This is a genomic window from Pseudomonas auratipiscis, from assembly GCF_036324085.1.
Lineage (GTDB): Bacteria > Pseudomonadota > Gammaproteobacteria > Pseudomonadales > Pseudomonadaceae > Aquipseudomonas > Aquipseudomonas auratipiscis.
The window spans coordinates 1-57,286 of the sequence record NZ_JAZDCU010000012.1 but is presented as its reverse complement, the minus strand read 5'-3'; the positions used below and the strand labels follow the sequence as shown (position 1 = coordinate 57,286).

51 protein-coding genes and 2 pseudogenes are annotated in these 57,286 nt (G+C 58.6%); 27 read left to right on the top strand and 26 right to left on the bottom strand.

Annotation, left to right across the window (positions count from 1 at the left end; translation table 11 throughout):
• Window positions 1–194: 194 nt before the first annotated feature.
• Window positions 195–584, top strand: coding sequence for a fe2+ zn2+ uptake regulation protein (locus tag V0R60_RS17275; protein ID WP_136477192.1), 390 nt, complete (start codon window positions 195–197; stop codon window positions 582–584).
• A 36-nt stretch (window positions 585–620) separates the two neighbouring features.
• Here the strand turns inward: V0R60_RS17275 and V0R60_RS17270 are convergent, their stop codons facing one another.
• The gene (locus V0R60_RS17270) at window positions 621–809 is read right to left on the bottom strand and encodes a hypothetical protein (RefSeq protein ID WP_330080304.1); all 189 of its coding nucleotides are present in this window, start codon (window positions 807–809) and stop codon (window positions 621–623) included.
• A 375-nt stretch (window positions 810–1,184) separates the two neighbouring features.
• On the opposite strand from V0R60_RS17270, the gene V0R60_RS17265 reads away from it, so the two are divergent.
• Window positions 1,185–1,577 carry a Mor transcription activator family protein gene (locus V0R60_RS17265; RefSeq protein WP_136477194.1) on the top strand — a complete coding sequence of 131 codons (393 nt, stop codon included), beginning with the start codon at window positions 1,185–1,187 and terminating at the stop codon, window positions 1,575–1,577.
• A gap of 77 nt (window positions 1,578–1,654) precedes the next feature.
• Here the strand turns inward: V0R60_RS17265 and V0R60_RS17260 are convergent, their stop codons facing one another.
• The 3 genes from V0R60_RS17260 to V0R60_RS17250 are packed head-to-tail and all read right to left on the bottom strand — an operon-like array spanning window position 1,655 to window position 7,785.
• Complete coding sequence (locus tag V0R60_RS17260) at window positions 1,655–5,329, bottom strand: translocation/assembly module TamB domain-containing protein (RefSeq protein ID WP_330080303.1); 3,675 nt, start codon at window positions 5,327–5,329, stop codon at window positions 1,655–1,657.
• The gene (locus V0R60_RS17255) at window positions 5,326–7,068 is read right to left on the bottom strand and encodes an autotransporter assembly complex protein TamA (RefSeq protein ID WP_330080302.1); all 1,743 of its coding nucleotides are present in this window, start codon (window positions 7,066–7,068) and stop codon (window positions 5,326–5,328) included. Before V0R60_RS17255 ends, V0R60_RS17260 begins: the two co-directional genes overlap by 4 nt.
• Before the next feature lie 57 nt (window positions 7,069–7,125).
• Window positions 7,126–7,785, bottom strand: coding sequence for a GNAT family N-acetyltransferase (locus V0R60_RS17250; protein ID WP_136477197.1), 660 nt, complete (start codon window positions 7,783–7,785; stop codon window positions 7,126–7,128).
• Window positions 7,786–7,947: 162 nt separating this feature from the next.
• On the opposite strand from V0R60_RS17250, the gene xthA reads away from it, so the two are divergent.
• The 3 genes from xthA to V0R60_RS17235 all read left to right on the top strand — a co-directional run bounded on the left by xthA (window position 7,948) and on the right by V0R60_RS17235 (window position 11,364).
• Window positions 7,948–8,760, top strand: a complete 813-nt coding sequence (gene xthA / locus V0R60_RS17245; RefSeq protein ID WP_136477198.1) for an exodeoxyribonuclease III — start codon at window positions 7,948–7,950, stop codon at window positions 8,758–8,760.
• Window positions 8,761–8,868: 108 nt separating this feature from the next.
• On the top strand, window positions 8,869–10,191 hold the full coding sequence (locus V0R60_RS17240; protein WP_330080301.1) for a phosphate ABC transporter substrate-binding/OmpA family protein: 1,323 nt from the start codon (window positions 8,869–8,871) through the stop codon (window positions 10,189–10,191).
• Between the two features lie 165 nt (window positions 10,192–10,356).
• Window positions 10,357–11,364 (top strand): TerC family protein, encoded by a 1,008-nt coding sequence (locus V0R60_RS17235; protein ID WP_136477200.1) that lies wholly within the window; start codon window positions 10,357–10,359, stop codon window positions 11,362–11,364.
• Between the two features lie 42 nt (window positions 11,365–11,406).
• On the opposite strand, the gene V0R60_RS17230 is transcribed toward V0R60_RS17235, so the two are convergent.
• Window positions 11,407–12,636, bottom strand: coding sequence for an acyl-CoA dehydrogenase (locus V0R60_RS17230; RefSeq protein WP_136477201.1), 1,230 nt, complete (start codon window positions 12,634–12,636; stop codon window positions 11,407–11,409).
• Between the two features lie 140 nt (window positions 12,637–12,776).
• Here V0R60_RS17230 and V0R60_RS17225 point away from each other — a divergent pair, with 140 nt between their 5' ends.
• The 3 genes from V0R60_RS17225 (at window position 12,777) to V0R60_RS17215 (ending at window position 15,142) form a co-directional block, all read left to right on the top strand.
• Complete coding sequence (locus V0R60_RS17225; protein WP_136477202.1) at window positions 12,777–13,712, top strand: LysR family transcriptional regulator; 936 nt, start codon at window positions 12,777–12,779, stop codon at window positions 13,710–13,712.
• Between the two features lie 109 nt (window positions 13,713–13,821).
• Entirely contained in the window at window positions 13,822–14,223 is a 402-nt protein-coding gene (locus tag V0R60_RS17220) for a MerR family transcriptional regulator (protein ID WP_136478987.1), read from the top strand.
• A 19-nt stretch (window positions 14,224–14,242) separates the two neighbouring features.
• Window positions 14,243–15,142, top strand: coding sequence for a hydroxymethylglutaryl-CoA lyase (locus V0R60_RS17215; RefSeq protein ID WP_136477203.1), 900 nt, complete (start codon window positions 14,243–14,245; stop codon window positions 15,140–15,142).
• A gap of 523 nt (window positions 15,143–15,665) precedes the next feature.
• On the opposite strand, the gene V0R60_RS17210 is transcribed toward V0R60_RS17215, so the two are convergent.
• A complete protein-coding gene (locus V0R60_RS17210; RefSeq protein ID WP_136477204.1) occupies window positions 15,666–16,202 on the bottom strand; it encodes an MgtC/SapB family protein in 537 nt (178 codons plus the stop codon).
• A gap of 146 nt (window positions 16,203–16,348) precedes the next feature.
• On the opposite strand from V0R60_RS17210, the gene V0R60_RS17205 reads away from it, so the two are divergent.
• The 3 genes from V0R60_RS17205 (at window position 16,349) to mapR (ending at window position 19,572) form a co-directional block, all read left to right on the top strand.
• Complete coding sequence (locus V0R60_RS17205; RefSeq protein WP_330080300.1) at window positions 16,349–16,588, top strand: DUF3203 family protein; 240 nt, start codon at window positions 16,349–16,351, stop codon at window positions 16,586–16,588.
• Between the two features lie 121 nt (window positions 16,589–16,709).
• The gene (ccoG, locus tag V0R60_RS17200; protein ID WP_330080299.1) at window positions 16,710–18,122 is read left to right on the top strand and encodes a cytochrome c oxidase accessory protein CcoG; all 1,413 of its coding nucleotides are present in this window, start codon (window positions 16,710–16,712) and stop codon (window positions 18,120–18,122) included.
• 40 nt (window positions 18,123–18,162) lie between these two features.
• Entirely contained in the window at window positions 18,163–19,572 is a 1,410-nt protein-coding gene (gene mapR / locus V0R60_RS17195) for a GntR family transcriptional regulator MpaR (protein WP_136478988.1), read from the top strand.
• A gap of 9 nt (window positions 19,573–19,581) precedes the next feature.
• Here the strand turns inward: mapR and V0R60_RS17190 are convergent, their stop codons facing one another.
• Window positions 19,582–20,328, bottom strand: a complete 747-nt coding sequence (locus V0R60_RS17190; RefSeq protein WP_330080298.1) for an SDR family oxidoreductase — start codon at window positions 20,326–20,328, stop codon at window positions 19,582–19,584.
• 192 nt (window positions 20,329–20,520) lie between these two features.
• On the opposite strand from V0R60_RS17190, the gene V0R60_RS17185 reads away from it, so the two are divergent.
• From V0R60_RS17185 to V0R60_RS17170, 4 genes are read left to right on the top strand one after another with little or no spacing between them, the layout of a single operon-like run.
• A complete protein-coding gene (locus tag V0R60_RS17185) occupies window positions 20,521–22,230 on the top strand; it encodes a copper resistance system multicopper oxidase (protein ID WP_330080297.1) in 1,710 nt (569 codons plus the stop codon).
• Window positions 22,223–23,179 (top strand): copper resistance protein B, encoded by a 957-nt coding sequence (locus V0R60_RS17180; protein ID WP_330080296.1) that lies wholly within the window; start codon window positions 22,223–22,225, stop codon window positions 23,177–23,179. The genes V0R60_RS17185 and V0R60_RS17180 overlap by 8 nt, the downstream gene beginning before the upstream one ends.
• A 15-nt stretch (window positions 23,180–23,194) precedes the next feature.
• A complete protein-coding gene (locus V0R60_RS17175; protein ID WP_136477210.1) occupies window positions 23,195–23,623 on the top strand; it encodes a DUF411 domain-containing protein in 429 nt (142 codons plus the stop codon).
• 10 nt (window positions 23,624–23,633) lie between these two features.
• Entirely contained in the window at window positions 23,634–24,068 is a 435-nt protein-coding gene (locus tag V0R60_RS17170) for a YqaA family protein (protein ID WP_136477211.1), read from the top strand.
• Here V0R60_RS17170 and V0R60_RS17165 read toward each other — a convergent pair.
• The 6 genes from V0R60_RS17165 to V0R60_RS17140 form a co-directional block, all read right to left on the bottom strand.
• Entirely contained in the window at window positions 24,065–24,646 is a 582-nt protein-coding gene (locus tag V0R60_RS17165) for a DinB family protein (protein WP_330080295.1), read from the bottom strand. The genes V0R60_RS17170 and V0R60_RS17165 overlap by 4 nt on opposite strands.
• A gap of 11 nt (window positions 24,647–24,657) precedes the next feature.
• Entirely contained in the window at window positions 24,658–25,776 is a 1,119-nt protein-coding gene (zapE, locus tag V0R60_RS17160; RefSeq protein ID WP_330080294.1) for a cell division protein ZapE, read from the bottom strand.
• Window positions 25,777–25,898: 122 nt separating this feature from the next.
• On the bottom strand, window positions 25,899–27,047 hold the full coding sequence (locus V0R60_RS17155; protein WP_136477214.1) for a PQQ-dependent sugar dehydrogenase: 1,149 nt from the start codon (window positions 27,045–27,047) through the stop codon (window positions 25,899–25,901).
• A 30-nt stretch (window positions 27,048–27,077) separates the two neighbouring features.
• Window positions 27,078–27,395, bottom strand: a complete 318-nt coding sequence (locus V0R60_RS17150; protein WP_136478989.1) for a hypothetical protein — start codon at window positions 27,393–27,395, stop codon at window positions 27,078–27,080.
• Window positions 27,396–27,519: 124 nt separating this feature from the next.
• The gene (speB, locus tag V0R60_RS17145) at window positions 27,520–28,482 is read right to left on the bottom strand and encodes an agmatinase (RefSeq protein WP_330080293.1); all 963 of its coding nucleotides are present in this window, start codon (window positions 28,480–28,482) and stop codon (window positions 27,520–27,522) included.
• A 22-nt stretch (window positions 28,483–28,504) separates the two neighbouring features.
• Entirely contained in the window at window positions 28,505–29,584 is a 1,080-nt protein-coding gene (locus V0R60_RS17140) for an extracellular solute-binding protein (protein WP_330080292.1), read from the bottom strand.
• A gap of 100 nt (window positions 29,585–29,684) precedes the next feature.
• Between V0R60_RS17140 and V0R60_RS17135 the strand changes: the two genes are divergently transcribed.
• Window positions 29,685–30,575 carry a LysR family transcriptional regulator gene (locus tag V0R60_RS17135; RefSeq protein ID WP_330080291.1) on the top strand — a complete coding sequence of 297 codons (891 nt, stop codon included), beginning with the start codon at window positions 29,685–29,687 and terminating at the stop codon, window positions 30,573–30,575.
• Window position 30,576: 1 nt separating this feature from the next.
• Here V0R60_RS17135 and V0R60_RS17130 read toward each other — a convergent pair whose 3' ends face one another.
• The 4 genes and pseudogenes from V0R60_RS17130 to V0R60_RS17115 all read right to left on the bottom strand — a co-directional run bounded on the left by V0R60_RS17130 (window position 30,577) and on the right by V0R60_RS17115 (window position 35,007).
• The gene (locus V0R60_RS17130; RefSeq protein WP_371922325.1) at window positions 30,577–33,000 is read right to left on the bottom strand and encodes a TonB-dependent siderophore receptor; all 2,424 of its coding nucleotides are present in this window, start codon (window positions 32,998–33,000) and stop codon (window positions 30,577–30,579) included.
• A gap of 170 nt (window positions 33,001–33,170) precedes the next feature.
• Window positions 33,171–34,049, bottom strand: a complete 879-nt coding sequence (locus V0R60_RS17125; RefSeq protein WP_256658247.1) for a FecR family protein — start codon at window positions 34,047–34,049, stop codon at window positions 33,171–33,173.
• A gap of 4 nt (window positions 34,050–34,053) precedes the next feature.
• Window positions 34,054–34,560, bottom strand: a pseudogene (locus V0R60_RS17120) (RNA polymerase sigma factor); the annotation flags it as partial.
• Between the two features lie 192 nt (window positions 34,561–34,752).
• Window positions 34,753–35,007: a hypothetical protein gene (locus V0R60_RS17115; protein WP_136477221.1), complete on the bottom strand. Its 255-nt coding sequence runs from the start codon at window positions 35,005–35,007 to the stop codon at window positions 34,753–34,755.
• A 131-nt stretch (window positions 35,008–35,138) separates the two neighbouring features.
• On the opposite strand from V0R60_RS17115, the gene V0R60_RS17110 reads away from it, so the two are divergent.
• A complete protein-coding gene (locus V0R60_RS17110) occupies window positions 35,139–35,459 on the top strand; it encodes a DUF883 family protein (protein WP_136477222.1) in 321 nt (106 codons plus the stop codon).
• Window positions 35,460–35,519: 60 nt separating this feature from the next.
• On the opposite strand, the gene V0R60_RS17105 is transcribed toward V0R60_RS17110, so the two are convergent.
• Both V0R60_RS17105 and V0R60_RS17100 read right to left on the bottom strand, forming a co-directional pair.
• Entirely contained in the window at window positions 35,520–36,146 is a 627-nt protein-coding gene (locus V0R60_RS17105) for a response regulator transcription factor (protein ID WP_136477223.1), read from the bottom strand.
• On the bottom strand, window positions 36,146–37,948 hold the full coding sequence (locus tag V0R60_RS17100; protein WP_330080290.1) for a PAS domain-containing sensor histidine kinase: 1,803 nt from the start codon (window positions 37,946–37,948) through the stop codon (window positions 36,146–36,148). Before V0R60_RS17100 ends, V0R60_RS17105 begins: the two co-directional genes overlap by 1 nt.
• Before the next feature lie 200 nt (window positions 37,949–38,148).
• On the opposite strand from V0R60_RS17100, the gene V0R60_RS17095 reads away from it, so the two are divergent.
• From V0R60_RS17095 to V0R60_RS17085, 3 genes are all read left to right on the top strand, one after another.
• Window positions 38,149–39,771, top strand: coding sequence for an acyl-CoA synthetase (locus tag V0R60_RS17095; protein ID WP_330080289.1), 1,623 nt, complete (start codon window positions 38,149–38,151; stop codon window positions 39,769–39,771).
• Between the two features lie 23 nt (window positions 39,772–39,794).
• Window positions 39,795–41,564 (top strand): acyl-CoA dehydrogenase C-terminal domain-containing protein, encoded by a 1,770-nt coding sequence (locus V0R60_RS17090; protein ID WP_136477226.1) that lies wholly within the window; start codon window positions 39,795–39,797, stop codon window positions 41,562–41,564.
• Window positions 41,565–41,754: 190 nt separating this feature from the next.
• Window positions 41,755–42,765, top strand: a complete 1,011-nt coding sequence (locus V0R60_RS17085) for a FecR family protein (RefSeq protein WP_330080288.1) — start codon at window positions 41,755–41,757, stop codon at window positions 42,763–42,765.
• Between the two features lie 29 nt (window positions 42,766–42,794).
• On the opposite strand, the gene V0R60_RS17080 is transcribed toward V0R60_RS17085, so the two are convergent.
• A complete protein-coding gene (locus V0R60_RS17080; protein WP_136477228.1) occupies window positions 42,795–44,114 on the bottom strand; it encodes a Na+/H+ antiporter family protein in 1,320 nt (439 codons plus the stop codon).
• 260 nt (window positions 44,115–44,374) lie between these two features.
• Here V0R60_RS17080 and V0R60_RS27045 point away from each other — a divergent pair.
• Both V0R60_RS27045 and V0R60_RS27040 read left to right on the top strand, forming a co-directional pair.
• A pseudogene (locus V0R60_RS27045) lies at window positions 44,375–45,664 on the top strand (HAMP domain-containing protein); the annotation flags it as partial.
• A 102-nt stretch (window positions 45,665–45,766) separates the two neighbouring features.
• A complete protein-coding gene (locus tag V0R60_RS27040) occupies window positions 45,767–46,522 on the top strand; it encodes a methyl-accepting chemotaxis protein (RefSeq protein ID WP_371922326.1) in 756 nt (251 codons plus the stop codon).
• A gap of 6 nt (window positions 46,523–46,528) precedes the next feature.
• Here the strand turns inward: V0R60_RS27040 and V0R60_RS17070 are convergent, their stop codons facing one another.
• Window positions 46,529–48,478 (bottom strand): S8 family serine peptidase, encoded by a 1,950-nt coding sequence (locus V0R60_RS17070; RefSeq protein ID WP_330080287.1) that lies wholly within the window; start codon window positions 48,476–48,478, stop codon window positions 46,529–46,531.
• A gap of 181 nt (window positions 48,479–48,659) precedes the next feature.
• On the opposite strand from V0R60_RS17070, the gene V0R60_RS17065 reads away from it, so the two are divergent.
• From V0R60_RS17065 to V0R60_RS17055, 3 genes are all read left to right on the top strand, one after another.
• Complete coding sequence (locus tag V0R60_RS17065) at window positions 48,660–49,676, top strand: ABC transporter substrate-binding protein (protein WP_136477231.1); 1,017 nt, start codon at window positions 48,660–48,662, stop codon at window positions 49,674–49,676.
• Entirely contained in the window at window positions 49,673–50,539 is an 867-nt protein-coding gene (locus tag V0R60_RS17060; protein ID WP_136477232.1) for an ABC transporter permease, read from the top strand. The genes V0R60_RS17065 and V0R60_RS17060 overlap by 4 nt, the downstream gene beginning before the upstream one ends.
• A 177-nt stretch (window positions 50,540–50,716) precedes the next feature.
• A complete protein-coding gene (locus tag V0R60_RS17055) occupies window positions 50,717–51,634 on the top strand; it encodes an AEC family transporter (protein ID WP_136477233.1) in 918 nt (305 codons plus the stop codon).
• 49 nt (window positions 51,635–51,683) lie between these two features.
• Here V0R60_RS17055 and V0R60_RS17050 read toward each other — a convergent pair whose 3' ends face one another.
• The 5 genes from V0R60_RS17050 to V0R60_RS17030 form a co-directional block, all read right to left on the bottom strand.
• A complete protein-coding gene (locus V0R60_RS17050) occupies window positions 51,684–52,784 on the bottom strand; it encodes a polyamine ABC transporter substrate-binding protein (protein WP_330080286.1) in 1,101 nt (366 codons plus the stop codon).
• Window positions 52,785–52,898: 114 nt separating this feature from the next.
• On the bottom strand, window positions 52,899–54,221 hold the full coding sequence (locus V0R60_RS17045) for a sensor histidine kinase (protein ID WP_330080285.1): 1,323 nt from the start codon (window positions 54,219–54,221) through the stop codon (window positions 52,899–52,901).
• Window positions 54,218–54,886, bottom strand: a complete 669-nt coding sequence (locus V0R60_RS17040) for a response regulator transcription factor (protein ID WP_203481656.1) — start codon at window positions 54,884–54,886, stop codon at window positions 54,218–54,220. The genes V0R60_RS17045 and V0R60_RS17040 overlap by 4 nt, the downstream gene beginning before the upstream one ends.
• Window positions 54,886–55,200: a PepSY domain-containing protein gene (locus V0R60_RS17035; protein ID WP_136477237.1), complete on the bottom strand. Its 315-nt coding sequence runs from the start codon at window positions 55,198–55,200 to the stop codon at window positions 54,886–54,888. The genes V0R60_RS17040 and V0R60_RS17035 overlap by 1 nt, the downstream gene beginning before the upstream one ends.
• Window positions 55,200–55,508, bottom strand: coding sequence for a PepSY domain-containing protein (locus V0R60_RS17030; RefSeq protein ID WP_136477238.1), 309 nt, complete (start codon window positions 55,506–55,508; stop codon window positions 55,200–55,202). Before V0R60_RS17030 ends, V0R60_RS17035 begins: the two co-directional genes overlap by 1 nt.
• Before the next feature lie 159 nt (window positions 55,509–55,667).
• On the opposite strand from V0R60_RS17030, the gene V0R60_RS17025 reads away from it, so the two are divergent.
• Both V0R60_RS17025 and queD read left to right on the top strand, forming a co-directional pair.
• Window positions 55,668–56,747 carry a patatin-like phospholipase family protein gene (locus V0R60_RS17025; protein WP_330080284.1) on the top strand — a complete coding sequence of 360 codons (1,080 nt, stop codon included), beginning with the start codon at window positions 55,668–55,670 and terminating at the stop codon, window positions 56,745–56,747.
• A gap of 52 nt (window positions 56,748–56,799) precedes the next feature.
• Entirely contained in the window at window positions 56,800–57,156 is a 357-nt protein-coding gene (gene queD, locus V0R60_RS17020) for a 6-carboxytetrahydropterin synthase QueD (protein ID WP_010226613.1), read from the top strand.
• Window positions 57,157–57,286: the final 130 nt, after the last annotated feature.

The following is a 57,286-nucleotide window of genomic DNA, read 5'->3' as shown; positions in this document are numbered from 1 at the left end:
ATCACAACGCGAATGATCCTGATTGAACGAAGCACAGCGAAAAAAATTACGGAAATTACGCTCGAGAAACGTCTTTACCAAAGCGACTCAAGTTTTTTTTCGACAGGTACTGCAGTTTTGCGCCGCTCATTCGTCTTATAGGTGTAAGCATCACAAAAACGGTATCTGAACTGGCCATGAAAAGGAGCGTTCACATGTATAACCAGCAACAGGCAGGGATCGCCACCAGACCAGTGCGCAAGGCTCGCCAAGTGCTGCCGGTAGTAAAAATCGACGGCGGCGAAAGCGAGCGCCCGGGCAACGAACATATCCGCGAACTACTGAGGTCGTTCGGGCTTCGCACCAGCCTGATCCGCCTGAAGGTGATCGACGCCTTGCACTCGGCCCACCGCAATGGGCGCAGCATCGGCGTACGCGGTGTGCACAGTCAGCTTGAACAGCTGGACATTCCGCTGTCATTTCTAAGCGTTCGTGAAGTGCTCAAGCGCTTGTGCACTGAAGGCGTAATCAGCATGGACAACGAAAAGTGCTACACCCTCAACCCCGAGGCGCGCAGCATTCTCGAACAATTCGGCCCCCGTTGAGCGAAAGGCCGGCAACGAGCCGGCCGCGCAGATCATTCAGATTTTGACCTTGCGTCGCATGATGCCGTTGATCACCACCACCGCGACCGCGACACCGATAGCGATGTACTGGAACACTTGCTCGCTGATCGTGCCTTGCTTTTGCAGGTAGGACAGGCCGAGCATGATCCCCAGCACCAGCAGGGAGATCAGGATGGAGTATTTCAGGCGTTGACCTTGACTCATTGGTATTTCCTTGCGACTTCGGGATATGTGGCCCAGAACGGCCTGCGCGTATCATACAACGCGCCCATGATCCGGGCGGACAATTTCCTTTTCCCGTCAATCGACCTGGCACCGGTCTTGGACCGATAAGCCTGTTGCTCATGCGTCTGACCGCTGAGCATGGGTTGGCCAACCATGCGCCATGCATTTATGCCATTAGACTGAGCAATCAAGGCTTAGCGACGTGTCCGGCATAACCTTCCTAAGCAACACACCCTTGTTGCCTACAAATCACATACCCGATGCCCACCGCCCTTGCTGCGCTTGCAGCCTGTTATGAGCGGCGCGGATGTTCAACCATGAGGGCGTCAAGTTAACTCCAACAAGGAAGTCATCATGGAACTGCGCGACCTCGAACGTATCGACATTCACCAACTTCCCCATTCACTGCAGATGCTCATTGAATGCCTGGGCATCGAAAATGCCTACAACCTCACCAATGCCTTTGGTGGCCGCCCCAAATACATTCCCAAGCATCGTGAACGGACTGCTCTGGCCCAGGTGCTCCCCGCCCATGCACTCGATGCCTTGATCAAACGCTATGCTGGCATGGCCCTGGAAATTCCCAAGGTCGACCATTTCCTGCGCCAGTTGCGCAATCAGCAAATTCAGCAGGAAAGCGCCAAAGGTTTGTCACGTAGCATGCTGGCCAACAAATACGGTTTGAGCTTGCGCCAGATCGGCAACATCCGCCGGCAGGAGCCCTGCGCGCACCCCTTGAGCCAGTGAATACTTGCTTCACTCACCGGCGCAATGGTGACAGCAACGAGGTCATCGAGGCTGTCACCGCGCCACAATAGCGACCGTCAGAAGTCGCGTTTGTAGAAAATGTCCAGAGAGCTTGCCAGGCCACTGGCGGCCTCCAGATAAACCTTCTTGCTCAACTTGTAGCGCAACGCGACGGTGTTGACAGGCTCGAACACACCCACCCCGTACCTTAGGCTCAAACGTTCGGTAAGGTTGCCGCTGGCGACCACACTGGTGCTGTTACCGCTGCCTTCAGTATCCAACTGGAAATCATCGATGCCCAGGCTCGACGCCAGGCTCCCGGTAACCCCGGCGCTGGTCGCCAGCCCGAGGCCAAGGGCCGCTTCGGCAAGCATGTTGTTGTCCTCACCGCTAGTGCCCAGCGGCCGGCCCATGACCAGATACGAGAGTGCTTGCTCCTGGCTCATGGCCGGTTCGGAAAACACTTGCGTGGTGGGCTGTTCGGCACTGCCGCTCAAGCGGATACCAGCAATGACATCATCAGTCTGGCGGATCGCCTCGATGTCCAGGTAAGGCTGATCGATAGGCCCGGCAAACAGCAGTCGTGCACGACGAATCGTCAGCCGCTGACCATAAGCACGGTAGCGGCCATCAGCCAGGCTGAGCTCGCCACGGGTATCCAGGTTGTCGCCGATATGCACATGCCCGAGAAGATTGGCGGTCAGTCCAAAGCCACTGAATGATAGCTTGTCGCTGCCCACTTCAACATCGATGTCCATGGCCACGGCCATCGGCGCCTTGCCCTCTTCGGTCTGATGGCCAACGATGACCGTGTCATCGGAAACCTTGACCGTCGATGGCGGCAGCTCACGTACGGTGATCTTGCCCTTGGGCACCCGCACCTTCCCAGATACCGCCAACTTGTCCTCAAGCAGCGTTATTTTCAGGTCCGGTTCTACCTCAAGGTTTGCATAGGGCTCGACAGTGACTGGCAGGCGCTGACCTTGCAATTGCAGGTCGACCGCCAACGCTCGTCCCCAGCCGATCTGGCCACGCAAACTGCCTTGGCCGGCTTCACCACTTTTCCAGGCGCCGTCGAGCAGGACCCGCTCACCCGCGATCAATGCTTGCAGTCGCAGGTCTTTAAGGCTGATTGGCAATTCTGCGCCAGCCACTTCACCGCCAGTAAGGTTCAAGCTGCCATTGACCTGGGGCTGGAGCAAAGTACCTGAGAGCTGACCGCTGCCATTGAGTTGTCCGGCCAGCCGCTCGACCATGGGGGCAAATGGACGCGCGATGGCCAAATCCAGCCCGGTCAGGCGGAAATCGCCAGTCAAAGGTTTGTTGCGGGCTACCGGGTCGAGACGGGTGACCACTGACAGCTCGCCCAAGCGTTCACCTTTGAAGTTCAGGCGAGTATCAACCCGGCGAGGCGACAGGTCGCTTTGCAGGCGCAGGGTTTGATACGGAAAATCGAGCCATTGGCCCTTTTCACGCAGGCGCAGAGTGCCACCGCTGGCGTCGACGATGATGGTGCCTTTCGGGCCGCTGGCCGGAACATCCAGGTTGATGTCGGCATTGAGCAGGCCCTGCCAGGCAAAATCCTTTGGCAACCACTGGGCCAAGCTCTGCAACGGGAACTGCTTCAAGTGGTAGCGCAGGCGTGGATCCGGCGCCAGACGTTGGTCTTCACCACACAGACTCGCTTGCCCGGAACGCCAGCAATGGGCACCAAAATCTATTTGCCCGCTGGCCAGGCGCTGCAGCTTCGCAGGCGCTTGTAGCTGCCAGTCCTGACCACCGGCCTGGATCCGGCCACTGGCAAGCCGCCCACGCCAGTTGCTCTTGTCCAGTTGGCCATCGGCGGCCAGATCAAACTTGAGCTGAGGCCCATCCAACGCCACGTCCAATTGCTGCTGGCGGATATCACCGCGCCCTTTGGCAATGAGCGTGCCCAGGCTGGTCTCGCCCAAGCGAATGCCACCAGCTTGCAAATCGATCAGTGCACGTTGAGCCGCATCCAGGCGCGCATCCAGCACCAAGCGCTGCAAATGGTTGTCAGCATGGGCCAACTTCTGCCCCTGCAACGTCAATGTACCCTGCGGTGCCTTCAAGGTGCCGGAGACTTCCAGCTTACCTTTCGCCTGACCTTGCAGCTGCGGCCAAAGTTGGCCGAGACGTGGCAGATCGAGATCCAATTGACCGGCCAGGCGTTGCTGCACACTGCCGCTCCCCTTGATATGGTTGTCGCCCAAGCGAATATCCAGCGTGCCCAGTGTCCAGCTCTGGCCCGCCCCCTGGGCAATCGCTTTGAGTACCGCAGGTTGTCCGCGCAAGCGCCCTTTCAAATCAAGCTCTGCATCGAGGCTGAGTTGCCCCTCCTTTATCTGCCCTTTACTACGCAGTGGGCCAGCCAGGGTGCCAGGCAGTTCGGCGAGCCAGTAGGCCGGGTTCAGCGCGGAAAGTTCGAGGGCAGCGTCCCAGGCAACAGCATCGGCAAATTGCACACCGACATTGCCCTCGAGCTTGCCTTGCCCGGCATTGAGCGCCAGTTGCGCAAAGCTGATCTGTTTCAAATCACCCTTGAATGGGCTGTTAACGCTGAACGCACCTGCAGGCCCGTCCAGATCACCCTTGAACTCACCTTGGTAATTGCCATCACGGTACTGCACTTGACCAATGAAACGGTGCAGCGTCACTTGCGGCGCCGCTTCCAGTGGGTAGAGGCGCAGCCAAGGGAAGTCCAACCAGTCAATGGTTGCCTCGGCGTTCAAACCTTGCTGCCAATCGACGTTGGCCGTGAGTTTGAGGCGCTTGTCTGCACTGGCGGTGAGATCCAGCGCACTCAATTGCGCGCCCTTGGCGTCGACCTTACCCTGCAAGTTCAAGGCTACCGGCTCTTGCTCGGCCGGCAGACTGGCAGTGCCAAGCAACTGATAGCCACTTTGCAGGTTGCCCTGGGCACTGAGCTCAAGGTTGTTCAATTGCACGGTGTCAGGCAGGTCGGCAGCGGGCTTGAACGCCTGCGCGCTAATCTGCAACTTCGCTGGCAGTTGCTCGGTCAACGCTTGCAGCTCGCCCTTGAGCCGCGCGTTCAGATAGCCGCTGCTGTTACCGGTGATCTTCAGCGTTTTCTGCAGTTCGCCGTTGATCTGCAAAGCCAGTTGCCATTGCTGGTTATCAACCTTGGGTAACTGCAACTGCCCCTCAAGCTGCAACGGCCAGTCGCCCTCGGGCTGGAGCAGACCTTGCAGACTCAAATGCAAGTCGTCGCGCTGTAACTGCAGGCTATCGATCTGCAAACCGCCAACGGTCCAATGCGCTGCCAGTTGCAACTGGCTCAACTGTTCATTGCCATCGAGGCGCAGATGGCCAATGCGTACCTCGCCCAACTCGATCGCTACGGGGAGCTTCAGGGCCGGCAGTTGTACAGGCCCGCTATCAGACTCGGATTCACTCGGGGCGAAGGCAAGATTTACCTGATCGGCTTGCAAACGCTCGATGCACACTGTCATGCGCAGAAGGCAGGAAGGTGACCAGGAAAAGACCGGCGCCACCAGCTCGACCCGATTCCCGCCCTGCTCCCACACCACGCGATCGGCCTGCCAACCACCCGCCAGGCGTCCTTGGAACGTCTCCAACTGCAGGCCTGGAACCATTCCCAGGGCCCAGCGGCTACCTGCTTGGCTTCCCAGTATCAGGCCCACCGCAAGCAGCACCACCAGCACCAACGCCAACAGACCGAGGAGGAAGTTTCTAATGATGCGACTCACAGTTCCGGCCCCATGGAGAAGTGCAGACGGATACCGCCGTCGTCATCCAGCGCATGGGCCAGATCCAGACGCAACGGCCCGACTGGAGATACCCACCTGACACCGATGCCGACACCGGTCTTGAGGCTTGGCAACTCCAAATTGTTGAATGAATTACCCTGATCGACAAAGGTTGCCACGCGCCACTTATCGACGACTTCGTATTGATATTCAGCACTGCCGGCAACCAGGTAACGGCCACCGATACGATCGCCATCGGAGTTCTCCGGCGACAGGCTCTGGTAGTCATAACCCCGCACGCTCTGGTCACCACCGGCAAAAAAGCGCAGCGATGGCGGCATCGAACTCTGGTAGTCGTTGGTGGCGCTTCCGCCGAACTGAATACGGCCCAGAAAGCGGTGCTTCTGGCCCAGGGTGGCAAGCCCTTTGAGCACTACGTTGGCATGCAACAGGTTGGTATCCGATACCAGGCCTTCTTTGGCGGCCTGTACATCGAACTGCAGACGGTATCCATTGTGCGGATCGATGCGGTTGTCGCTGCGCAAGTAGGAATAGCTGACACCCGGCATCAGCAAGTTACTCAAGCCCGAGTCGTCACCCAGACGATATTCTTCGCGCTGGTATTTGAGCGACAGCACGCGCTGCCAGCCACTGGGCAACTTGCTGTGCCATTCGGGGCCGACGGTGAGCAACTTGCTCAAGGTGTCAGTGCCGGCAATTTCTTCGTTCTGGTAGCCACCGGCAAAACGAAATTTATCGGTCAATGGTGGGTCCAGCGGAATGTCGTACCACAGCCCAACGTTCTGGCGCGGTGCCGACAATTCTGTTTCCCAACCATAGCTATGGCCTTGCGGATTGACCCAGTGACGGGTCCAGTTGGCCTTGCCGCGAGGCCCGACGTCAGTCGAAAAACCCAGGCCCAGGCCCATGGTCCTCGGCTTGCGGGTGGTAAGTTGCACCGCCACGGGAATGGTCTGCTGAACTGCAGCGGTGGGCGCAGCATCGACCCGCACCCCTTCGAAATAGCCACTGGATTGCAGGGCATTATTGAGTTCGGCGATCAGCTCGGAATCGTACGGCGTGTCGGCCTTGAACGGCACCATGCGTTGAAGCAGCGAGTCGTCGAAAGGTGTGTCACCGGCGAAATTGACTGCGCCCAGTCGATAACGCGGTCCACTGTCATAGACCAACTCGATATCGGCGACACCTGCCTGAGGATCAACCGCCAGGCGTTGACGAACAAAATGCCCACTGAAAAAACCGTAGCGTGCAGCCTGGTTTTGAATCAGCCGCTTGGCATCGTCGTAGTGCCCATGGTTGAGTACGGCGCCTGAACGCAAGGCCTTGCTGTTGGGGATGCGGAAGGCTTTGAGTTCACTTGCCGGGCCTTCTATGCGCACGGTGACGTCGCGCAGGTGCACGGGCTCTCCCGGCTCGATGGTAAGGACCAGTTGCGGATCCTTGTCGGCCTTTGCTGGCGGTTTGACCTCGCTGTCGATTTGCGCCTGGTAAAAACCCAGCGCCTGGGCAGCCTTGCGGGCCTGCTCGACAGCCCCGCGACTAAAGCGCAGCAGCGCCTCTTCATCGCGTTTACCAAGGCTGCCGATGTAGCCTTCGACATTGGCCTTGAGTTCGTTATTGGCAGGTTTGACCTTTACCACCAGTTCGCTCTGCGCATAGGCGGCGGCGCTGGTGAACAATAAAATCAAACCGCAGGTGAATCGTCCTGAATACGTCATAGGCGCGGATGCTACCAGAGCTTGGCGCCAGCATGGAGTCCGAGGCTCTGCGACCGATTACGCAGACGCGAAGGAGGCACGTTGAGATGGCTGCGGATTTGGGTGAAAAAATACGTGTTCCCGAACAGGTCCTACGGCAATTTCGCCAATTTCCTGATAGCCCTGGCGCTGATAAAACGCCAGATAGTGTTCATTTCCGGTGTCGAGTACGACACCTTGCGAGTTTTCGTCTTCAGCACACCAATCGTGAACCGCTTGCAACAATTGCTCTCCGTACTGCTTGCCTTGAAACTGTGGATGAATACCCAGCAGCGGCAGTACATGTACAGCGTCGCCCGGTAAACAAGCCATCAGCGCCGCTTGATAATCCAGAAACCGGCGAGTGCAGCGAAAACCGGTACTCAGGACCATCCGCATGCGCCAGACCCAACTCTCGGTCACTCCCAGACGGCGCTGCGGCGGTGCAATCAGGGCAATACCCACCAGACGATCATCGACCAGCAACCCCAAGGCGGGAAAGTCTTGCAGGAAGTGCTGCTTGACCAGTTCGCGCACCGTCGCGCGGATGCGCTGGTCATACCCGGGGCGCTGCGATTCGAACAGGAACGCATACGTAGGTTCATGGCGATAGGCGTGATACAGCAACGAACGTGCCTCGCGGCTGTAACCACCATCAAGCAAGCGGATCTGAGCCGGGGCAGCAGTCGATTCGGTCATTCGGACAAACCTCCACAAATGGGCATTCATTGCCTTCGAGGCGTACATTGCGCCGACGTTCACCCCGAGCACCACGTTAGCAGCCTATCGGATGGCGCGCCATGCTGGTCGCAGCAGTCGATGTCGGCTAGGATTCCAGCTTTTATCAGGATTGTTTTGGCCATGAAGATCGTCTCGTTCAACATCAACGGCCTGCGCGCACGGCCTCATCAGTTGGCGGCGCTGATCGAAAAGCATCAACCGGATGTTATCGGCCTGCAGGAAACCAAGGTCAGCGACGAGCAGTTTCCGTTGGCCGATATCCAGGCGCTGGGTTATCACGTGCACTTTCATGGCCAGAAAGGTCATTACGGCGTTGCCTTGCTCTCGCGCCAGGCACCGCTGAGCCTGCATAAAGGCTTCGCCAGCGATGATGAAGACGCTCAACGGCGTTTTATCTGGGGTACCTTCGCCGATGCTGACGGCACACCTATCACCATCATGAACGGCTATTTCCCCCAAGGCGAAAGCCGAGACCATCCGACCAAGTTTCCGGCCAAGGCGCGTTTTTACAGCGACCTGCAAGCGCTGCTGGAAAGTCAGTTCAAAAACGATCAGCCGGTCGTGGTAATGGGTGATGTGAACATCTCCCCCGAAGACTGTGACATCGGCATTGGCGCCGACAACGCCAAGCGTTGGCTCAAGACCGGCAAATGCAGCTTCTTGCCCGAGGAGCGTGAATGGATGGCCCGCCTGAAGAACTGGGGCCTGGTCGATAGTTTCCGTCATCTACATCCGGAAGTCGCAGACCGATTCAGTTGGTTCGACTACCGCAGTCGCGGCTTTGAAGACGAACCCAAGCGCGGCCTGCGCATCGACTTGATCATGACCTCCCAGGGTTTGCTGCCACGCATCAAGGCAGCCGGCGTCGACTACGATCTGCGCGCCATGGAAAAACCATCGGACCATGCGCCGATCTGGCTGGAACTGGCATAAGCCGGGGCTTCAGGGCAAATGTGCAGGGCAGTTGGCTGATCGTCATCTAACAGTCATCCAACTGTCTTAATCTGCGGTATCCCCTTTGCCTGAAGAGTGCCCACCGGCATGCTCCGCCATCTCAGCCTGTTTCTTGCCTGTTTGCTTCCGATCTTCGCTTGTGCCACCACCGATGAGTCGGTGCTGCTGCGCATCCAGGGTTCCAATACCATTGGCGCTACGCTGGCCCCGGCGCTGGTCAAAGGTTTGCTGGAGGCCCAGGGGGCTCGTCAGATCATGGTCGATTCGACCGAGACGGCCAATGAGCTTCGCGTCCGGGCTGTTGATTCCCAGGGCAAAGCAGTTCGTATCGACATCGCCGCTCACGGCTCCAGCACCGGCTTCACTGCGCTCAAAACGGGCCAGGCAGATCTGGCCGCCGCTTCGCGCCCGATCAAGCCCAACGAGCTGAGCGAACTTCGCGCACTGGGCGACTTGAACAATACAAGCGCTGAACAGATTATCGGCCTGGATGGCGTGGCGGTCATCGTGCATCCCGACAACCCCCTGCCTCAATTGAGTATCGCTCAACTGGCAGGAATTTTTGCCGGCAAGATCACCACCTGGGATGAATTGGGCCTGGGTAAAGGAGCAATCCATCTGTACGCCCGGGACGACCGCTCCGGTACCTTCGAAACCTTCAAGGCGCTGGTACTCGATCCTGCCGCACAGACCCTGGCTTTGGCTGCGCAACGCTTCGAATCGGCGGATCAGTTGACCCGTGGGGTGCTGGCTGACCGCCAGGCCATTGGTTTCAGCAGTTTGGCCTCTGTCCATGGCGCCAAGGTGCTGGCTATTGCGGATGGCGCCTCGCGCCCCATGTTGCCCAGCCCCACGTTGGTGGCCAGTGAGGACTATCCATTGTCCCGCCGCCTGTATTTCTACCTCCCTCCCCTCCAGCCTGCGCCGTGGGCCCTGGCACTGGTGGAGTTCGCGCAAAGTCCGAAGGGGCAAGCCATCGTCACCGGCAACGGTTTTGTCGGCCAGCAAATCCATGCATCGCAAGTCCCGGCTACTGATGAAATGCCAGCGTCTTATCGCACCTTGGCACGCAATGCCCAGCGCCTGTCGGTGAATTTCCGTTTTCAGGAAGGTAACGCCAACCTCGACAACAAGGCGATACGCGACGTGCAGCGGCTGGTCGAGTTTTTGCGTCATAACAATAAGCTCGACCGCGATGTGGTGTTGGTTGGCTTTGGCGACGCCAAGCCTGACCCCGAGCGTGCCAGCCTGCTTTCCCGCCTACGCGCCATGGCGGTGCGCCGCGAGCTCGCCAGGCAAGGCGTCACACTGCGCGAGGTGGTCGGCATGGGCGACGACCTGCCGGTAGCAACCAACTCGGATGAAGAAGGCCGAATTCGCAATCGACGGGTCGAAGTCTGGGTCTACTGAGCACCCTGTTCCATTGCGCAAATATTTGTTACAGCCCCGATTGGGCGCAACGCAGTTATCGCAACTAGGCTTGGGTAAGTGACGCCGGGCCCCTCTGACGGCTGCCAAGCCGCCATGTCGGAGTCACTGTTGCGAACCGCAACGACGACAATCAAGGAGGGGCGCATGGCGGCTCTACAGGCATTTCTCGACCACCAGTTTCTTGGCACCAGCATGTGGTTCTGGCTGGCATTCATCTCTATTGTTTTGACCCTGTTGATACTGGACCTGGGCGTCCTGCACCGCAAAGCTCACGAAATCGAAATGCGCGAAAGCCTGCTGTTGTACGGCGGTTATTTCAGTGTGGGCGTATTGTTCGGTGGATGGATCTGGCTGGAGCTGGGCGCACAATCTGCCCTGGAGTTCTACACCGGTTTTCTGGTGGAGCAGTCATTGTCCATGGACAACGTGTTTGTCATGGCCATGATCTTCAGCTACTTCTCCATTCCTCGCCTTTACCAGCACCGGGTGTTGTTCTGGGGCATCCTCGGGGTGGTGGTATTGCGGGCAATCATGATCGGTGTCGGTAGCGCACTGGTGCAGGAGTTCGCCTGGATTCTCTACGTGTTCGGCGCCTTCTTGCTGATTACCGGGGTCAAGATGTTGTTCTCTCGCGAGGAAGGTCACCCGGACCTGGCCAACAACGCAGTACTCAAGTTTGTACGCCGCCACCTGCGGGTCACCGATGACCTGCATGGCCCGCGCTTTTTTGTACGCCTCAAGGCTGCCGGACAGAACAAGGCCGTGCTGTTTGCCACCCCCTTGTTCCTGGCGTTGGTATTGATCGAGCTGGCAGACCTGGTATTTGCCGTAGACAGCGTGCCGGCAATCTTTGCAATTACCCAGGACCCGTTCATTGTCTATACCTCGAATATCTTCGCCATTCTCGGGCTGCGCGCGCTGTACTTCGCCCTGGCAGCGCTGATGCACCGTTTCGTGTACCTGAAATACGCCCTGGCCCTGGTGCTGATTTTCATCGGCAGCAAGATCTTCTATCACGGCCTGATTGGAGCGGTGCCGGCATGGCTATCGCTGAGTGTGACCCTGGGGCTTTTGACCGGTGGCGTGGTGCTGTCGCTGCTCAAGACCCGCGATCAACCATCACACCCGGCAAACTCTGGCAACCACAAATGAACCAGGCCCGCAGTCGCGGGCCTGGTATGCAAGGCGGGCAGATCAATGCCCGCTGCGCAGCATTTCCTTTGGTACGTACTTGCCGATCTCGTACTTGCCGATCGCGGCACGGTGCACTTCGTCCGGACCGTCCGCCAGGCGCAGTGTGCGCTGCATCGCGTACATGTAGGCCAAGGGGAAATCACCACTCACCCCGGCACCGCCATGAATCTGGATTGCCCGGTCGATGACTTTCAAGGCCACATTCGGCGCCACCACTTTGATTTGCGCGATCTCACTGCGCGCCACTTTGTTACCTACGGTGTCCATCATGTAGGCCGCTTTGAGCGTCAGTAACCGAGCCATGTCTATTTCCATGCGCGAATCGGCGATCTTGTCGACGTTACCCCCCAGGCGCGCCAACGGACGACCGAATGCAGTGCGCTCCACCGAGCGCTTGCACATCAGTTCAAGGGCGCGCTCAGCCATGCCGATCGAGCGCATGCAATGGTGAATTCGTCCAGGGCCGAGACGCCCCTGGGCAATCTCGAAACCGCGCCCTTCGCCTAGCAGCACGTTTTCGTAAGGTACTCGCACATTTTCGAACAGCACCTCGGCATGGCCATGGGGTGCGTCGTCATAACCGAACACCGGCAGCGGGCGAACAATTTTCACCCCCGGGGTATCGGTGGGCACCAGAATCATCGAGTGTTGTTGATGGCGCGGCCCCTCCGGGTTGCTCAAACCCATGAAGATCATGATCTTGCAACGTGGATCGCAGGCACCTGAAGTCCACCATTTGCGTCCATTGATCACCCACTCATCACCGTCGCGTACCGCTCGGGCGGCCATGTTAGTGGCATCGGAGGACGCTACATCGGGTTCTGTCATGGCGAAGGCGGAACGGATATCGCCGCGCAGCAGCGGTTCCAGCCACCGGCGCTTCTGCTCCTCGTTGGCGTAACGCACCAGCACTTCCATGTTGCCCGTGTCGGGCGCCGAGCAATTGAACGGTTCAGGCCCCAACAGCGAACGGCCCATGATCTCGGCCAGTGGCGCATATTCCAGATTGGTCAGCCCCGCTCCCAGTTCCGATTCGGGCAGAAACAGGTTCCACAGACCTTCCGCCTTGGCCTTGTTCTTCAACGTTTCCATGATTGCAGTGGGCTGCCAGCGATCGCCCGCGGCGACTTCACGCTCGAACACCGCCTCGGCGGGATAGACATAAGCATCCATGAACGCAGTGACGCGTTCACGCAGCGCCTGAACCTTGGGTGAATAGGCAAAATCCATTGGCAGTACCTTTTGTGGAAAGGGGATCTGAACAAGAGCCTAGATCAGCAAGTAAAATCCACCTAGTCTATTCTCGGCGTGTATAAACATTCATAACCAATATATGATTCGCCCATAACATCAACAAAAGAGCAGCGCCCATGAACCTGAGCAAGGTCGACCTCAATCTGTTCATCGTCTTCGATGCGATTTACACCGAAGCCAACTTGACCCGTGCCGGGCAGATTGTCGGCATTACCCAGCCTGCGGTATCCAATGCCCTGGCGCGCCTGCGTGAAACCTTCAACGATCCGCTGTTCGTGCGTACCGCACAGGGCATGGTACCGACGCCAATGGCTCAGAACATCATTGGTCCAGTGCGCAATGCCCTGTCGCTGCTGCGTGTTTCGGTGCAAGAGAGCCGCATCTTCAACCCCCTGCAGGCGAACAAGACCTTCCGCATAAGTATGACCGACCTGACCGAGGCGGTGATTCTGCCGCCGCTGTTCCAGCGTTTACGCCGCCTGGCCCCGGCAGTAGTAATTGAAAGTTTCCTGTGCAAGCGCCGCGAGACCACCAAGGAGCTGGCTGCCGGCCGCCTGGATTTTGCCGTCGACGCGCCGCTCAACACTGACCCGCAGGTACGTCACGTCAAGTTGATGCAGGACCAGTACGTGTGCGCCATGCGCCACGGCCATCCGCTGACCAAAGAAAAACTCAGCCTGGAAGATTACCTGGGCCTTACCCACATCCATATATCCAGCCGACGCAACGGTTTGGGCTATGTCGACCTGGCGCTTGGAAAAATGGGTGTACAGCGAAAGATCGCCTTGCGCTCCCAGCATTACCTAATGGCTTCCCAGGTGCTGCAGCAAACCGATATGGTGATGACGGTGCCGGAGCGCTTCGCTCGGCGCCACCAGCTCAACTATCTGAGCCTGCCGGTGAATGGTGTGCCGCCGCTGGAAACTCACCTGTACTGGCATGAAAGCACTGACCAGGACCCGGCCAACCGTTGGATGCGCGAACAGATTATCGAATTGTGCCAGGCGGTGGTCGCTCAAGATGAGCGCGCGGCCGAGGCTGAATCTCGTTAGCTGCGGGTCAAACCAGTAACGCTCGGCACAAGCATCGTCGCAAGACGTGCTTGACGTATACGTAAACCTGCAATTAGGTTAGCTCATGCCCCTTTCCCCGAGCCTGACCATGAGCAGCCAGACCTACAGCATCTCCGACCTGTCCCGAGAACTGGATATCACCACCCGTGCCATTCGCTTCTATGAAGAGCAAGGCTTGCTCAGCCCCGAACGTCGGGGCCTGGAACGGGTTTATTCAGCCCGTGACAAGGTTAGCCTGAAGCTGATACTGCGCGGCAAGCGTATCGGCTTTTCCTTAGCCGAGTGCCGCGAGCTGATCGAACTCTATGACCCGACCAGCGGCAACCTCAAACAATTACACAGCATGCTGGCCAAAATTTCTGAACGTCGTGCCCAGCTCGAACAGCAACTGCTCGATATCCAGCAGATGCAACTGGAGCTGGACACCGCTGAAGAGCGCTGCGAACAAGCGCTGGCCGTCACCTTGAAGAACCAGAAGAACAGCCACTGAGCCCCGAGGAATTTGCGCCATGTCATTGCCTGAAAAAGTTCGCCTGGTCGAAGTCGGCCCTCGCGACGGTCTGCAGAACGAAGCACAGCCGATCAACGTGGCCGACAAGGTCCGTCTGGTGGATGATTTAACCGCTGCGGGCCTCTCCTATATTGAAGTGGGCAGTTTCGTCTCACCGAAGTGGGTGCCGCAAATGGCAGGTTCTGCCGAGGTGTTTGCCAACATTCGCCAGCAACCAGGTGTTACCTACGCAGCATTGGCGCCGAACCTGCGTGGATTCGAGGATGCCCTTACCGCTGGTGTGAAGGAAGTAGCGGTGTTCGCTGCGGCATCCGAAGCGTTTTCCCAGCGCAACATCAACTGCTCCATCAGCGAGAGCCTGGCGCGCTTCGCGCCGATCATGGACGCGGCCCGCCAGCACGGCGTGCGTGTGCGCGGCTATGTGTCCTGCGTACTGGGCTGTCCCTATGAAGGTGCAGTCAGCGCCGAGCAGGTAGCACCTGTGGCTCGGGAGCTGTTCGAGATGGGCTGCTACGAAGTGTCGTTGGGCGACACTATCGGCACCGGCACCCCAGGCTCCACCCGCCGCCTGTTTGAGGTGGTCGCCGCCCATGTGCCCCGCGCGCAGTTGGCCGGGCACTTCCACGACACCTACGGCCAAGCACTGGCAAACATTTATGCCAGCCTGCTTGAAGACATCACGGTATTCGACAGCTCCGTCGCTGGGTTGGGTGGCTGTCCCTACGCCAAAGGCGCCAGCGGTAACGTCGCCAGTGAGGATGTGTTGTACATGCTCCAGGGCCTGGGTATCGAAACCGGTATCAACCTGGAGCAGTTGATCGACGCGGGCTCGCGGATCAGCACTGTTCTGGGTCGTACCAGCGGCTCCCGGGTAGCACGCGCCCGTCTCGCGCAATAACCCTCCACAGCCAGCCGGGGGTGTTACCGCCCCCGCACTTTCCAGAGAAAAACCGGGTAACACGGAAACAAATCGACAAATCCTCTCGCACCAATTTCCCGCCATAATTCTTAAGTCATTGATTTTGCTAGACTTTAAAAAGTTGGCACGGCATCTGCTATATCTTTGGTACAAGAACAACAAAAATACGAAACACCTAATAAAAATAAGACGTAACGACTCTGACATAACAAGAACAACACGACAGAGACGCAGCTAACAGATTTTTTTGGAGAGGATGTGCTTTTCTGGGGCTCGCCCCGCAACCTGACAGAAAACAATAAAACTACCCTGAGGTAGCGAAGGTCACGGTTGGATCAGTAATGATGAGAGTAGATCAGCGCTCAAAAAAATACGTTTGCTCTTGATCCCGGATGGGGATCGCCAGTGACAAGAGGCAACGGTCGCCAAAAACAATAATAGGCCGCCCTCCAATAACAAAAAAAGAGCACGCAACAATCTTTGAGGGGAGCTTAGGCTCCCCTCAGTGCTTCCTGCCTTCCTTGTTTTCGTCCTCGTTTTCATTCTTGTCAGTTTCCAGCTTGTCCACCACCCAAGGCATGACGCCCAGCACCAGCAGCGCCAGCAGTGTACTGATGACTGCGGTAGCTTCACGCCCCATACCGGCGGCGACACCGATGGCAGCGGTCATCCATAACCCGGCAGCGGTGGTCAGCCCTTTGACATGGCTGGAATCTTCTTGATCTCGCCCTTTGAGTATGGTGCCTGCACCAAGAAAGCCGATACCGGCAACAATGCCCTGCACCACCCGGCTCAAACCCGCATCATCGATACCGGCCATGCGTGGCACCAGGATGAACAGCGCCGCGCCCATAGCCACCAGCATGTGCGTGCGCACCCCGGCCGCCTTACCCTTTAGTTCACGCTCAAAGCCCAGTACAGCCCCGAGCAGGGCTGCCATGAGCATGCGTATCGTTACCTGAGTCAGTTGCTTGGCATCATTGATGTCGGCGAACTCAGCGACCAGGGTCAACCAGACTTGCTGCCACCAGGTGTCCATCGGCGTAGTCCGCATTCAACGAGGGTTAATGCATGGACCACAGCCTACGGCTAAAAGTGCAGTGCATACCGCTGATCGGTTTATCCCAGTAACCGCGCGCACGCGGGAGTCCAAATCCGTAACTCCGACGATCTGAGGACGCTGACATGACTATTGAAATTGATCAAAGTAATCAGCGCTGCACGCTGATTGCCGACGACCTGCGCATCGAAGGTGCCGCTACGGACGTAACGGTGGTGACCGATGAACACCTGCGCATGTCGGTGGCCGAACTTGCCGGCCAGCGCGTACCGATCACTGAAGCAGAAGCCGATGCGCTGACTGTAGCGGGTGCGGTGGATGGTCGCAGGCATCTCAAGGTAAGCGAGGAAGGCTCGATAATCTGAGGCCTGCACGGATCTACCGAAAAATCTGATACGGTTTTTATCGAAATATCTGAGTCTGTTATGCAAACAGATGGGGCGCCATAGTGCTCTGGCCTGATCGAGGCCTGATGAGCGACGAACCATGAGCGATAGAATCCCCGTCCAGATCGTTGAAATTGCCGAGCCTTCCACCTTCAAGAAGAAGGCCGCCAGCAGCGACAGACAAATCCATACCCGCAGCTTTACCGGCTTTTATCGAAACCTGCGCCTGGGTGGCGCAGGATTTCTGTTTCTGCTGTTTTTCGGCACCGTCTGGTTGAATTGGGAAGGACGCCAGGCAGTGCTGTGGGACCTGGCCGACAGCAAATTCCATATTTTCGGCGCGACCTTTTGGCCACAGGACTTCATTCTATTGTCCGCGCTGTTGATCATCTGCGCCTTCGGCCTGTTTGCCATCACCGTGTTTGCCGGACGCGTGTGGTGCGGTTACACCTGTCCGCAGAGTTCCTGGACATGGGTATTCATGTGGTGCGAGAAGGTTACCGAGGGTGACCGCAACCAGCGGATCAAACTCGATGCAGCACCCTGGGGCCTGAACAAGATGATTCGGCGTTCAGCCAAACACACCCTGTGGCTGGCTATCAGCCTGCTCACCGGTTTGACCTTCGTCGGTTACTTCACCCCGATCCGGCCATTGGCCGAGGAGTTGTTCACCCTGCAACTGGGCGGTATCAGCCTGTTCTGGATTCTGTTCTTTACCGGGGCCACTTACATCAATGCCGGCTGGCTGCGTGAAGCGGTATGTATGCACATGTGCCCCTATGCGCGATTCCAAAGCGTGATGTTCGACAAGGACACCCTGGCCATTGCCTATGACCCGACCCGCGGCGAGTCCCGGGGCCCGCGCAAGAAGGACAGCGACTACAAGGCCAAAGGCCTTGGCGATTGCATTGACTGCCAGATGTGCGTGCAGGTATGCCCGACCGGTATCGACATTCGCGACGGCCTGCAGATGGAATGCATTGGCTGCGCCGCCTGTATCGACGCCTGCGACTCGATCATGGACAAGATGGGTTACGCCCGTGGCCTGGTGGGCTACAAGTCCGAACACAACCTGCAGGGTGGCACGACGAACTGGTTGCGCCCTCGCCTGCTCGGTTACGTCACGGCACTGGTGGTGATGATTGGCGCCTTGGTCATCGCCCTGCAACAACGGCCGATGGTATCGATGGACGTGATCAAGGACCGTGGCCTGTTCCGTGAGAACAACCTGGGCCAGATCGAAAACATCTACACCCTCAAGGTCATCAACAAAACCCAGGAATCGCAGCACTACCGCCTGCGCCTGGTGGACGCCAACGGCTTCGAGTTGCACGGCAAGACCGAATTTACCCTCGCGGCCGGAGAAATGAGTGAAATGCCGGTATCGGTGGCCATGCTTGGCGAACGGGCCCAGAGCAGCTCCCAGGAACTCAGCTTTGAACTCAGTGATACCGACGAGCCGGGAATTTCCACTGTTGCCCACAGCCGTTTTGTCGCGCCTTTGAACCGCTGATCACATACACTTCGAAGCAATCGAAACGTCCTGAGCCATGATGAAACGCTACGAAAAATTCGCCGACGACATTGCCGAACTGATTCGCTCCGGGGTCCTGGGCCCCGGCCAGCGCGTGCCGTCGGTGCGTTACGCCAGTCAGACCCACGGGGTCAGCCCTTCCACGGTGTTCCAGGCTTATTATCTGCTGGAGCGCCGCGGCCTGATCCGTGCTCGGCCGCGTTCGGGCTACTTCGTCAACGCCCATGCGCCGCGGCAATTCAACGAGCCACAAATCATCGAACAAGCGAGTGAGTCCACCGAGGTGGATGTCAGCGCGCTGGTGTTCTCGATTCTGGATTCGATCAAGGACCCCGAAACGGTCGCGTTCGGTTCGGCCTTCCCCAGCCCGAATCTATTCCCGCTGCCCCGCCTGGCCCGTTCCATGGCCAGCGCCAGCCGCGAGATGGATCCGCGCATGGTGGTCACCGACCTGTCGCCGGGCAACCCGCAATTGCGCCGCCAGATTGCCCTGCGCTACATGGTCGGCGGCTTGATGCTGCCCATGGAAGAATTGCTGATTACCAACGGTGCCCTAGAAGCACTCAACCTGTGCCTGCAAGCGGTTACCGAGCCCGGCGACCTCGTAGCAATCGAGGCTCCGGCCTTCTACGCCTGCCTGCAAGTGCTTGAACGCCTCAAGCTCAAGGCCGTGGAAATCCCGGTACACCCTCGTGAGGGCATCGACCTCGGGGTGCTGGCGCAAACCCTGGACAAGCATCCGGTCAAAGCTGTCTGGTGCATGACCAATTTCCAGAACCCGGTTGGCGCGAGCATGCCAGAGGAGAAAAAGCAGCAATTGGTCGAGCTGCTGCGCCAGCACCAGGTGCCGATGATCGAAGACGATGTCTATGCCGAGTTGTATTACGCCCAGCAAGCCCCGAAGCCCGCCAAGGCCTTCGATACTGACGGCCTGGTGATGCACTGCGGCTCCTTTTCCAAAAGCCTGGCCCCTGGCTACAGGATTGGCTGGGTGGCTGCCGGGCGCTATGCGCAGAAGATCGAACGGCTCAAGCTGATGACGTCGCTGTGTGCCTCGATGCCGGCCCAGGCAGCTATCGCCGACTACCTGCAACACGGCGGTTACGACAGGCATCTGCGCAGGCTGCGCTATGCCCTGGAAGAACAGCAGAGCGCCATGCTTGCGGCGATCGCCAGGCACTTCCCGGCGCAGACACGGGTCAGCCATCCTTCTGGTGGCTACTTTCTGTGGCTGGAACTTCCCGAGCAGATGGATTCGCTCAAGCTGTTCCAAATGGCCCTGGCCCAGGGCATCAGCATTGCCCCCGGACCGATTTTTTCGCCAACCCAGCGCTTTCGCAACTGCATCCGCCTGAACTACGGAAGCCCCTGGACCGAACAATCGGAGAAGGCCATGGAAACCCTAGGCCGGATCGTGCGCTCGTTCTAGCCAGCAGGCTCAGCGCCCACCGCCCAGATCGATAAAGCTGCCGGTCGAGTACGAGGCTTTGTCCGACAGCAGCCACATGATCGCCTCGGCCACTTCTTCGGCTTGACCGCCTCGCCCCATGGGTATGCTTGGTTCAAGCTTGCTGACACGTTCGGCATCGCCACTGAGGGCATGAAAGTCGGTAAAGATGTACCCAGGACGCACCGCATTGACCCGTACACCGTCAGCGGCAACTTCTTTGGCCAGTCCCAGGGTGAAGGTGTCCAGCGCTCCCTTGGACGCCGCGTAGTCGACATACTCGTTCGGCGAGCCGAGTCGGGCTGCCACCGATGAGACATTGACGATACTGCCACCCTTGCCACCGTGGCGCCTGGACATGCGCTGCAAGGCATGCTTGGCGCAGAGCATCGGCCCGACCACATTGGTCTTCATCAATTTGAGCAGGCGAAATTCGGACATATGCTCAAGCTGGCTTTTATGGCCGATGGTGCCGGCGTTGTTCACCAGTGCAGTAACCGGCCCGAGCTCGGCATCGACGCGTTGGAAAAGTTGGATGATCTCGTCCTCGACACTCACGTCGGCCTTGACCGTTATCGCTTCGGCACCCAACTCGCGAACCTCGGCCAGCACCTCCTGCGCAGCCTCGTCGTCGGACAGGTAGTTGATGCAAATGCGGTAGCCTGCACGGGCAGCCAACCGCGCGGTTGCCGCGCCTATACCCCGGCTGGCGCCGGTAATCACTATGACGTTGTCCATCGATACTCATTCCCCCAATGGCCGGACCCTCAAGGCTAACGCACTGCAGGGCCAGACGGAAAGTCACTTCAGGTGGCCGGCGTTGGTGTCGGCACCTTTCGCTGGCTGACAAAACTGTAATGTGATGCTCAGCTCACTGACAGTCGCCGCTGGCTAACGTCGTGCCATCCCCGCCCTTGAGATGGCCGCGCTATGCTCCGACAACCTACCCGCCGTACCTTCGTCAAAGGCTTCGCCGCCGGCAGCGTCCTGGCTGGCCTCGGCCTTTGGCGCCTGCCCGCCTTCGCCGCCAGTGCGCCCCTGGGCAATGAGCTCAGCGGCCGCGATTTCGACCTGTTCATCGGCCAGACGCCGGTCAATATCACCGGCCGCCCACGTACTGCGCTGACCATCAACAACAGCTTGCCCGGCCCGGTGCTGCGCTGGCGCGAAGGCGACACTGTAACCCTGCGGGTGCGTAATCGTCTCGACGAGCCCACGTCACTGCATTGGCATGGAATTATCCTGCCAGCCAACATGGACGGTGTTCCGGGGCTGAGTTTTGCCGGCATCGAACCGGGCGGTGATTACCTCTATCAATTCACTCTGCAACAGAGTGGCACCTATTGGTACCACAGCCATTCTGGGCTGCAGGAACAGGCCGGTGTGTACGGGGCCATTGTTATTGAGCCGAAAGAGCCCGAGCCTCATCGCTATCAGCGCGATTACGTACTGCTGCTCAGTGACTGGAGCGACCAGGCGCCCGAAGCCTTGATGGCAACGCTGAAAAAGCAGTCCGACGCCTTCAACTACAACAAGCGCACCGTTGGTGATTTTATCGACGATGTGGCCGCACAGGGTTGGTCAAAGACGATCGCAGAGCGCAAGAGCTGGGCGCTGATGCGCATGAGCCCCACTGACCTGGCCGACATCAGCGCAGCAACCTACACCTACCTGCTCAACGGACAGCCACCGGATGGCAACTTCACCTGCCTTTTCCAACCCGGCGAAACCGTACGCCTGCGCTTGATCAACGGTTCGGCCATGAGTTACTTCGACTTCCGCATCCCTGGTTTGAAGATGACGGTAATCGCTGCTGATGGCATGCCGGTACAGCCCGTCAGCATCGATGAACTGCGCATCGCCGTGGCCGAAACCTACGATGTGCTGGTGGAGGTCGGCGACCTGCCTGCCTACACCCTCTATGCCCAGAGCATGGACCGTACCGGCTATGCCCGTGGCACCCTGGCGCGCAGTGCCGGGCTCAGCGCGCCGGTGCCAGCGACTGATCCGCGACCCATCCTGACCATGGCCGACATGGGCCACGATGGTATGGACGCGATGGCTGGCATGGACCACAGCCAGATGGGGGCGATGGACCACGCCGCCATGGGTGGCATGCAGACTCACCCGGCCAGTGAAACGGATAACCCGCTGGTCGACATGCAGACCATGAGCCCCAAACCCAACCTCGCCGACCCAGGTATCGGCTTGCGTAACAACGGCCGTCGGGTGCTGACCTATGCCGACTTGAAAAGCACCTTTGCCGATCCTGACGGGCGCGAACCGTCACGGGAGATCGAGTTGCATTTGACCGGACACATGGAACGCTTTGCCTGGTCGTTCAACGGCATCAAATTCTCCGATGCCGAACCGTTACGGCTGCGCTACGGCGAGCGCCTGCGCATCATTCTGGTCAACGACACGATGATGGCCCACCCGATTCACCTGCATGGTTTGTGGAGCGACCTAGAAGACGAACACGGGCGCTTCCAGGTGCGCAAGCACACCCTCGATATTCCCCCCGGCAGTCGCCGCAGCTATCGCGTCAGCGCCGACGCCCTGGGGCGTTGGGCTTACCACTGCCACCTGCTTTACCACATGGAAATGGGTATGTTCCGCGAGGTACGCGTCGATGAATGAAGTATTCAACCGCCCCCTGCTGGGCAGCCTGGCCCTGCTCGCCTTGCTTGCCAGTGAAGAAGTCACGGCCCAGGCCATGGACCACAGCACGATGAATCATGGCAGCATGAATCACGCCGCACCGGCCAAGGCCCCCATGAATCACGCCGATATGGCCGGCGCCAGCATTGACCATAGCGGTATGAACCATAGCGGCATGGATCATGGCGCCATGGGCCAGACCCAGGCGCCAGTTTCACCGCGTACACCGTTGCGCCCCATCACCGATGCCGATCGGCGTGCGGCGTTCCCGCCTTTGCCCGGCCATCAAGTGCATGATCAGAAGACCAATTGGGCAGTGATTGTCGAGCAGTTGGAGTATCAGAACTTCGAAAGCAGCAGTGCGCTGAACTGGAATGCCAATGCCTGGATCGGAGGCGACATCGACCGGCTCTGGCTGCGTACCGAAGGCGAACGTGAGCAAGGTGTCACCCACAAGGCCGAGTTGCAGGCACTCTGGGGCCATGCCATCAGTCCTTGGTGGGAATTGATGGGCGGTGTGCGCCAGGACTTCAAGCCGGCCAGTGGCCAGACCTGGGCTGCTTTCGGTATTCAGGGCATGCCGCTGTATGGCCTGGAACTGGAAGCCACGGCGTATGTGGGTGAGCGGCAACAGACCGCGCTGCGCCTGGAGAGCAGTTACGCTATCCTGCTGACTAACCGGTGGATTCTCGAGCCGTCGCTTGAGGCCAACTTCTTCGGCCGTAACGATGCCAGTCGCGATCAGGGCAGTGGCCTGGCCGACAGCGAGATCGGCCTGCGCCTGCGTTATGAAATTACCCGCGGTTTCGCCCCGTACCTGGGCGTCAGTTTCAATCGCAGTTATGGCAATGCTGCCGAACAGATCCGTGATGACGATGGCGATATCGGCCAGACCCGCCTGGTCGCTGGTGTGCGCCTACGTTTCTAGCCTTGGAGAGTCAGTATGTTGAGCAAGAAAATTGTCGCTTTCGGCCTGTTGGCCCTGAGCACCCTGGCACAAGCCGGGCAGACCATCGATGTATACCGCGATCCTAATTGCGGCTGCTGTAAAGAGTGGATCAGCCACCTGCGCGACAACGGTTTTACCGTCAACGACCATGTCGAGCCAAACATGAGCGCGGTCAAACAACGCCTGGGTGTGGCTCCACGCCTTGCCTCGTGCCACACCGGTGTGATCGACGGCAAGTTCGTCGAAGGTCATGTTCCCGCCGAGCAGATCAAACTGTTGGCCAAGCGCTCGGATTTGCGCGGTCTGGCAGTACCCGGTATGCCGATGGGTTCACCTGGCATGGAAATGGGCGACCATAAAGACGCTTACCAGGTCATCGGCTTGACCCAGGATGGCCGCGACGAAGTGGTCGCCAACTACTGAGCTGCCCTGGATGTTAAGTGAATGGGCGCTGTTCTTCAGCGCCTTTGGTGCGGCCACGTTGCTGCCGCTGCAATCGGAAGCGGTGCTGGTGGGCTTGCTGGTGCGCGAGCCACAAGCGGTGTTCAGCCTGCTGCTGATTGCCACCCTGGGCAATGTGCTGGGCTCGATCGTCAACTGGCTGCTTGGCCGTGGCATCGAACACCTGCGCGAACGCCGTTGGTTTCCCTTCAAGCAAGCCCAGCTGGACAAAGCCCGACAGCGTTATCAACGCTATGGCCAATGGTCATTGCTGCTCAGTTGGATGCCGGTGATTGGTGACCCGCTGACCTTGATTGCCGGCATCATGCGCGAACCCTTCTGGCGCTTCCTGGCCTTGGTTACCATTGCCAAGGCCGGGCGCTATACGGTGTTGGCCCTGATAACACTGGGCTGGCTGGGCCCCTAGCGCCCCCAGATCATAGCTTCGGTCCACCCCAGTTCGGCAAAGTCCTGTGCTCGCAAATGAGCTTCCTCTTCGCAGAAAAACTCATCCAACTGTGGCGGTCGCACTAATGTGTCACTGAGCATGGCGTGCACTTGACCGCGGTGATGAATCTGATGCTCGAACAAATGGGACAGCAGCCGCAGGCGTTGTTCGCGCTGAACCCAGTCGGGGCGCACGATGCTCACGTAACGTTGCAGTTGATCGTCGTGTAGCAGGCTGCAGTAGGCGATCAGCCGGTGATCAGCCTGGGCCTGTTCGGCACTGAGCACATCGCAACTGGCGAACGGTTCCTGGGGTTCGAAGAAGCGCTCACTATCGGCCTCTGGCGCCTCACCGCGCTGCTCGGACTCCAGAGCATTCAAGTAAAACCAGTCAACGGTAAGAATGTGGTTGAGCGTGGCTTTGATCGAGCCAAAAAAGCTGCAACGTGGGGCTACGAACTCGTCCTGACTCAATTGCAGACAGGCTTTGTACAACCGGTGGTTGGCCCAGCCGTTCTGGTAGGCCATGGTCAGCAAATAATGCGAAAGTGACTGCATGATCGACTCCTTCAACAGAAGCGTTGCAGTTGCATCTCCCGCAGGCGGCTCAAGGTGCGCCGGAACGGGAACTCCAGATACCCTTGAGTGTAGAGGGCATCCAGTGCTACTTCAGCCTCGATGTACAGGGCGATCCGACGGTCGTAGCACTCATCGACCAATGCAATGAAGCGCCGCACGCCATCATCATGCACTGACAGTTGCGGTAGTTCCCGATCCCCCGCCGGTACCCGCTCGGCACCGTCCTCTGTGCCACGGGCAATCTTCGCCGGTCGCTGGCGAGCGCCAAGGGCTGGAACATCGCCAAGCAGGATAGCCTTGTAATGGTCACACAAGGCCATGAAGTCCATGGCCGCGAAGGGTTGTTCACACAGATCCGCATAGCGGCACCAGATCACCGATTCGCTACGACGCACTACTGGCAGCAGCCGTGAGCCGATGGCCAAAGGCTGATCGCAATCGGCTTCGGCGCCGCTCAGTTGCTTGAACACCTCGTTCAATGCTGGCGACTGTCCCGCTTCACGCACCCAGTACCGTTGCTGGGCAATACCTGGGTGCAAACGATGGTCCTGCTCGCCGGCAACGGCCAGCACTCGCATGTGCTGCTCGATGGCGGCGATTGCTGGGACAAAACGCTCTCGGTTGAAGCCGTCGAGATACAACTGATCGGGTGGTTGGTTGGAAGTAGCGACCACCACCACGCCTGCCTCGAACAGCACCTGGAAAAGCCGGCCGAGAATGATTGCATCACCAATATCATTGACGAACAGCTCATCGAAACACAGCACGCGGATCTCATCGGCCAACGAAAGCGCCAGGGCTTGCAGGGGGTCTGCGGTGCCATTGAGCTGGAACAGGCGCTGATGTACCCAGCGCATGAAATGGTGAAAATGCTGACGTCGGGCCGGCACCTGCAAACACTGATAGAACAGGTCCATCAACCAGGTCTTGCCGCGCCCAACCGGGCCCCAGAGGTAGACACCCTGAGGTATTTCGCTGCGTTGCAGGGCTTCGAAGCAGCTTTGCAGGGCTCGGGCAGCCTGCAACTGGGCCGGGTCGCAGACATAGCCATCGTGATCAATGGACTGTTGATAGAGCTGGAGGGGGGACTGCTCGGTGAAGCAGGTCATGCGCAGCGTCCGTCGCAAAAGCGCCCATTCTACCTAAAAACCCCTGAAACCTTGTGAGATTCCAATTGCGCCGAGCCCTCTCATTTTTACCAAAGCGCGCTAACCACCCTGGCGCCGTCGGGCTATAGCTCTAGCCCGACTTTCAATAACGCACCATCACTGTCATCGGTCAGGACGTATAGATAGCCATCCGGTCCCACGCGGACATCGCGGATTCGCGCTTCGAGTTCACCCAAAAGGCGTTCTTCGTGCACGATCTTGTCACCATCCAACTCCAGGCGGATCAACGCCTGGCTTGCCAGGGCGCCGATGAACAGGTTGTGATCCCAGGCCTTGAAACGTGGATGGTCATAGAACGCCATACCGCTGATAGCGGGCGACTTTTCCCAGACATGATGAGGGTCGATCATGCCGTCTACATGTTCGCCCTTGGCTTCAGGGATTGGCAGCAAGGTGTAATTGATGCCGTGGGTTGCGACAGGCCAGCCGTAGTTTTTACCCGCCTTGGGCAGGTTGATCTCATCGCCACCACGTGGGCCGTGCTCGTTGGTCCACAACTCGCCTGTCCACGGATTGAGCGCGGCGCCCTGCTGATTGCGATGACCGAATGACCAAATCTGCGGACGCACGTTGTCCTGGCCAATAAAAGGGTTGTCCTTGGGCACAGTGCCATCCGGGAGGATACGCACGACCTTGCCTTGCAGTTTGTCGAGGTCCTGGGCGGTCGGACGTTGATTGTTTTCTCCCAGGGCGATGAACAGGTAGCCATCACGGTCGAACACCAACCGCGAACCAAAATGGATGCCACTGGAAAGCTTCGGTAGCTGGCGGAAAATGACGTTGAAATCTTCAAGCTTGGCCATGTCGGCAGACAAACGCCCACGCCCCACAGCGGTACCTGCTTTACCGTCCTCACCTCCCCCTTCGGCATAACTGAGATAAACCATGCGATCCTGCTTGAAGGTCGGCGACAAGACCACATCCAGCAACCCGCCTTGCCCTTCAGCCCACACGTGCGGGACGCCAGCCAATGGTGCGCCCACCTTGCCCTCGACACTGACGATGCGCAGGTTGCCCACACGCTCGGTTACCAACATGCCCTTGTTATCGGGCAAAAATGCCAGCGCCCACGGGTTACTCAGGCCCTCAGCCAATGTGCTGACTTTGACGGTGCCCTCTTCGCTTTTAAAGGTACGCTCGGGGGCGGCATGGGCCAGCAGCGGTAGCAGCGTCGCGGCCAGCAAAGTGGGGATCCAGGTACGTACGGGCATTAGCGTTTCCTTCCAGGGAGTGTCTGCCGATCAAGGCATGCGAGGCGATTCGCGCGGCGGTCGGGTGGGTTCCAGGCGCGGTGGCGTCTGCTCACGGCGGATGTTTTCACCATTGCCGATGCCACGATTTTCAAGGGTTGGCGGACGCAGCACAGGTTGGGTCGAAGGACCGCGCACCGCCGGTGTGGCCGGTACGCTGCCTTGGCGGCTATTGGGATTGGCACGCATGATTGGACTGTTGTAGGGATTGTTCGCCGAGCCAGCCACCTGCAGCGGCGCTACAGCTTGCGCAGCCTGTACCGGGGTGCCGAACAGCACGGCCAAAGACAGGCCAAGCCAGCCCACCATTGATGTGTTCACGGTAATACCTCCTGCGCGAAATGACGCGCCCAAGCATTTGGATAGCCTAAGGCGCGTCAGGTTCGTCAGGAAATAACGATTTTCCCTACAGGTAATTCATTTTGTTTCCGCTTCAACTATCAACCTTGTGCCGAGCGGCATACAGGCAGAGCATTTCCATGGCCAACGTCGATCCAGCCAGGGCGGTTATATCGGCATGATCGTAAGCGGGCGCAACTTCCACCAGATCCATGCCCACCAGGTTGATCCCGCGCAACCCACCAAGAATTTCCAGCGCCTGCACGGTGGTGAGGCCACCACATACCGGGGTGCCAGTGCCTGGCGCATAGGCTGGATCCAGACAGTCGATATCAAAGGTCAGGTACACAGGATTGTCGCCCACCCGCTGGCGGATCGATTCGATGATTGCCTGGCAGCCACGCTGGTGTACCTGGCGCGCATCCAGCACGGCAAAGCCTTGGGTATCATCGTTGGTGGTCCGCAAACCAATCTGCACCGAGCGTGATGGATCGACCAACCCCTCGCGAGCCGCGTGCCAGAACATGGTGCCGTGGTCGACGCGCCCGCCGCCTTCCTCGCACGGCCAGGTATCGCTGTGAGCATCGAAGTGGATCAATGACAGCGCCCCATGCTTACGCGCGTGAGCCTTGAGCAGCGGGTAGCTGATGAAGTGATCGCCGCCCAGGGTGAGCATGGCGCAGCCAGCCTCGAGAATCTGTTCAGCATGCGCCTGGATGCTATCGGGTATCGTCTGCGGGCTGCCATAGTCGAAGTTGCAGTCACCATAATCAATCACTGCCAAATGGTCGAAGGGGTCGAATTCCCACGGCCAATGACGCGCCCAGGCCTGCTGCACCGAGGCACTGCGGATGGCCCGTGGGCCAAAGCGTGCCCCCGGACGGTTGCTGGTGGCGGTATCGAACGGCACGCCGCTGACCACCACGTCCACGCCGCGCAAGTCACGTGTGTAACGGCGGCGGGAAAAGCTGGTGATACCGGCAAAGGTGTTTTCGGCGACAGTGCCATACAGACTGTCTCGGGTTATAGCCTGGTCGTTGTCGGGGGCGAGATCCATCATCGAGTTCCTGTGCTACGGGTTATTGGCGGCTGCGGAACGTGGTCCACAGACGGGTACGTTGGCGCATGTCGGCCAGGCTCATGCTGCGATCGGCAAACAGGCGGGCTCGCACTTCGCTGGAAGGGTAGATATCCGGGTCATTGCGCACGCTTTCGTCGACCAATGCAGTAGCGGCCTGGTTGGCATTGGCAAAGAACAGTGTGTTGGTCAACGGCGCCACCGACTCGGGACGCAACATGAACGCAATGAATGCGCGCGCCGCCTCTGGGTGTGGGGCGTCCTTGGGAATCACCAGGTTGTCCTGCCAGATCAGCGTGCCCTCACGGGGAATTCGATAGATAACCTGGTACGTCTTGGCGGCAGCCCTGGCTTGCTCGGCAGCCATAGCGGCATCACCGTTATAGGTCAGTGCCAGGCATACACTGCCATTGGCCAGGTCATTGATCTGCCGGCCGTTGGCCACGTAGGCGATGGAGGGTTGTAATTGTTTCAGCAGGGCCTGAGCTGCAGCGAGGTCATCTTTGTCACGACTGTAGGGGTCCTTGCCCAGGTAATGCAGCGCCACGCCGATCACCTCCTGAGGCGAGTCGGACATGGCTATGCCGCAGTCCTTGAGCTTGCTGGCGTACTCGGGCTTGAACAACAGGTCCAGGCTGTCGAGCGGCACATCGCCCAAGCGCTGGCGAACGGCTTCAAGGTTCATCCCAAGGCCCAGGGTGCCCCAGGTGTAGGGCACCGCATACTGGTTGGCGGGATCGACTTCAGCCAGCTTGGCCAGTAGGTCCTTATCCAGATTGTCGTAACCAGGCATCGATTGCGCTTGCAGCGGTTGCAGTGCGCCTGCCACCAGCGCCCTGGCCAGCAGGCTGGAAGACGGCACCACGACGTCATAACCACTGCCACCGGTGAGCAACTTGGTTTCCAGGACTTCAGTGGTATCAAAGGTGTCATAACGCACCTTGTAACCGCTTTCCTTTTCGAAGCGCTGCAAAGTTTGCGGCGCTACATAATCGGCCCAACTGTAAAGATTGAGCACTTTTTCCTCGGCATGCACCGGCAGGGCCAGGATCAGGGGAAACAACCACAGGGATGTACGCATGTCGGGCACCTTTTTCAGGGGGTGCCAACAGCATGCCCGCCACATTACATTGCTAAAATGGCAAGTTACTTAACCTGACATGCACCTGGAGCAATGTTTAATGCTGGGACAACTGCACGACCTCGACCTGCACTTGTTGCGGTTGTTCGTAACCGTCGTCGAGGCCGGCGGCTTCAGTGCTGCCCAAGGCGTGCTGGGCTTGAGCCAGCCCAGCATCAGCCAACAGATGGCACGTCTGGAAACCCGCCTTGGCTATCGCCTGTGCAGCCGCGGCAAGGGTGGCTTTCGCCTGACCGCCAAAGGCGAGGTGTTGCTCAAGGCTACGCGAGAGTTGCTGGTGCAGATTGAAACCTTTCGCCATCAAGCCAATGGTGTGGCTGGACGCTTGCTGGGCGAGGTCAGGATAGGTATTTCCGAAGCCCAGGACAGCAGCGTGACGCTGCGCCTGGCGCACGCCATCGAGCGCTTTCGCCAACGCGATGAGTCCGTACGCCTGGAACTGGTCAGTGCCATGCCGGCCGACCTTGAGCGCCTGCTTTTGCAGCAGCGCCTGGACCTGGCTATCGGCTACTTCTCCGGCAAGCAAGCGGCGTTCGATTACACCGCGCTGTTCGAAGAAACCCAACGCTTGTACTGCGCCAGCCACCATCCACTGGCCAGACAAGCCAATGTGAGCCTGGAGATGCTCCTCGAAGCCGATCAGGTCGAGCACCCGTACCGATTTCTAGAGAGCCCCGATCCGCTCAGTGGCGGCCGCGCCTGGGCAAGGTCGGAACAGGTGGAAGGTGCACTGACATTCATTCTGTCCGGGCGTCACATCGGGTATCTACCCTGCCACTTCGCCGCCACCTGGGTCGAACGCGGGCTGTTGCACGCATTGGATCCGGCGCTGAACTTTCAGGTCCCATTTGCCCTGGCCCGCCATCGCGCCCAAGTGCCCAGCGATGCACAGCAGGCCTTCGAAGAGGACCTACTGGCAGCGTTCACGTAAATCAGTAGGCCATCGACCAGGTCAGAGTGTAGGTACGCCCACGGCCTTGATAGTCATACAAGTACTCCGGGCCGTAGGTGGGCGAGTAGAACAAGGTCGCACGCTGGCCCCAGACCGTACTGTACTGTTTATCCAGCAGGTTCTGGATACCGGCGCTGAAGGTTCCGAAGCCGGTGTCCTGGCTACCCAGCAGGTCGAAAGTGGTGTAGCCGTTGATCTTGTGATCGGCATCGTCCTCCAGGGTAAAGGCATGGTTGGCTTGCAGGCGCGCAGTGCGCCCCTCGTCTTTCCAGCCAACGAAGGCAGTGGACTTGGACAACGATGCATAACGCGCATCACGTTTGATCCAGTCGCCGCTCTTGTCCTCCTCCTCCGAACGCACCACATGCAAGGTGCTGCCCGCCTCCCAACCGCTTTCGAAGTGACGGGTCAGCGCGCCTTCTAAGCCGAAGTCACGGCTTTTTTGATCCTCGACGTTAATCGTCAAGGTGGCCATGTCGGTGGTGATGATCTTGTCCGACCAGATGTAATACACCGCAGCCTGAGCATCCCAGTCCAAGTCGGCATAACGCCAGCCCAGCTCCACTTGACGGCTCTTGATCCCGGCCAGCGGGTTATCCTCGACACTCAATCCAGGCTTGCCGTAATACTTGGCCGGGTCCGGCAGGTCGAAACCTTCGCCATAGTTGCTCCACACCTGGTGACCATTCTTGAAGTCGTAGATGGCGCCCAGGTTGAACAGATTGACCTGATAATCGTTGGTGCCGCCCGGTACACCCTTGAAGTTGCCGACATCCACGTCCATCTGCTGGCGTCGGGCCCCTCCGGAGACGGTCAGGTTGTCAGTCGCATGCCAGTCCAACTGGGTGTAGTACGACAGTCCGTCAACTCGATAGCTGGGATAGCGCGCAGCCTTGCTGGCCTTGTCCAGGTCCAGTCCACCGCTTTCAGATGAGGTCAGCGAATCGAACGTGGTCTGCTCGGCATTGAAGCGTTCGCGATCCAGATCCACCCCGTAAGTCAGCTTCAGACTGTCCCATTGCTTGGCAAACAATGCCTTGAGGCTGCTGACTTCAAAGTTCTGCTGTGAAGCGGCAAAGTACACGCCCTTGGAACCAGCCGGTTTGCCGGGGTTGTAGTACGGGAACGGATAGAAGTTGTCGTCTTCCTTGCGATAGGAAGCCTGCAGGTAGAAGTCCTGACCGAGCACATCACTGTGGTGATAATTGGCGTTGAGCAGTAGGCGCTTGGTACGTGGCTCCAGGTCAGTTGAGTAACCACTGCGCAGCTCGGCGTCTTCCAGATCCGACGGAGCGTTGTGGTGCAAGTTGGGGAAGTAGATCCCGGTGCTGCCGTGGTTGCCCGAATCATAGTACTGAGCCAGCAAGTCGAGGTTCTGCTCGTCGTTGAACTTCAGTCCCAGGCTACCCAGCACATCGATGGTGCGGTTGTACTGCAGATCGGTCTGGGTGTTGTCGATAAAGATCTGATCGCCCGCTCCGTCGTAGAACGCTTCGTTCTGCTCGCCGGAAATACCCAGCCGCGCGTTGATTCGCTCATTGCCGCCGCTCACCGACTGGGCAATACGGGTAGACAGGTCGTCGCTGTTGTTGAAGCCGCTGCTCGCCCCCAGTTGCGTCTCGAAATGCGCAGGCCCTTCCTCGCCCTTCTTGGTGACAATGTTGATGATACCGCCGGTGGCACCACCGCCGTAGATAGCGCTGGCGCCGGAGAGTACTTCGACACGCTGGACGTTGAACGGCGAAATGCTGTCGAACTGCCGAGAAAGGCCACGCGAGCTGTTCTGGCTGACGCCATCGATCATTACCAGCACGTTGCGCCCGCGCATGTTCTGGCCATAGTTGGTACGCCCTTCGGGTGCCAGGTCCAACCCTGGAACCAACTTGCCGATGGCCTCCTTGAGGCTGACGCCGCTGTTGATCTGTTCGTTGAGCTGCTGCTGATCGACGACCCAGACCGTACCGGGGATTTCACTGATCGAGGTACTGGTGCGCGACGCCACACTGACTTCGATCGGCTTGAGGCTGACGCTTGCCGGCGCTGCTTGAGCCTTGCGCAGAATCACAGTGCGCGAGTCACTGAACTGCCAACTCATGCCACTGCCGGCCAGCAGGTTTTGCAATGCCTGGGCGACGCTGTAGCGACCATTGAGCGCCGGGCTGCGCAGGTCGGCAACGTCAGCGGTGGTGTACAACAGGTGCAGACCGGCCTGGTCAGCGAACGCGGTAAGGGCCTGATCAAGCGCTTGGGCAGGTACGGCCAGGTTCACTTCGCGATCCAGTTGGGCACTGGCGGGGGCAGCGTTCACGGCATCGGCCGCCTGAACCAAAACAGGACCGAGCAACGCGGCAAGTGCGGTAGAAGCGAGCAAAGCGTGTTTAAGACTAGCGGTGGAGCGGGCGATTGGCTTGAGCGAACCCTTCACTGTTTTCTTCCAGGCAAAAGTAGTAAATGAGAATGAAATGCTGATCAGTCTCACTACGACGATTGGGCGAAGAAGAACTTGCAGTGCGAAATTGAATATTTTTTAAAGCCACACGCGACCATCACACCATTGGCCAAGACCGGCGAAGATCAATAGACCACTGCCAACCAGGGCAAATAAGTGACTTTCAGCCCATAGCGCTGTTCGAGTGTTCGCAACAGGGCGTGTGGATCATCGAGGTCGAACACTCCACTGACCTGCAGGGCTGCAAGTTGCTGATCGGACAACATAATGCGCCCCTGCTGATAACGCTCAAGCTCCGTCAGTACTTCACGCAACGGCTTGCCGTTGAAGATCAGTTTGCCGCGCTGCCAAGCAGTCAAAGTTCCGGCATCCGGCGTAACCTGTAGGGTTTGCGACCCCACCTGCGCCTCGCCCTGGGCGATCACCACACGGGTGTGGTCGCCGTCACGACGCACACTGAACACTGCCTCGCTTCCCTGCACCGCTTCGCCTCCGGCCTCGACGATAAACGGACGCGGGTCATTGGCAGGTTCGAACAGGGCCTCGCCCGCCGCAAGCATCACGCGCCGGCGGTCGTTACTGAAGTCCACCGACAGCGCACTGCCACTGTTGAGCAACACTCGCGAGCCATCCGCCAACGTGATGTGCTGCTGTTGGCCGACGCGGGTGTGATAATCGGCCAGCAACGCCGGGGCCTGTTGCCAGCTGCCGTAACCTGCCACGGCCAACACCAGCGACGCCGCCAACGCCACGCCCCAACGCCGACGCGGTGCTGGATCGGCTGTCAACGCCGTGGCCGCATGGGTCTGGCCCAAGTCGCCCCATAAGGCTTCGGCCTCTCGCGCCGCTTCGGCGTGCGCCGCGCTGAGCTGACACCAACGCCGATACCGCGCAAGATCGGCCTCACTGGCATTACCCGAGTGCAGCAAGACCTGCCAGTCGAGGGCATCGTCGGATAAATCACTGATGGGTTGCGATGGAGGCATGGCAAGAACATCAATCATGGTTGTGTTTGAGCCAGTCACGGCAATGGCGCAGGGCCTGGCCGATGTATTTTGCCACCATGCTTTCGGAAACGCCCAGTTGTTGTGCAATCTGCGCCTGGGTCAATCCTTCTACACGGTTGAGCAACAGTGCCTGGCGGGCATTGGGCGAAAGCTGCAGTAACGCTTCGTCCAATTGTTCGAGGCGTTCACGGGCGAGCAAGGCGGCCTCCGGCACTGGCGCCGGGCATGGCAGTTGGCGCACCGCGTCGACGTCGTCCAGGCTGCCGGCCAAACGCTGCTCGCGTCGCAACGTATCAATAGCAAGGTTGCCTGCCACACGGAAGATGAAGCGACGCGCATGCAACACCGGCAAGTCCTGTTGCTCGATCTTTACCAGCTTGAGGTAGGTTTCCTGGGCAACGTCGGCCGCACGCTGACGATCACTCATGCGCCGGGTCAGAAACTGCAGCAGGTCATCGTAATGTTCCTGGAAACTGGCAAGCAGCCCGGACACGGGAGACGTCAACATGGAAAGATTCGAAAGGCCTTGGGAACGATGATCAGACGTTAATGAGAAACAGTATCGTTCATTCTGTCCGCAGCTTTCAACGTCATCGTGCACTTGTCACACTGAAGCCCCAATTGCTTGCCGATAATACGGTGCCGCTGACCCTCGATTTCCGTCGCCTGATGCGCCTCTGCCTAGTGACGCGGCCTGCTGTTACTTGGCTGCAGCCATCAGCTTGTTGACTTCACTGCGCACCATGTTGGCGAATTCGGGTGGCGACATGCCATCGAGTTCGGCACGTACCCATTCAGCCCATTTGCCCTTGCGTCGTGGCTTTTCCGCAATCAGGCGGGCGGCTTCTGCCTTGGCTTTACCGAGGTTGGTTTGCCAGAGTTCGAACAGTCGCGCTTTTTCGTCCTCGATCTGCGCCCGTTCGGCGAAGCTCTTGTTGGCCAGATTGAAACTCATGAGGGGTGTCCTGCCGCTGAAAAATAGGCACTATCTTACACTGTAGCCGCAGGCCCCCGCCAAAACGCTGCAACTTTCGGCGCCGGTCGGTATCCATTGCTCAACGCCCATCAATTGACGAGGAAGTGTAAATGGCCAGGAAAACTCCCGTGCAAGCCAACGCCGAGCAAATCAAGGATCAGGCTTTCAGCGAACTGCAGGCCTTGATCGAAGAATCGGAAAAACTCCTGAACGACAGTGCCGCACTGGTCGGCGAAGAAGCCGAAACATTGCGCGCGCAGATCGGGCTAAAGCTCAAGCAAGCACGCGAGTCGGTCGGTAGCGTGCGCAGCAAGGCGCAACCGGTGGTCGATGCCACCCAAGACTACATTGGCGGTCATCCGTGGCAGACCGTAGCAATTTCGGCGGGCTTCGGCCTGGTGGTTGGCTTGCTGCTCGGACGCCGCTCCTAACATCCTTCGCAGGGCAAGTTAAGGCGTCGCAGCACTGGCCGACACTTGCCCCGCGATTGATCAGCGCAAGCTCAATGGCTGTACCACTGCACAAGCGATGGCCATGCCCACCAGTGCAGGCAGGTGTTCGGCCTGCATACGCTTCATGACTCGCGCTCGATACAGGTCCACCGTCTTCACACTGACCTCAAGCTGCTCGGCGATCTCGCGATTGCTGAAGCCCTGAACCAACGGCACGAACACATCTCGCTCGCGTGGGGTAAGGCTATCGATTCGGGCTTGCACCGAGGCGATGGGGCCACTACCCGCCAGCGCCTGATTGGAAAGCTCCAACGCAGCCTGAACTGCATCCAGCAACAGTTGTTCGTTATAGGGCTTTTCGATGAAGTCACAGGCTCCAGCCTTGAATGCCCGGACCACAATCGGAACATCGGCGTGGCCACTCAGAAAGATCACCGGCAGATCGAAGTTACGTGCGCGCAAGGCCTCCTGGACGCTCAGCCCGCCCATTCCCGGCATTCTCACATCAAGCAGAACACAGGCCGGTACATAGCCGTCGCAGGCTTCCAGGAACGCCTGGCCACTGGTAAAGGGCAACGCCTGTATCCCCAATGACTCCAGGAGCCAGACTGTCGAGTCGAGCATGCCCTGGTCATCGTCGACCACATAGACTTTCGGTTGCTGCATCACGCCTCCTCTGTTCCTGCGCTGGCCACAGGCACCAATTGGCAGCACAAGGTCAGGCCGCCCGCGGCCCCCGGCATCGCCTGCAGGGTGCCGCCGAAACCTTCGATAATACTGCGACTCATGCTTAATCCAAGCCCCAGGCCTTCAGGCTTGCTGGTGGTGAAGGGGGTGAAAATACCGTCCAGTCGCTGCGCCGCGACACCCGGTCCCTGATCGCTGACCAGCACCTGTACCTGTCCGCCAACCAGCGCTGCGCCAAGCACGATACGCGAGGGCTGGCCTTGATGTTGCTCGCGGTTGGCATCCAGGGCGTTGCGCAGCAGATTGAGCAAGACCTGCTCGAGCAATACCCGGTCGGCATACACCTGTGGTAACGGATCAGCCATGTCCTGGACAATGCTCACCCGGTCCCGGCTCGCCTCCCAGTCACACAGCCGAACGGCGTCTGCGGCGACATCGGCAATCGCCAGCGCCTGCAGACGCCGAGGTTCTTTACGCAGAAATGCCCGCAGACGCTTGATCACTTCAGCAGCATGGGTCGCCTGCTCGCTGATACGAGTCAGCCCTTGCGCCACTCGAGTTGCCGCCTGCGGATCACGGTCCAGGGCCTGCAGGTAACGCTGGCTGGCGCCGGCATAATTGACCACCGCTGCCAGTGGCTGATTGATTTCATGGGCAATGCCCGACGCCAATTCACCCAAGGTAATCAGCCGCGCACTATGGGCCAGTTCATCCTGATGACGACGCTGCTGGCTTTCACGCAGCTCACGCTCGGTCATGTCACGGGCCACCAGTGAATAGTACCGCTCGCCACCGTTTCCACGATGCGCCAGCAACACCAGTGACACCGGGAACACTTGTCCCCCCTGCCACGGGATCAAGCGTGTCTCGGCATGCCACACGCCGGTTTGTTCGGCACGCTGCCAGCCTTCGCGCGCCAGTTGATGTTGCAGGCCGGGGTCCAGCAATGCTTGCAATGAAGGCAACGGATCGACGTCTTGCAGTCCCAGGGCACGCCGCGCCGAGCGGTTGAGGTAGCTGAGTCGGCCAGTGCGGTCGGTAAACAGCACTAGGTCGGTATTGGCTTCCACCACCTGCGCCAGACGCCGACGGTTCTCTTGCGCTTCGATACGTGAGGTGATGTCCCGAGACACGCTGACAATTTCTACCACTACGCCGGTGTAGGTCTCGCGAATCGCCCGGCTGGCTATCTCGAACCACAAGTCATGGCCATCACGGTGGCGCACCCGGCAGGTCATGGTTTGATAACCATCCTGTTCCAGCGCCTGGGCAGCCAGTTGCAGCGATTGCCGACGGTCCTGGGGATGAAACAGCGACTGCACCGCGACGCCGCGCAGTTGCTCAGGCCAGTAGCCGAGCAAACGGTAGGATGCCGGTGAGGCATCGAGGAAGCAGCCATCGGGGCTGTGCCGGGATATCAAGTCAGTCGTGTTTTCAGTAATCAAACGATACAAGCGACGTGCCTGGCTGGCCTCACGCTCCGCCACACGCTCAGCCGTGGCATCACGGCAGCGCGCCAACACCTGGCCCGTTTCGCAATCGGGAACAAAGGTCCAGAGCAGAATCTGCCCAGCCACCAGCGCTTCCACCTCACTGATTGCTCGTGCCTGGTTCAAACACGCAGACACCAACGCCTGATAGTTGGCCGGCAACCAGTAATCAACAGCACGTTCTGGCCACGGTCCGAGCATGGCTTGGAGTGCCGGATTGACTGCCAGCAATGCGGCAGAGGCATCTAGAAGCACGCTGGGTTGTGGATCGCTGGCAAGCAGAATAGGCATAGGCATGCTCAAAGGATAGCCACTGGGATTCGATATAGTACTTCTACCATATTGCTATAGTCTATCTTCCAAGTACCATAGAACTCCGCGTAATAATACGACGCCGAAGGGATACCCTTCACGACACCTGATCAGAGCTAACAATCAGCCACCGGGGGTTGCAGTACGCCAAATGGGCGCCCCCTGCACAGGAACAATTCATGTCAATTTTCTCCCAGGGCCTGGCGCCCGCCCCTGTCAATCATCAAGCCCTCACCCCCTTGAGTTTTATCGAGCGTACGGCAGCGGTCTACGGCCAGTACCCTGCGGTGATACATGGCGCCATCCGACGCAACTGGCAACAGACCTACGCACGTTCCCGCCGCCTGGCAAGCGCTCTGGCCGGGCGCGGGATCGGTCAAGGCGACACTGTGGCAGTGATGCTGCCCAACATTCCGGCGATGCTCGAAGCGCACTTCGGTGTGCCGATGATCGGCGCAGTGCTCAATGCCCTCAACGTGCGCCTGGACGCCGAAGCCATTGCTTTCATGCTTGAGCATGGCGAGGCGAAGGTTCTGATCACCGACCGCGAGTTCCACAAGGTGATCGCCGGCGCCCTGGCGCTGATGGAACATCCGCCACTAGTGGTTGATGTGGATGATCCAGAATACGGTGAAGGCCAGGCAGTCAGTGATCTGGACTACGAAGCGTTTCTCGCCGAGGGCGATCCGGCGTTTGTCTGGCTATGGCCCGAGGACGAATGGCAGGCGATTTCGTTGAACTATACCTCGGGAACGACGGGCAATCCCAAGGGTGTGGTCTATCACCATCGTGGCGCCTACCTCAATTCCCTGGGCAATCAGATGACCTGGGCCATGGGCAACCATCCGGTTTATCTATGGACTCTGCCGATGTTCCATTGCAACGGCTGGTGCTATCCCTGGACCGTTACCGCCCTGGCCGGTACCCACGTTTTTTTGCGTCGCGTCGACCCACAGAAAATCCTCACCCTGATTCGCGAGCATCAGGTCACTCACCTGTGCGGTGCACCCATCGTACTCAATGCCCTGATCAACATGCCCGAGTCTGCCAAGGCGGCGATCGATCACCCGGTCAATGCCATGGTCGCCGGTGCGGCTCCGCCAGCCAAGGTTATTGGTGCAGTGGAAGAGATGGGCATCAAGGTGACACACGTTTACGGCCTCACCGAAGTCTATGGCCCCGTCACCGTTTGTGCCTGGCACGCCGAATGGGATGAGCATCCGCTGGCGGAACGCGCACGGATCAAATCGCGCCAGGGTGTACGCTACCCGACCCTTGAAGGCCTGATGGTCGCGGACCCGCAAACACTGGAACCGGTGCAGCGCGACGGCAACACCCTGGGTGAAATCTTCATGCGCGGCAACACCGTAATGAAAGGCTACCTGAAAAATCCTGAGGCTACCGCTGAGGCCTTTCGCGGCGGCTGGTTCCATACCGGCGACCTGGCAGTCTGGCATGCCGATGGCTATGTCGAGATCAAGGACCGGCTCAAAGACATCATCATCTCTGGCGGCGAAAACATCTCCACCATTGAAGTCGAAGACACCCTGTACAAACACCCGGCAATCCTCGAAGCCGCCGTGGTCGCCCGTCCGGACGAAAAGTGGGGTGAAACCCCCTGCGCCTTCGTCACCCTGAAGGTTGGTTTCGAACAAACCCGTGAAGCGGAGATCGTCAGTTTCTGCCGTGAGCACCTGGCCGGATTCAAATTGCCCAAGACAGTGGTCTTCAGTGAGCTGCCGAAAACCTCTACCGGCAAGATCCAGAAATACCTGTTGCGCGATTGGGCCAAAGCGCTCTGACCTCTTTGACAGCGAGAACCCGCATGCCTGAATTCAACGCCCCCTTGCGCGACATGCGCTTTGTCCTTCACGAAGTGTTCCAGGGCCCGGCCCTGTGGGCGCGCCTGCCGGCCCTGGCCGAGCGCGTGGATGCCGATACTGCCGATGCAATTCTTGAAGAAGCGGCAAAAATCACCGCACAACTGATTGCCCCACTCAACCGAAGCGGCGATGAACAAGGCGTCGCCTTCGACGCAGGCCAGGTGAGTACGCCAGACGGATTTGCCCAAGCCTGGCAAACCTACCGCGAAGGCGGTTGGGTCGGCCTTGCCGGCAACCCCGAGTATGGCGGTCTGGGCATGCCGAAGATGCTCGCGGTGCAGTTCGAGGAAATGCTCTACGCCGCCAACTGCAGTTTCAGCCTGTACTCGGCGCTCAGTGCCGGTAGCTGCCTGGCGTTGGACGCCCACGCCAGTGAAGCACTCAAGGCCACTTATCTGCCCCCCCTCTACAGCGGCCAATGGGCAGGCACCATGTGCCTGACCGAACCGCATGCCGGCACGGACCTGGGAATCATCCGCACCAAGGCCGAACCTGAAGCCGATGGCAGCTATCGAATCAGCGGCACCAAGATTTTCATTACCGGCGGCGAACAGGACCTGACCGAGAACATCATCCACCTGGTGCTGGCTAAACTGCCGGACGCACCGGCCGGCCCCAAGGGTATTTCGCTATTTCTGGTTCCCAAGTTCCTGGTCAACACCGACGGTAGCCTGGGGCCCCGCAATCCGGTGCATTGCGGCTCCCTTGAACACAAAATGGGCATCAAGGCCTCAGCCACCTGCGTGATGAACTTCGACGCAGCTACCGGCTATTTGATTGGGGAAGCGAACCGTGGCCTGGCGGCCATGTTCACCATGATGAACTACGAGCGACTGTCTATCGGTATTCAAGGTATCGGTTGTGCACAAGCGTCTTATCAGAACGCCGCACGTTACGCTCAGGACCGCCTGCAAAGCCGCGCCGCTACCGGAGCGCAGTTACGCGACAAGGTTGCCGACCCCATTATCGTTCACCCCGATGTTCGACGCATGCTCCTGACCATACGCGCCCTGACCGAGGGTGGGCGGGCCTTTGCGACGTATGTCGGTCAGCAGTTGGATATTGCCAAGTACGCCGAAGATGCCGATGAGCGCGCGCGTGCTCAGCGTCAGGTAGCCTTGTTGACACCTGTGGCGAAGGCCTTCTTCACCGATAATGGCCTGGAAAGTTGCGTGCTTGGCCAGCAGGTGTTCGGCGGCCACGGCTACATTCGCGAATGGGGCCAGGAGCAATTGGTGCGCGATGTACGTATCGCCCAGATCTACGAAGGTACCAATGGGATTCAGGCGCTGGACCTACTCGGCCGCAAGGTTGTTGCAGATGGCGGTAAAGCGCTGGCCGAGTTCACCGATGAAATTCGCCGTTTCTGTGCAACCCAAACGGTCTATCGCGAACCACTGCTCAAGGCAGCAAGTGAGCTGGAAAGCCTTAGTCAATGGTTGTGCGAGCAGGCTCACAGTGATGCCAACGCAGTGGGCTCAGCCTCGGTCGAGTACCTTCAGGTGTTCGGTTACGTAGCCTATGCCTACATGTGGGCGCGCATGGATGCTGTCGCGCAAGAGAGCCTGCCCCAGGACCCACGCTTCTATACGGCCAAACGTGCCACCAGCGCCTTCTACTTCGCCCGGCTGCTGCCACGTACACTGTCGCTCCACGCCAGCATTCGCGCGGGTAGCCACTCGCTGTTCAGCCTCGCAGCCGAACAGTTCTGAAGCTGAACAGCTACCGTTGGTCGTCCAGGATCTCTCGTCAAACCCGGCCTTCAAGTCGGGTATGACTGAGAACTCAGTTCTTTTACGAGCAACGGCGGATGAAAATCCTACAACTGATAGTCATTCGCCATTATCTCGGGTTCTCGCCGCCTAGGCTGCAAGGGTAGAATAGGCAAAACCGGGAGCCTTGATGAACCACACCAGCCACAATGGCGACGAACACGATGCCATCACCGATGCCGCCGCGCATTGGTGCCTGCGCCTGCAAGCACCCGACTGCACCGCAGCCGAACGGCTAGCGTTTGAGCACTGGTTGGCCGCCAACCCGCTGCATGCCCAGGAATACCAGGCAATGCTGGAGATCTGGGAGATCTCCGACAATCTGCCGCGCACTGCGACACCTGGCAATGTCATTGCCCTTCCCCATCGTCGTCGCCCCACTGTATGGCGCCATTATGCTGCGGCCGCAGCCATCGTGTTGGCGGCGTTGCCGGCAGGCGCCTGGATCGGCTGGGAGCAAGGCTGGTTACCGAACAACTATCAGTACCTGGAAAGCAGCAACGCCATCAGCCATGTCGTACTGCCTGACGGCAGTCAGGTGGAGTTGAACCTGGGGAGCGAGTTGCGCTTTACCAACTACAAAGATGAGCGCCGGGTCACCCTGGTAAAAGGCGAGGCTTTCTTCAAAGTCAAGCACGACAGCCAGCACCCTTTCGTGGTGCACGCAGCCCAAGGTCAGACTCGGGTGACCGGAACCCAGTTCAATGTGTGGAAGTATGAGGACCAAGTCAAAGTCACCCTGGTCGAAGGCTCGGTGCTGGTCAGCAGTGACGTCAGCGACCCCAAAGGGGGGTATCGCCTGGGCCCTGGGATGCAGGCACGCTACAAGTACGGGGACTACGAGCCGCGCTTGAACCAGACCTACGACAATGACACCAGCCTGGCCTGGCGCAATGGCAAACTGATTCTCGACAACCTGAGCCTGGCCCAGGCCCTGCCGCAGATCAATCGCTACCTGGATCAGCCCTTGAAACTGGCCGATGAGAGTACAGGCCGCATTCGTATCAGTGGAATCTACGACACCACCCAGATCAAGCGCCTGGTCAGCAATTTACCCAAAGTACTGCCGGTGTACCTGACCCGCAACAAAGACGGCAGCATGCTGCTGAACCGTATCTCACTACCGCCTGCACGGGGTTGAGCCTTGCGCTCAACCCCAGTTGACTGAAGTTACAGCGTCATAGCTGCCAGCCAGCCAAATGCCAGCAATGGCAGGTTGTAATGGATGAAGGTCGGCACCACGGTATCCCAGATGTGATGATGCTGGCCATCCACATTCAAACCGGAAGTCGGGCCGAGTGTCGAGTCCGAGGCCGGCGAACCTGCATCGCCCAGTGCACCCGCGGTGCCGACAATGCATACGGTCGCAACCGGATCGAAACCCAACTGAACACACAGCGGCACAAAGATCGCGGCGAGAATCGGCACGGTCGAAAACGACGAGCCAATGCCCATGGTCACCAGCAAGCCCACCAGCAGCATTAACAGTGCGCCGATACCTTTGCTGTGATTGATCCACACCGCAGAAGTTTCGACCAGGCTGTTAACCTCGCCGGTGGCCTTCATGACTTCAGCAAAGCCGGAGGCGGCGATCATGATGAAGCCGATCATGGCCATCATTTTCATCCCCTCGGTAAACAGGTCGTCGGTTTCCTTCCAACGCACGATGCCTGACACCGAGAAAATCAGAAAGCCGGCCATCGCGCCGATAATCATCGAGTCCAGCCACAGCTGAATGATGAACGCCGCGCCAATGGCAACGCTGGCAACCAGCAGGGTCATCGGGTTGTAGCGCACCGCCACCTGCTCGACCTGCTCGATTTTTTCCAGGTCATAGACACGTTTCTTGCGATAGCTGAAAAGCACCGCCACCAGCAGGCCAAAAAGCATACCCGCTGCAGGAATAGCCATGGCGTGTGTCACATTCACCGCGCTGACATCCACGCCGCTGCGACTGACGTTGGCCAGCAGGATCTCGTTGAGAAAGATATTGCCAAAACCCACCGGCAAGAACATGTAGGGCGTGATCAGGCCAAACGTCATCACACAAGCGACCAAGCGCCGGTCGATCTGCAGTTTGGTCAGCACATACAGCAATGGCGGGACCAGCAATGGAATAAAGGCAATGTGGATGGGCAGAATGTTCTGCGAGGAAATCGCCACTACCAACAACAGACCGATCAGCAACCATTTGACCTTGCCAGTGTTGGCATGGCCTTGCTGCCCCACCATCGCCAGAATACGGTCAGCCAGGGCATGGGCCATGCCGGATTTGGCAATTGCCACAGCAAAGGCGCCGAGCAAGGCATAGGACAAGGCAACCGTGGCACCACCACCCAAGCCACCGTTGAACGCCTTGAGCGTTCCTTCAATACCCAGGCCGCCCACCAATCCGCCCGCCAGCGCACCGACGATCAGGGCGATCACCACATGCACGCGGGACAGACTCAAGATCAGCATGATGCCGACCGCGGCAATTACTGCATTCATTCCTGTGACCTCTAGAAACCAGACAAAAAGCGACCGATTCGGCGACAAACTGCCCTGGAGCAGTGGCCGAACGACGGTATTTTTTATGGAGGGCGCACACTCTGAAGCAGGCCCCTGCGCTTGTCAAAGTTCGAAAGTCGAATGTTGTCGTAGGAATGAACGAAAACGACGCATCTAAATTGACCGTTTGAATAAAGAAGGGAGCTTGTCCGCCGATAACGTTGGCAGCCCCAATCTTTTTTGGATCAAAGGACTTCGCCATGTCGTTCAGACAACTTTCCATTCAGTGGAAAATTACCCTGCTGGCCGGTTTGTGCCTCGCCAGCATCGTTACTCTGCTGGTTGGCCTTTCGTTGTACCGCATGGAGCACAGCTCGGAGCTGGTCAAGACCAGCAGCATGCAAATGCTTACCGAAGCCGCTCAGGGACGCATCGAATCCCAAGGCGAAGTCCAGGCCTTGAACATTCGTCGACAGTTCATGGATGCCTACCAGTACGGTGCCGGTTTCTCCCGCCAGGTGCTGTTTCTGCGCGAGCAGGCCGAAAAGCGTTTTCTCGACGCCTTTGATCTGCGCGAAGACCTTACCCGCCAGGTGCGCGCCGCGCTGCAGGCCAATCCCGACCTGCTCGGCTTGTCGCTGGTGTTTGAGCCCAATGCACTGGACAACAAAGACGAACTGTTCGCCAACCAGGCGCAACTGGGCAGCAACGAACAAGGCCGCTTTGCCCTGTACTGGTCGCAACCGACTCCAGGCCAGCTGACGTCCATGGCCCTACCGGAAAAGGACATGGCCGATACCAGCATCGGCCCGAGCGGCGAGCCGGCCAACACTTGGTCGGTATGCCCACGCACAACTCGCAAGACGTGCGTCATCGAACCCTATTTCTATGAGATTGCCGGCCAGCAGGTGCTGATGACCAGCATCGTGTTTCCATTGATGGTGGCCGACAAGGTGGTCGCCACGCTGTCCATCGACATCAACCTCAACAGCTTGCAGGCCATGAGCCAGCAAGCCAGCAGCAATCTCTACCAGGGCCAGACTCAGGTAAGCATTCTCAGCCCTGTGGGCTTGCTCGCCGGTCACAGCCCGGCCCCCAAGAAGCTAGCCCAGCGCTACGACCAGGTCGACACCGAGAGCGGTGCCGAACTGATCCGCCTGTTGGCAGACAGCAAGGCACTCAACATTCTTCATCATAAAGACCGCCTCAAAGTCCTGGCATCCTTCTCCCCTATTCCAGGGAGCAAGTCCTGGGGGGTTCTGCTGGACGTGCCAGAAAGCGCCCTGACTGGCCCAGCTGAAGCCTTGAAGCAGGAGCTCGACAACAGCAACACCAGCGGCACCCTTCTCGAGTTGGGCCTGGGCGCCCTGGCTGCCGTGGTAGGCCTGCTGCTGATCTGGCTAATGGCCAAAGGAGTAACCCGCCCGATCCTTGGCGTAGCAGCCATGCTCAAAGACATCGCCAGCGGTGAAGGTGACCTTACCCGTCGGCTGCAGTACGACAAAAAAGACGAATTGGGTGAGCTGGCAGGTTGGTTTAACCGCTTCCTCGACAAACTGCAGCCAACCATCGCCGAGGTCAAACGCTCGGTTCAGGCAGCCCGTGACACTGCCGACCAGTCCTCTGCCATCGCCAGCCAGACCAGTGCAGGCATGGAGCAGCAATATCGCCAGGTGGATCAGGTGGCCACCGCCTCCCATGAGATGAGCGCCACCGCACAGGATGTTGCGCGCAGTGCCGCCCAGGCCGCTCAGGCGGCGCGCGAAGCCGACCAGGCAACTCAGCAGGGCCTTTCGGTAATCGATCGCACCACCAGCAGTATCGATACCCTGGCAGCCAACATGAGCACCGCTATGGCGCAAGTTGAGGGTCTGGCCGAAAACAGTGACAAAATCGGCTCGGTGCTGGAAGTCATCCGCTCCATCGCCGAACAGACCAATCTGCTGGCCCTCAATGCCGCCATCGAGGCTGCTCGTGCCGGCGAGGCAGGCCGTGGATTTGCGGTGGTCGCCGATGAAGTACGCAACCTGGCCCGCCGTACTCAGGAGTCGGTAGAAGAAACGCGTCAGGTGATTGAAGAACTGCAGGCCGGTACCCGTGAAGTGGTTGGCGCCATGGACAACAGCCATCGCCAAGCTCAAGGCAGCGTTGAGCAAGTCAGCCAGGCAGTTACCGCACTGCAGCAAATCGGCAATGCGGTGACTGTGATCAGTGACATGAATCTACAGATTGCCAGCGCCGCCGAAGAACAAAGCGCAGTCGCCGAGGAAATCAACAGCAACGTCGCGACCATCCGCGACGTGACTGAATCGCTCTCCAACCAGGCCAATGAATCGGCGCGAGTCAGCCAGTCACTCAATAGCCTGGCCAACCAACAGCAAGGGCTCATGGATCAGTTCCGCGTCTGAGCCTCTTCAGAGCTCATCCCTGGGCGGGTGGAACCTGCCACCACCCAGGATTTTATCGAGCAGGACCAATGTGCCGTGCACGTCGGGCCTTGCCCCCATTGGTGCAACGTCCGAGTGAGGCAAGGTGGCATCCCTGTAGCCTGCCTGCATGACCAACAAATGCATCTGATCGGCGTTCAGATAGATATGGTGCTGTTCCATCGCATAGGACTGGATCAAGCTCAATGCGCCGGTGACCAAGGGCGTGGCGCTCGAGGTTCCAGCGTAATGGGCGGTGTAATCCCTGTCATCGCCAGACTTGTCCTGCAGATCACCACCCCCTAGGGTTACCACACTGTCCCCCCAGGAGTTGAGCATTCGATACGGGTACCTGAAGTTCGAATACTGATGGGGTTTGCCATCCCAAGACTGGCACGCCCCCACCACGATCGCCTCGGCGTCTCCGTGGTTATCAAAGTAGCGCCAATCTGCAAGGTTGACCCCGTAGTGCGCCGTCGTACCCTTATCGGCCAGGCTTTTCGAACTGCCATTGCCTGCCGCGAAAACCACTACGGCCCCGCGTTCGGTCAGGGCTTGGGCCATATCCCACCAATCGCGCTCCTGCAGTGATGGCAGGAATGTCGACAACACATTCACGTTCGCCGACTGCCGATTGATGGCCACGATGTCTCCGGGCTCGACGTAACGCAGAAGATCCTTCGGTGTTCGCACACGAGATGCGTGGTCCTGCGCACGATTGTTGTAGAGGTACAGCTCGCTGGCATGGCAGATACCGGTCATCCCGCGCGAATCGGGGGTAGCCAACAGGATTCCCACTGATTTGGTGCCATGACCGGGATCATCGTTGGGCTGTTGCGTGATGATCCTGAGATTGGGATTGCCCTTGAGATCCTCGTGATCTGGAAACAAGCCACCATCTGAAAAGTGCACCCTTGCCCCTTTTCCGGTTACCTGACGGGCCCATGCCTTGCGCACATTCATGCCCTTGTATCTGATGCCAGGTTCATCCAGGTAAGTCTGCAACGCTTCGAAATCAGGCGTTGGCCGGGCCTCCTCATAGGCATCATTACCGGCCACCACCGCTGCACCTGTGAGCAAGGTCGCCAGTATTGCCGCGGCACCCGCGACAACCACCGCCGACTCGACTTCAGGCGCGACGAATTGAAGAGACTCAAGATATTCAAGTGCTTCCAAGGTCTGGATCAACGCAACATAGGTTTCATTGAGCATGCTCGACGGCTGTTCCAGATAGCAGTAAAGGCTGAGCACGGCCAGCTTGTCGTCGGAACGCTCCTGTGGGTCTAGAAGTGGGCGAGGATCAATGACGTCTTTGAGCGATGGCCAGAGGCGCACAAGATCGGAACCTGAGTCGGGTTCAAGCTCTGCCAGAAAACGCTCCAGCCCTCCCTCGAAGAACTTGAGCAGCAACGTCGGATAGGACATGCCTGGCGCCACAAAGGGAAACGGGTGCAGCGATTCACCCAGCGGATCCTCCACCTCCCGCGCCTCATTCGCCAGTTCGTTGCCCTGCCCCTCCACCACCGACCTTTTACGCCTACTGTTGCCAGCCGCCAACGGCACCGTATCGAGAATGCCTCTGCTCAACTCCCCTTCATTGATAACAATGACCAAGGGCTCCATGAGCAGCGAGTGGTGCTCATCAACAGGCACATCGGTTACACCGTCCTTGATCCTGACTCGCGGTCTGATGCTGTAAGTGCCTTTCGCTATCTCGGCGTGGAGCGTGGCAGGACAGCCATAATCACCCATCGCACCACTGTGGGCCTGGGAATACACAGACTTGGCGTCGATCGTCACCGGACCATCGGTCCCGACCTTTTCCAGTTCATAACGGATGCTTTTCACTTTATCCAGGCCACTGCCGATACAGCGCACGTGGAACTTTCCATCAAAGCGGAAGTTGCGGTAGTAAACAAAGTTCACATCAAGGCTCATGGGCTCACCTTTAAACGTTCTATCTCCATGCCCTGACCGGGCATACCGAGATACATGCTTGCCCGCCCCAAGCATCCCATCCAGATTGAAGACATTCCCGGTGCAAAGGCTCTTCGCCGGTAGGTCCGACCTCGTCGTCTACACTTTCCCGAATCCATGCAACTGCCTACGACGAGGCCCCATGAAGAAAATTGTGACGCTACTGGCCGGCCTGCTGTTCGCCTTTGACCTGACCGGTACCGGCAGTGCTACAGCCAGCGAGTCGAAGAAGACCATCCACTTTGGCGACATCACCTGGGAAAGCGGTAGCCTGACCACGGAAATCCTGCGCCTGATCGTCGAGAAAGGTTATGGCTACGACACCGATACCCTTCCTGGCAGCACTGTCAGCATGGAGGTGGCGCTGGCCCGCAACGATATCCAGGTGATCGCCGAAGAATGGGCAGGTCGCAGCCCGGCGTGGATCAAGGCCGAGCAAGCCGGCCAGGTGTTTGCCATCGGCGACACGGTGAAGAACGCCGATGAGGGATGGTACGTGCCTGAATATGTAATCAAGGGTGACCCCGCACGCAATATCAAACCTCTGGCACCAGGACTGCGCTCGGTAAACGAGCTCAAGCAGTATAGGTCGGTGTTCAGCGATCCCGAGACACCTGAAAAGGGCCGCTTTCTCAATAGCCCCAGTGGATGGACCTCCGAAACCGTCAACAGCCAGAAGCTCAAGGCCTATGGGCTGGAAAACGACTACGTGAACTTTCGCAGCGGTTCCGGCGCTGCCCTGGATGCCGAAATCACCTCGGCTATCCGTCGCGGCAAACCGGTGTTGTTCTACTACTGGTCGCCTACGCCACTCATGGGACGATTTTCGCTGGTGCGCCTGGAAGAACCAGCGTTCAACGAAGAGGCCTGGAAAACCCTGACCGACCCCAGCAACTCAAGCCCCCAAGGCAGTCGCTCGCTGCCTGCGAAGCTCTCGATCGGCGTCTCGGCACCCTTTCGTAAAGACTATCCCGAGCTAGTCGAATTTTTCGCCAAGGTCGATCTGCCTATCCACACTCTGAACAAAACCTTGGCGCAAATGAGCGAAAAGCGCGAATCAGCCAACGAAGCCGCGGTAAAATTCATGCGTGATCAGCCCGCAATCTGGAAAGCCTGGTTACCCGATGACATAGCCAGGAAAGTCGAGGCTAGCCTGTGAATGGAGGTTTCCCGCAATCCCTGCATTTCTCCTTCGCTGACAGTGTTAACCGATTTGTCGACTGGCTGGTCCTGAGCTACGGCGACCAGTTGCGCAGCGTTTCCGACGGTCTTCTGCAATTGCTGGTCGGCTTGGAAAACCTGCTGCGCGCGACGCCTTGGTGGTTACTACTGCTGATCGTCGCACTGCTTACTTGGCACGCCAGCCGCAGCTTTGTCCGTGCCCTGGTGCTCACCGGCTTGCTGTTTCTGATCGGCGTTATCGGTTTGTGGGACAAGCTCCTGCAAACCTGCGCCCTGATCGTGGTGAGCACAGGCCTGTGCATCCTCATCGGTGTACCACTGGGCATATTGCTGGCCAGTCGCCCGCGCGCGCGCCAGTTGATGATGCCAGTACTCGATGTCATGCAGACGCTGCCAAGCTTCGTCTATCTGATCCCGGTGCTGATGTTATTTGGTCTGGGCAAGGTGCCGGCGATCTTCGCCACCCTGATCTATGCGCTGCCACCTTTGATACGCCTGACCGAGCTGGGTCTTTCGCAAATCGACCCATCCCTCACTCGGGCGGCTCAAGGACTTGGAGCCAGTCGCTGGCAACGATTGCGACGGGTCATGTTGCCGCTGGCCATGCCAAGCATCATGGCCGGGCTCAACCAGTCAGTGATGATGGCGCTGTCGATGGTCGTGGTCGCTTCGATGATCGGTGCGCGTGGCTTGGGTGAAGATGTACTGGCAGGTATTCAAACGTTGAATGTGGGCAAAGGTGTCGAGGCAGGGTTGGCGATAGTTGCGCTGGCCATGGTGATCGACCGGATCACCCAGGCTTACGGACAGTCGAAGGCTAGCGCTTTCAATCAGCGCTGATCATCCACCATGATGAGCGCTCCCACCACGTCGATGCCGCGATCACAACCGAAACAATACCGCCCTACGTCGAAATCTGGACTTCCCCCCACTTTACCTTGCACATGCCAGTAGTCGTCGGCGCCACCTGACCGCAGTTTTGAAGTCCACCTTGCGCCAACATAGGGAAATCGCCTGATGCTGAACCTGATCCTCGCCACCATCGTGCCTATCGCCTTGCTGATCGCACTGGGGCGTGCACTGAGGAGCCACGGGTTTCTCGGCGAAGCATTCTGGCCCGCCGCCGAACGCCTGAGCTATTTCGTATTGTTACCCGCGTTGTTCACCCATGGCCTGGCTACTGCTGATCTTGGCGGGCTGCCAGTGCTCGACATGGTAACTGTGCTGTTGCTTTCGACCCTGATTGGCGGGAGCCTGCTGGTGCTGTGCAAGAGCGTGGTGGCTGACGATGGTGCCAGCTTTACATCGGTTTTCCAGGGTGGCGTGCGGTTTAACAACTACATCGGTGCAACATTGGCCGCCGGAATTTATGGCACCGGCGGTATCGCTCTGGCAGCAGTGGCGAATGCTGCCATCGTGCCAACGGTCAACATCCTGTGCGTGATGGTATTTGCACGTTACAGCGGTATACGTAGCTCGCCCGCCAGCGTCATCAAGGCAATTTTCAGCAACCCGCTGATTGTCGGGTGCGCCGCCGGTATTGCCCTGAGAGTCACCGGTATCGGCCTTCCAGCGGGTATCGAACCGACCATCAAGGCGCTCGGTCAGGCTGCGTTGCCACTGGGTTTACTATGCGTGGGGGCAGCACTGGGCAGCAGCGCGCAAGGGCTTGGTCCGCGCCCGCTAGTGGCCGCCTCGTTGTTCAAGTTCGTGGTCCTGCCATTAATCACCTACGGCGTGTGCCGGCTGTTCGGGCTTAGTGGCCAAGCGGCAATCGTCGCCATACTGTTTCAGGCACTACCGACCGCGTCGTCGTCCTATGTAATGGCCAGACAGATGGGCGGCAACGCTCCACTGATGGCCAACATCATTGCCTTGCAAACCTTGCTGGCAGCGCTGACTCTACCGGTAATGTTGAGCCTGACCCTGACGTGATCCTGCGTGCCGTGCCCAGTGCTGGCGCCATGCACGCAGGCAGCCAAGGCTACTTGTCCGACTTGATGCTGGTCCAGACACGCGTGCGTACACGCTCAAGCTTCTGTGGCAGCGGTTGCACTACATACAGCTTTGTCAGTGCTTGCGCGGTGGGCGTCAGGTTGGGGTTGCCGGTGATCTCGGGGTTTATCAGCGCCAACGAATCTTTGTTGGCATTGGGATAGCCGAGGAAATCGCTGATCGGGGCAATGACGTTCGGATCCATCAGATTGTTGAGGAATTCATGGGCCTCAGCCACGTTTTTCGCACTTTTGGGAATCGCGAACGTGTCGAACCAGATTGGCGCACCTTCTTTGGGCAAACGCCAGTCGACCACGACGCCATTACCTGCCTCTTTAGCGCGGTTGCCAAACTGGTAGAAGCTTCCGGAATAGCCGATGGCCACGCAGATATCGCCATTGGCGATGTCGGTCATGTATTTGGCAGAATTGAAATAGGTGACATAAGGACGAACCTTGAGCATCAAGGCCTTGGCCTTTTCGTAGTCCTCAGGGTTTTGGCTGTTGGGATTCAGTCCGAGGTAGTGCAACGCAAGCGGCAAAATCTCCGAAGGTGAATCAAGCATTGCCACCCCACAGGATTTGAGCTTCTGCATGTTCTCCGGCTTGAATACCAAGTCCCAGCTGTCCACTGGCGCCTGTTCACCCAACGCAGCCTTGACCTTGGCTGGATTGAAACCAATCAACACCGTGCCGTACATATAGGGGACGCCGTACTGGTTGCCCGGATCATTACTGTCGAGCAGCTTGAGCAATACCGGGTCCTGATGACTCCAGTTGGGCAACTTGCTCTTGTCCAGCTTCTGAAAGACGCCGGCCTTTATTTGGGTATCGAGAAACTGATTGGAAGGCACGACCAGATCGTAGCCCGAATTGCCGGTAAGCAGCTTGGCTTCCAGGGATTCGTTGGTATCGAAGGTATCCCAGGTGACCTTGATACCCGACTTGGCAGCAAAGTCCTTGGGCACCGATGGCAAGATATAGTCAGCCCAGTTGTACACCCTCAACTCTCGCACTTCAGCATTCACGGTGCCGGCTAACAGCGTCAAAGCTCCGGCGCCGACAGCAAGTATACGTTTAAGTGTGGCCATGGATTGTTTCCCCCAAGTTTGGCCTTCAGATTCTTGCTGAGCGTTTTGCCGGTTTACAGTGTGTGGTTGGCCAAAAAGAGATCGCAATGGCCATTTTCGTGTAACTACGTTGCCCTAGTGCTCCGCCCTCGCTGGTAGTTCTATGTTGACACGCAAGCCTCCCAAGGGACTGTCTTGCAGGGTCATGTGCCCACTCCAGACTTCGACGATGTCGCGCACGATGCCCAGGCCCAGGCCATGACCATCGATCTGTTCATCAAGCCGGGTTCCACGCTCGAGAACTTGCTCGCGCTCCGACACAGGTATTCCAGGCCCATCATCGTCGACAACAAGCAGGTACCGACCCGGTTGCTCCTCGATGCTCAAACGTACTTCGCTGTCGGCCCACTTGCAGGCGTTGTCGAGCAAGTTTCCGAGCAGTTCGAGCAAGTCTTCGCGATCCCACGGCAGCACTAGACCGGGACGTACCTGCTGACTCAGCTGCAAACCGTGGCCATGGATCATACTCAGGGTCGAAAGCAGCCCTGGCAGCTCGGCATCGCAATCAAATTGCGCACCCGGCAACGCATCACCCGCGAGCCGCGCACGATTGAGCTCACGGCTAAGGCGCTGCTGGATCTGCTGCAGTTGTTCGCGCAATTGCACGCGTACCTGCGGTGCATCCTTGAGTTGCTCGCTGGAGGCCAGACTCAAGAGCACCGCCAACGGTGTCTTCAGTGCGTGGCCAAGATTGCCCAAGGCATTACGTGATCGACGCAGACTGTCTTCGGTATGGGCCAGCAGATGGTTGATCTGCGCGACCAAGGGTTCGAGCTCGCTGGGCACCTGTGTGTCGAGCTGAGAGCGCTTGCCTTGCTGCAACTGAGCAATCTGCACGCGTACGCGTTCGAGTGGACGCAGCGATCGTGTGACAGTAATGCGCTGCAGGATCAACACCAGGATCAGCGCAACCAGCCCCATTCCTAGGCCGATCTGCTTCATGCGCCGAAACTGATCGCGCACCGGGGTGTAGTCTTGGGCAACGCTGATTGCGATCGCCTGGCCGAAGCGTCGGTAGTCGCTGCGCAACACCAACAACTGCTGGTTTTCGGGCCCCAACTCCAGGTCTGTGTGCAGCCCGCTTTTGGCCGGCGCAGGCATATCGAGGTCCCAAAGTGAACGGGAGCGCCAACTCTTGCCGTCAAAGTCGATGCGAAAGTAATAGCCGGAAAACGGTCGTTTGTAGGCCGAAGATATACGCCGCTCATCCAGCTCAAGGCCAGATTGCCCTTGCACCATCGCGATGAGCAGGTTCTCGCTCTCTTTGCGCAATCCCGTCTCCAGGTATCGCTGCAGCCCTACCTCGAACAACCACAGGCTCAACTGCGCCAGCGCCAGGCCTACCAGCACCAGTACCGCAATCAAGCCAAGGCTCAGACGCGCCTGAATCGATTTCACCCGGCGCTCCCTGCATAGCGATAGCCTTGACCCCGTCGTGTTTCAATCACGTCACGGCCAAGTTTTCTACGCAAGTGGTTGACGTGGACCTCCAGCACATTGGAGTCGCGCTCGGTCTCACCGTCATACAGGTGCTCTGCCAGATGGCTTTTGGAAAGAATTTGCTGCGGATGCAGCATGAAATAACGCAAAAGCCGAAATTCTGCGGCCGTAAGCTGGATATCGACTCCGTCGCGCGTCACACACTGGCGTCCTTCATCCAGTTGCAGGCCGGCAGCTTCCAGGGTTGACTGGTTGGCCAGGCCACGCGCGCGGCGAAGTAACGATTGAACCCGCAGCATCAGTTCTTCAGGATGAAACGGCTTGCTCAGGTAGTCGTCTGCACCGGCTTTCAAGCCCTCGATGCGCTCAGCCCAGGAACTGCGAGCGGTGAGGATCAGCACAGGCGTCAGCAACCCACCGGCGCGCCACTGTGCCAGTACTTCAAGCCCGGATAATCCTGGTAGACCGAGGTCGAGAATTATCAGGTCATAAGGCTCGCTGCTTCCCTGATAGACCGCATCCCTGCCATCGGCCAACCAGTCGACTGCATAGCCTTGACGCTGCAGGCCTTGGATCAATTCGTCCGCTAATGGGACATTGTCTTCGACCAGTAAAAGGCGCATCAATCATCTTCCTCGTCTTTGAGCAACATTCCATTGGATGCATTGAGTTTGATCTCACGCACCACGCCTTCTGGGGTCAACAACTCGACTTCATATTCGTAGCGGTCGTGTTTCTCTTCAAGTTCCGCCTCCAACAACTTCGCCCCGGGATAGCGTCCCAGGGCGTCGTTGAGGAGTTGTTCCAGTGGCAGGATTACGCCTTGCTGCCGCAGCTTCAAGGCTTCATCCTGGTCAAGATCACGGGCTACGGCCAGCGAGCTCAAGGCTAACAGCGCAACGAGAACCGTTTGTGCTGATCGCAGTCGTACGGTCATTAGTTGTCTCGAGCGTCCTTGAGGATTTCACCGGTCTTGGCATCAAAATCGACGTCCCATTCAACATTCTGGGCATCGCGAAGCTCGACCTTGTAAATGTAGCGGCCGTACTCGTCTTCCAGCTCCGAATCGGTAACGGTCGCACCTGGATGCTTGGCAACGGCTTTAGCTTTCAGCTCGTCTAGCGACATGATGGTCTTGGCCTGAACCAGCTTCACCACTTCATCAGGCTGTACGTCTTTAGCCAGGGCAACGTTGGCACTAAGAGCAAGGGCAGCGGTGGCGAACAGGGCAGTCAAAGTTTTCATGAGTTCTCTCCGTTGAGATCAGAATTGTTTCTACGAGGACTAGATTAACCAACCGAACTTAATTGAAGCTGAAAACGACTGGCGACATGATAGCGCACCCCTGGCCCACAACAGGACCGCCGTTCTCTATAATTGCCGGCTCCAGAAAGCGAGACTCGAATGAGCGCAATCCATATCAAGTATCCGGCGCTGACCCTCAAGGCAGGCAGTCAGGCCTTGCGGCGCATCGGTGAGTGCGGACTCCAAGCAGCCGATGTGGGTGTGCTACCCGGCGCAGCGGGCGGCCCAAAGGCGCTCGGGATCCAGGGCCTGGATCTGGCACTGTTCGGCCAGTGGCTGCCCAGTGCCCCCCGTGAGCGCGCGTTGATTGGTGCATCCATCGGCTCCTGGCGCTTCGCCAGCGCCTGCCTGCCCAACCCAGCCGAGGCGCTACAGCGCCTGGGACAGCTTTACACCGAGCAAGACTTTGCCAAAGGTGTAACCCAGGCCGAGGTCAGCCGCAGTTGCCGAGGCATGCTCGATGAGCTGCTGCAGGGACGTGACAGACAAGTCCTCGAAAGCCCGGATTACCGCCTCAACATCATGGTGGTCAAGAGCCATGGTCTATTGGCACATGATCACCGTGCACGCTTGGGAATGGGCCTGTCTTCGGTGATCGCCGACAACTTGATCGGACGGCCTCGATTGGCCAAGCATTTCGAGCGGATCATTCTCCACGACGCCCGAAGCATGCCGCCTTTGCAGCCATTGACCGATTTTCCATCGCGCTGCTTGCCGCTGGATGCCATCAACCTGCGCCACGCGCTACTCGCCTCTGGATCGATACCTATGGTAATGGAAGGTGTGCGTGACATCCCCGGTGTAGGCTCGGGAACTTACCGTGATGGAGGCCTGCTGGATTACCACTTGGACTTGCCGTATCAGGGCGATGACATCGTGTTGTATCCACACTTCACCGACAAAGTGATTCCAGGCTGGTTCGACAAAGCTCTGCCATGGCGGCGAGGAGATGGGCAACGTTTGCGCAACGTTTTGCTGCTTGCGCCCTCAGCTCAATACCTCGCGGCCCTGCCCTACGGCAAACTGCCTGATCGCAGTGACTTTAAACGTTTCATGGGTGATGCGAGCAGTCGTCAACGTTACTGGCACAAAGCGATGTCCGAAAGTCGACGATTGGGTGATGAGCTTCTCGAGCTGATAGAAACCGGCAGGCTGCACGCGCAACTGCAACCTTTGTAACGACCGTACTGGTAAACTGCCTACCAGCATAGGCTTTCAGAGTTGAGACAACGTGGAAATTTTCAAAGAGTTCACCTTCGAGTCGGCACACCGCCTTCCGCACGTCCCTGAAGGACACAAGTGTGGGCGATTGCACGGCCACTCGTTCAAGGTTGCCCTGCACCTGACCGGCCCACTGGACCCACACACGGGCTGGATTCGTGACTTTTCCGAGATCAAGGCAATCTTCAAGCCGCTGTACGAGCAACTGGACCACAACTACCTGAACGATATCCCTGGCCTGGAAAACCCTACCAGTGAAGTCATCGCCAAGTGGATATGGGATCAGGTCAAACCCTTGCTGCCGGAGTTGTCCAAGGTACGTATCCATGAGACTTGCACCAGTGGTTGCGAGTACTACGGCGACTGAGTCAGTGTCCACTGTGATCAATCCACCCTGCGGGGTGGATTTTTTTTGCCATTGATTTGCTGGAAGGGATGGTATCGCCGGGCACGCTCGCTACCACAGCGGCGAGGTGTGCGATGCCGGAAAAGACAAA

Coding starts and splice junctions, on each gene's coding strand:
- V0R60_RS17065 (WP_136477231.1), top strand. CDS start 48,660: ATGAAGAAAATTGTGACGCTACTGGCCGGCCTGCTGTTCGCCTTTGAC.
- V0R60_RS17180 (WP_330080296.1), top strand. CDS start 22,223: ATGAATGAAGTATTCAACCGCCCCCTGCTGGGCAGCCTGGCCCTGCTC.
- V0R60_RS17240 (WP_330080301.1), top strand. CDS start 8,869: ATGCTCCGCCATCTCAGCCTGTTTCTTGCCTGTTTGCTTCCGATCTTC.
- V0R60_RS17110 (WP_136477222.1), top strand. CDS start 35,139: ATGGCCAGGAAAACTCCCGTGCAAGCCAACGCCGAGCAAATCAAGGAT.
- V0R60_RS17230 (WP_136477201.1), bottom strand. CDS start 12,636: ATGGATTTTGCCTATTCACCCAAGGTTCAGGCGCTGCGTGAACGCGTC.
- V0R60_RS17040 (WP_203481656.1), bottom strand. CDS start 54,886: ATGCGCCTTTTACTGGTCGAAGACAATGTCCCATTAGCGGACGAATTG.
- V0R60_RS17210 (WP_136477204.1), bottom strand. CDS start 16,202: ATGGACACCTGGTGGCAGCAAGTCTGGTTGACCCTGGTCGCTGAGTTC.
- V0R60_RS17175 (WP_136477210.1), top strand. CDS start 23,195: ATGTTGAGCAAGAAAATTGTCGCTTTCGGCCTGTTGGCCCTGAGCACC.
- V0R60_RS17070 (WP_330080287.1), bottom strand. CDS start 48,478: ATGAGCCTTGATGTGAACTTTGTTTACTACCGCAACTTCCGCTTTGAT.
- V0R60_RS27040 (WP_371922326.1), top strand. CDS start 45,767: ATGGAGCAGCAATATCGCCAGGTGGATCAGGTGGCCACCGCCTCCCAT.
- V0R60_RS17170 (WP_136477211.1), top strand. CDS start 23,634: ATGTTAAGTGAATGGGCGCTGTTCTTCAGCGCCTTTGGTGCGGCCACG.
- V0R60_RS17255 (WP_330080302.1), bottom strand. CDS start 7,068: ATGACGTATTCAGGACGATTCACCTGCGGTTTGATTTTATTGTTCACC.
- V0R60_RS17235 (WP_136477200.1), top strand. CDS start 10,357: ATGGCGGCTCTACAGGCATTTCTCGACCACCAGTTTCTTGGCACCAGC.
- V0R60_RS17165 (WP_330080295.1), bottom strand. CDS start 24,646: ATGCAGTCACTTTCGCATTATTTGCTGACCATGGCCTACCAGAACGGC.
- V0R60_RS17150 (WP_136478989.1), bottom strand. CDS start 27,395: ATGGTGGGCTGGCTTGGCCTGTCTTTGGCCGTGCTGTTCGGCACCCCG.
- xthA (WP_136477198.1), top strand. CDS start 7,948: ATGAAGATCGTCTCGTTCAACATCAACGGCCTGCGCGCACGGCCTCAT.
- V0R60_RS17215 (WP_136477203.1), top strand. CDS start 14,243: ATGTCATTGCCTGAAAAAGTTCGCCTGGTCGAAGTCGGCCCTCGCGAC.
- V0R60_RS17155 (WP_136477214.1), bottom strand. CDS start 27,047: ATGCCCGTACGTACCTGGATCCCCACTTTGCTGGCCGCGACGCTGCTA.
- V0R60_RS17095 (WP_330080289.1), top strand. CDS start 38,149: ATGTCAATTTTCTCCCAGGGCCTGGCGCCCGCCCCTGTCAATCATCAA.
- V0R60_RS17085 (WP_330080288.1), top strand. CDS start 41,755: ATGAACCACACCAGCCACAATGGCGACGAACACGATGCCATCACCGAT.
- V0R60_RS17050 (WP_330080286.1), bottom strand. CDS start 52,784: ATGGCCACACTTAAACGTATACTTGCTGTCGGCGCCGGAGCTTTGACG.
- V0R60_RS17250 (WP_136477197.1), bottom strand. CDS start 7,785: ATGACCGAATCGACTGCTGCCCCGGCTCAGATCCGCTTGCTTGATGGT.
- V0R60_RS17225 (WP_136477202.1), top strand. CDS start 12,777: ATGAACCTGAGCAAGGTCGACCTCAATCTGTTCATCGTCTTCGATGCG.
- V0R60_RS17185 (WP_330080297.1), top strand. CDS start 20,521: ATGCTCCGACAACCTACCCGCCGTACCTTCGTCAAAGGCTTCGCCGCC.
- V0R60_RS17025 (WP_330080284.1), top strand. CDS start 55,668: ATGAGCGCAATCCATATCAAGTATCCGGCGCTGACCCTCAAGGCAGGC.
- V0R60_RS17220 (WP_136478987.1), top strand. CDS start 13,822: ATGAGCAGCCAGACCTACAGCATCTCCGACCTGTCCCGAGAACTGGAT.
- V0R60_RS17080 (WP_136477228.1), bottom strand. CDS start 44,114: ATGAATGCAGTAATTGCCGCGGTCGGCATCATGCTGATCTTGAGTCTG.
- V0R60_RS17135 (WP_330080291.1), top strand. CDS start 29,685: ATGCTGGGACAACTGCACGACCTCGACCTGCACTTGTTGCGGTTGTTC.
- V0R60_RS17140 (WP_330080292.1), bottom strand. CDS start 29,584: ATGCGTACATCCCTGTGGTTGTTTCCCCTGATCCTGGCCCTGCCGGTG.
- V0R60_RS17115 (WP_136477221.1), bottom strand. CDS start 35,007: ATGAGTTTCAATCTGGCCAACAAGAGCTTCGCCGAACGGGCGCAGATC.
- V0R60_RS17190 (WP_330080298.1), bottom strand. CDS start 20,328: ATGGACAACGTCATAGTGATTACCGGCGCCAGCCGGGGTATAGGCGCG.
- V0R60_RS17275 (WP_136477192.1), top strand. CDS start 195: ATGTATAACCAGCAACAGGCAGGGATCGCCACCAGACCAGTGCGCAAG.
- V0R60_RS17205 (WP_330080300.1), top strand. CDS start 16,349: ATGACTATTGAAATTGATCAAAGTAATCAGCGCTGCACGCTGATTGCC.
- speB (WP_330080293.1), bottom strand. CDS start 28,482: ATGGATCTCGCCCCCGACAACGACCAGGCTATAACCCGAGACAGTCTG.
- V0R60_RS17100 (WP_330080290.1), bottom strand. CDS start 37,948: ATGCCTATTCTGCTTGCCAGCGATCCACAACCCAGCGTGCTTCTAGAT.
- ccoG (WP_330080299.1), top strand. CDS start 16,710: ATGAGCGATAGAATCCCCGTCCAGATCGTTGAAATTGCCGAGCCTTCC.
- mapR (WP_136478988.1), top strand. CDS start 18,163: ATGAAACGCTACGAAAAATTCGCCGACGACATTGCCGAACTGATTCGC.
- V0R60_RS17125 (WP_256658247.1), bottom strand. CDS start 34,049: ATGATTGATGTTCTTGCCATGCCTCCATCGCAACCCATCAGTGATTTA.
- V0R60_RS17105 (WP_136477223.1), bottom strand. CDS start 36,146: ATGCAGCAACCGAAAGTCTATGTGGTCGACGATGACCAGGGCATGCTC.
- V0R60_RS17270 (WP_330080304.1), bottom strand. CDS start 809: ATGAGTCAAGGTCAACGCCTGAAATACTCCATCCTGATCTCCCTGCTG.
- V0R60_RS17265 (WP_136477194.1), top strand. CDS start 1,185: ATGGAACTGCGCGACCTCGAACGTATCGACATTCACCAACTTCCCCAT.
- V0R60_RS17055 (WP_136477233.1), top strand. CDS start 50,717: ATGCTGAACCTGATCCTCGCCACCATCGTGCCTATCGCCTTGCTGATC.
- V0R60_RS17035 (WP_136477237.1), bottom strand. CDS start 55,200: ATGACCGTACGACTGCGATCAGCACAAACGGTTCTCGTTGCGCTGTTA.
- V0R60_RS17090 (WP_136477226.1), top strand. CDS start 39,795: ATGCCTGAATTCAACGCCCCCTTGCGCGACATGCGCTTTGTCCTTCAC.
- zapE (WP_330080294.1), bottom strand. CDS start 25,776: ATGACCTGCTTCACCGAGCAGTCCCCCCTCCAGCTCTATCAACAGTCC.
- V0R60_RS17030 (WP_136477238.1), bottom strand. CDS start 55,508: ATGAAAACTTTGACTGCCCTGTTCGCCACCGCTGCCCTTGCTCTTAGT.